The 57,255-nt window shown below is 70.3% G+C and carries 52 protein-coding genes and 1 pseudogene (1 of these 53 only partly in view); 23 read left to right on the top strand and 30 right to left on the bottom strand.

The window, feature by feature from the left end; translation table 11 throughout:
- The 5 genes from BGP73_RS12480 to BGP73_RS12460 form a co-directional block, all read left to right on the top strand.
- On the top strand, window positions 1-27 hold the 3' end of the coding sequence (locus BGP73_RS12480; protein ID WP_069814403.1) for a hypothetical protein. 828 nt of this gene lie to the left of the window's left edge; the window shows 27 of its 855 coding nt (coding positions 829-855); its start codon lies off the left edge, out of view; its stop codon occupies window positions 25-27.
- A 99-nt stretch (window positions 28-126) separates the two neighbouring features.
- Window positions 127-828, top strand: a complete 702-nt coding sequence (locus tag BGP73_RS12475) for a DUF3558 domain-containing protein (RefSeq protein WP_244501180.1) — start codon at window positions 127-129, stop codon at window positions 826-828.
- Window positions 829-1,082: 254 nt separating this feature from the next.
- Window positions 1,083-2,381: an extracellular catalytic domain type 1 short-chain-length polyhydroxyalkanoate depolymerase gene (locus BGP73_RS12470; RefSeq protein WP_069814401.1), complete on the top strand. Its 1,299-nt coding sequence runs from the start codon at window positions 1,083-1,085 to the stop codon at window positions 2,379-2,381.
- A 217-nt stretch (window positions 2,382-2,598) separates the two neighbouring features.
- Window positions 2,599-3,396: a 3-hydroxybutyrate dehydrogenase gene (locus BGP73_RS12465; RefSeq protein ID WP_069814400.1), complete on the top strand. Its 798-nt coding sequence runs from the start codon at window positions 2,599-2,601 to the stop codon at window positions 3,394-3,396.
- 110 nt (window positions 3,397-3,506) lie between these two features.
- Window positions 3,507-4,247 carry a class I SAM-dependent DNA methyltransferase gene (locus BGP73_RS12460; RefSeq protein WP_069814399.1) on the top strand — a complete coding sequence of 247 codons (741 nt, stop codon included), beginning with the start codon at window positions 3,507-3,509 and terminating at the stop codon, window positions 4,245-4,247.
- Between the two features lie 21 nt (window positions 4,248-4,268).
- Here BGP73_RS12460 and BGP73_RS12455 read toward each other — a convergent pair whose 3' ends face one another.
- Window positions 4,269-4,604 carry a YnfA family protein gene (locus tag BGP73_RS12455; RefSeq protein ID WP_069814398.1) on the bottom strand — a complete coding sequence of 112 codons (336 nt, stop codon included), beginning with the start codon at window positions 4,602-4,604 and terminating at the stop codon, window positions 4,269-4,271.
- A gap of 264 nt (window positions 4,605-4,868) precedes the next feature.
- On the opposite strand from BGP73_RS12455, the gene BGP73_RS12450 reads away from it, so the two are divergent.
- The 8 genes from BGP73_RS12450 (at window position 4,869) to BGP73_RS12415 (ending at window position 14,326) form a co-directional block, all read left to right on the top strand.
- Window positions 4,869-6,242 carry an MFS transporter gene (locus BGP73_RS12450; protein ID WP_069814397.1) on the top strand — a complete coding sequence of 458 codons (1,374 nt, stop codon included), beginning with the start codon at window positions 4,869-4,871 and terminating at the stop codon, window positions 6,240-6,242.
- 78 nt (window positions 6,243-6,320) lie between these two features.
- Window positions 6,321-8,258, top strand: coding sequence for a helix-turn-helix domain-containing protein (locus BGP73_RS12445; RefSeq protein ID WP_069814396.1), 1,938 nt, complete (start codon window positions 6,321-6,323; stop codon window positions 8,256-8,258).
- Window positions 8,259-8,516: 258 nt separating this feature from the next.
- On the top strand, window positions 8,517-9,767 hold the full coding sequence (locus tag BGP73_RS12440; RefSeq protein WP_069814395.1) for a substrate-binding domain-containing protein: 1,251 nt from the start codon (window positions 8,517-8,519) through the stop codon (window positions 9,765-9,767).
- A 3-nt stretch (window positions 9,768-9,770) separates the two neighbouring features.
- The gene (locus BGP73_RS12435; RefSeq protein WP_069814394.1) at window positions 9,771-10,562 is read left to right on the top strand and encodes an ABC transporter ATP-binding protein; all 792 of its coding nucleotides are present in this window, start codon (window positions 9,771-9,773) and stop codon (window positions 10,560-10,562) included.
- A complete protein-coding gene (locus BGP73_RS12430; RefSeq protein ID WP_069814393.1) occupies window positions 10,559-11,374 on the top strand; it encodes an ABC transporter ATP-binding protein in 816 nt (271 codons plus the stop codon). The genes BGP73_RS12435 and BGP73_RS12430 overlap by 4 nt, the downstream gene beginning before the upstream one ends.
- On the top strand, window positions 11,374-12,261 hold the full coding sequence (locus BGP73_RS12425; protein ID WP_069814392.1) for a branched-chain amino acid ABC transporter permease: 888 nt from the start codon (window positions 11,374-11,376) through the stop codon (window positions 12,259-12,261). Before BGP73_RS12430 ends, BGP73_RS12425 begins: the two co-directional genes overlap by 1 nt.
- Window positions 12,258-13,409 carry a branched-chain amino acid ABC transporter permease gene (locus tag BGP73_RS12420; RefSeq protein ID WP_069814391.1) on the top strand — a complete coding sequence of 384 codons (1,152 nt, stop codon included), beginning with the start codon at window positions 12,258-12,260 and terminating at the stop codon, window positions 13,407-13,409. The genes BGP73_RS12425 and BGP73_RS12420 overlap by 4 nt, the downstream gene beginning before the upstream one ends.
- Window positions 13,406-14,326, top strand: coding sequence for an alpha/beta fold hydrolase (locus BGP73_RS12415; RefSeq protein ID WP_069814390.1), 921 nt, complete (start codon window positions 13,406-13,408; stop codon window positions 14,324-14,326). Before BGP73_RS12420 ends, BGP73_RS12415 begins: the two co-directional genes overlap by 4 nt.
- A 25-nt stretch (window positions 14,327-14,351) precedes the next feature.
- Here BGP73_RS12415 and BGP73_RS12410 read toward each other — a convergent pair whose 3' ends face one another.
- From BGP73_RS12410 to BGP73_RS12380, 8 genes and pseudogenes are all read right to left on the bottom strand, one after another.
- Entirely contained in the window at window positions 14,352-14,720 is a 369-nt protein-coding gene (locus BGP73_RS12410; protein ID WP_069814389.1) for a hypothetical protein, read from the bottom strand.
- A 122-nt stretch (window positions 14,721-14,842) separates the two neighbouring features.
- On the bottom strand, window positions 14,843-15,196 hold the full coding sequence (locus BGP73_RS12405) for a hypothetical protein (RefSeq protein ID WP_069814768.1): 354 nt from the start codon (window positions 15,194-15,196) through the stop codon (window positions 14,843-14,845).
- A gap of 189 nt (window positions 15,197-15,385) precedes the next feature.
- Window positions 15,386-16,141: a sulfite exporter TauE/SafE family protein gene (locus tag BGP73_RS12400; RefSeq protein ID WP_244501179.1), complete on the bottom strand. Its 756-nt coding sequence runs from the start codon at window positions 16,139-16,141 to the stop codon at window positions 15,386-15,388.
- A 51-nt stretch (window positions 16,142-16,192) separates the two neighbouring features.
- Window positions 16,193-16,999: a M48 family metallopeptidase gene (locus BGP73_RS12395; RefSeq protein WP_069814387.1), complete on the bottom strand. Its 807-nt coding sequence runs from the start codon at window positions 16,997-16,999 to the stop codon at window positions 16,193-16,195.
- A 4-nt stretch (window positions 17,000-17,003) separates the two neighbouring features.
- Window positions 17,004-18,191, bottom strand: a complete 1,188-nt coding sequence (locus BGP73_RS23940) for a type I restriction enzyme subunit R domain-containing protein (RefSeq protein WP_374701140.1) — start codon at window positions 18,189-18,191, stop codon at window positions 17,004-17,006.
- A gap of 713 nt (window positions 18,192-18,904) precedes the next feature.
- Window positions 18,905-20,527, bottom strand: a pseudogene (locus tag BGP73_RS23935) (DEAD/DEAH box helicase family protein); the annotation flags it as partial.
- 261 nt (window positions 20,528-20,788) lie between these two features.
- Window positions 20,789-21,097, bottom strand: coding sequence for a hypothetical protein (locus tag BGP73_RS12385; RefSeq protein ID WP_069814386.1), 309 nt, complete (start codon window positions 21,095-21,097; stop codon window positions 20,789-20,791).
- Window positions 21,094-21,459, bottom strand: a complete 366-nt coding sequence (locus BGP73_RS12380; protein ID WP_079127478.1) for a hypothetical protein — start codon at window positions 21,457-21,459, stop codon at window positions 21,094-21,096. Before BGP73_RS12380 ends, BGP73_RS12385 begins: the two co-directional genes overlap by 4 nt.
- Before the next feature lie 196 nt (window positions 21,460-21,655).
- Between BGP73_RS12380 and BGP73_RS12375 the strand changes: the two genes are divergently transcribed.
- Both BGP73_RS12375 and BGP73_RS22035 read left to right on the top strand, forming a co-directional pair.
- Window positions 21,656-22,450, top strand: coding sequence for a helix-turn-helix domain-containing protein (locus BGP73_RS12375; protein ID WP_069814385.1), 795 nt, complete (start codon window positions 21,656-21,658; stop codon window positions 22,448-22,450).
- A complete protein-coding gene (locus tag BGP73_RS22035) occupies window positions 22,443-22,718 on the top strand; it encodes a DUF397 domain-containing protein (protein WP_079127477.1) in 276 nt (91 codons plus the stop codon). The genes BGP73_RS12375 and BGP73_RS22035 overlap by 8 nt, the downstream gene beginning before the upstream one ends.
- Here BGP73_RS22035 and BGP73_RS12370 read toward each other — a convergent pair.
- The 11 genes from BGP73_RS12370 to BGP73_RS12315 form a co-directional block, all read right to left on the bottom strand.
- Complete coding sequence (locus BGP73_RS12370) at window positions 22,656-23,882, bottom strand: restriction endonuclease subunit S (protein WP_069814384.1); 1,227 nt, start codon at window positions 23,880-23,882, stop codon at window positions 22,656-22,658. The two genes, BGP73_RS22035 and BGP73_RS12370, sit on opposite strands and share 63 nt — an antisense overlap.
- Window positions 23,872-26,556: an N-6 DNA methylase gene (locus BGP73_RS12365; protein ID WP_069814383.1), complete on the bottom strand. Its 2,685-nt coding sequence runs from the start codon at window positions 26,554-26,556 to the stop codon at window positions 23,872-23,874. Before BGP73_RS12365 ends, BGP73_RS12370 begins: the two co-directional genes overlap by 11 nt.
- A gap of 98 nt (window positions 26,557-26,654) precedes the next feature.
- Window positions 26,655-27,314: an RloB family protein gene (locus BGP73_RS12360; RefSeq protein WP_069814766.1), complete on the bottom strand. Its 660-nt coding sequence runs from the start codon at window positions 27,312-27,314 to the stop codon at window positions 26,655-26,657.
- Entirely contained in the window at window positions 27,314-28,660 is a 1,347-nt protein-coding gene (locus BGP73_RS12355; RefSeq protein ID WP_079127476.1) for an AAA family ATPase, read from the bottom strand. The genes BGP73_RS12360 and BGP73_RS12355 overlap by 1 nt, the downstream gene beginning before the upstream one ends.
- A 649-nt stretch (window positions 28,661-29,309) precedes the next feature.
- Window positions 29,310-30,050, bottom strand: coding sequence for an SDR family NAD(P)-dependent oxidoreductase (locus BGP73_RS12350; protein WP_212732808.1), 741 nt, complete (start codon window positions 30,048-30,050; stop codon window positions 29,310-29,312).
- 87 nt (window positions 30,051-30,137) lie between these two features.
- A complete protein-coding gene (locus tag BGP73_RS12345) occupies window positions 30,138-31,046 on the bottom strand; it encodes a bifunctional helix-turn-helix transcriptional regulator/GNAT family N-acetyltransferase (protein WP_069814380.1) in 909 nt (302 codons plus the stop codon).
- Window positions 31,047-31,493: 447 nt separating this feature from the next.
- Window positions 31,494-31,850, bottom strand: coding sequence for a hypothetical protein (locus BGP73_RS12340; RefSeq protein WP_069814379.1), 357 nt, complete (start codon window positions 31,848-31,850; stop codon window positions 31,494-31,496).
- Between the two features lie 562 nt (window positions 31,851-32,412).
- Complete coding sequence (locus tag BGP73_RS12330; RefSeq protein ID WP_069814377.1) at window positions 32,413-33,153, bottom strand: class I SAM-dependent methyltransferase; 741 nt, start codon at window positions 33,151-33,153, stop codon at window positions 32,413-32,415.
- Between the two features lie 319 nt (window positions 33,154-33,472).
- Window positions 33,473-33,931, bottom strand: coding sequence for an RraA family protein (locus BGP73_RS12325; protein WP_244501197.1), 459 nt, complete (start codon window positions 33,929-33,931; stop codon window positions 33,473-33,475).
- A 255-nt stretch (window positions 33,932-34,186) separates the two neighbouring features.
- Window positions 34,187-35,137 (bottom strand): DUF5996 family protein, encoded by a 951-nt coding sequence (locus tag BGP73_RS12320; protein WP_069814376.1) that lies wholly within the window; start codon window positions 35,135-35,137, stop codon window positions 34,187-34,189.
- Window positions 35,138-35,162: 25 nt separating this feature from the next.
- Window positions 35,163-35,894: a flavodoxin family protein gene (locus BGP73_RS12315; RefSeq protein ID WP_069814375.1), complete on the bottom strand. Its 732-nt coding sequence runs from the start codon at window positions 35,892-35,894 to the stop codon at window positions 35,163-35,165.
- Between the two features lie 520 nt (window positions 35,895-36,414).
- On the opposite strand from BGP73_RS12315, the gene BGP73_RS12310 reads away from it, so the two are divergent.
- Window positions 36,415-37,755, top strand: coding sequence for a DUF2637 domain-containing protein (locus tag BGP73_RS12310; RefSeq protein ID WP_069814374.1), 1,341 nt, complete (start codon window positions 36,415-36,417; stop codon window positions 37,753-37,755).
- Window positions 37,756-37,817: 62 nt separating this feature from the next.
- Here the strand turns inward: BGP73_RS12310 and lysS are convergent, their stop codons facing one another.
- The gene (gene lysS / locus BGP73_RS12305) at window positions 37,818-39,587 is read right to left on the bottom strand and encodes a lysine--tRNA ligase (RefSeq protein ID WP_069814373.1); all 1,770 of its coding nucleotides are present in this window, start codon (window positions 39,585-39,587) and stop codon (window positions 37,818-37,820) included.
- A 172-nt stretch (window positions 39,588-39,759) separates the two neighbouring features.
- Here lysS and argS point away from each other — a divergent pair, with 172 nt between their 5' ends.
- The 3 genes from argS to BGP73_RS12290 all read left to right on the top strand — a co-directional run bounded on the left by argS (window position 39,760) and on the right by BGP73_RS12290 (window position 43,301).
- Window positions 39,760-41,568 (top strand): arginine--tRNA ligase, encoded by a 1,809-nt coding sequence (argS, locus tag BGP73_RS12300; RefSeq protein ID WP_069814372.1) that lies wholly within the window; start codon window positions 39,760-39,762, stop codon window positions 41,566-41,568.
- Window positions 41,569-41,682: 114 nt separating this feature from the next.
- Window positions 41,683-42,822, top strand: coding sequence for a pyridoxal-phosphate-dependent aminotransferase family protein (locus BGP73_RS12295; RefSeq protein WP_069814371.1), 1,140 nt, complete (start codon window positions 41,683-41,685; stop codon window positions 42,820-42,822).
- 173 nt (window positions 42,823-42,995) lie between these two features.
- Window positions 42,996-43,301, top strand: coding sequence for an MGMT family protein (locus tag BGP73_RS12290; RefSeq protein ID WP_069814765.1), 306 nt, complete (start codon window positions 42,996-42,998; stop codon window positions 43,299-43,301).
- A gap of 410 nt (window positions 43,302-43,711) precedes the next feature.
- Here the strand turns inward: BGP73_RS12290 and hemB are convergent, their stop codons facing one another.
- The 5 genes from hemB to BGP73_RS12265 are packed head-to-tail and all read right to left on the bottom strand — an operon-like array spanning window position 43,712 to window position 49,656.
- A complete protein-coding gene (gene hemB / locus BGP73_RS12285; protein ID WP_069814370.1) occupies window positions 43,712-44,713 on the bottom strand; it encodes a porphobilinogen synthase in 1,002 nt (333 codons plus the stop codon).
- Window positions 44,710-46,374 carry a uroporphyrinogen-III synthase gene (locus BGP73_RS12280; protein ID WP_069814369.1) on the bottom strand — a complete coding sequence of 555 codons (1,665 nt, stop codon included), beginning with the start codon at window positions 46,372-46,374 and terminating at the stop codon, window positions 44,710-44,712. The genes hemB and BGP73_RS12280 overlap by 4 nt, the downstream gene beginning before the upstream one ends.
- A complete protein-coding gene (hemC, locus tag BGP73_RS12275) occupies window positions 46,371-47,393 on the bottom strand; it encodes a hydroxymethylbilane synthase (protein WP_069814368.1) in 1,023 nt (340 codons plus the stop codon). The genes BGP73_RS12280 and hemC overlap by 4 nt, the downstream gene beginning before the upstream one ends.
- Window positions 47,390-48,826, bottom strand: coding sequence for a glutamyl-tRNA reductase (locus tag BGP73_RS12270; RefSeq protein ID WP_069814367.1), 1,437 nt, complete (start codon window positions 48,824-48,826; stop codon window positions 47,390-47,392). Before BGP73_RS12270 ends, hemC begins: the two co-directional genes overlap by 4 nt.
- Window positions 48,823-49,656: a redox-sensing transcriptional repressor Rex gene (locus tag BGP73_RS12265; protein ID WP_069814366.1), complete on the bottom strand. Its 834-nt coding sequence runs from the start codon at window positions 49,654-49,656 to the stop codon at window positions 48,823-48,825. The genes BGP73_RS12270 and BGP73_RS12265 overlap by 4 nt, the downstream gene beginning before the upstream one ends.
- A gap of 319 nt (window positions 49,657-49,975) precedes the next feature.
- On the opposite strand from BGP73_RS12265, the gene BGP73_RS12260 reads away from it, so the two are divergent.
- The 4 genes from BGP73_RS12260 (at window position 49,976) to BGP73_RS12245 (ending at window position 53,981) form a co-directional block, all read left to right on the top strand.
- Window positions 49,976-50,254 carry a glutaredoxin family protein gene (locus tag BGP73_RS12260; RefSeq protein ID WP_069814365.1) on the top strand — a complete coding sequence of 93 codons (279 nt, stop codon included), beginning with the start codon at window positions 49,976-49,978 and terminating at the stop codon, window positions 50,252-50,254.
- Between the two features lie 71 nt (window positions 50,255-50,325).
- Window positions 50,326-51,318 carry an HAD family hydrolase gene (locus BGP73_RS12255; RefSeq protein ID WP_079127475.1) on the top strand — a complete coding sequence of 331 codons (993 nt, stop codon included), beginning with the start codon at window positions 50,326-50,328 and terminating at the stop codon, window positions 51,316-51,318.
- A 316-nt stretch (window positions 51,319-51,634) separates the two neighbouring features.
- Window positions 51,635-52,447, top strand: a complete 813-nt coding sequence (locus tag BGP73_RS12250) for an ECF subfamily RNA polymerase sigma factor, BldN family (protein WP_069814363.1) — start codon at window positions 51,635-51,637, stop codon at window positions 52,445-52,447.
- Between the two features lie 322 nt (window positions 52,448-52,769).
- Window positions 52,770-53,981: a DUF5667 domain-containing protein gene (locus BGP73_RS12245; RefSeq protein ID WP_069814362.1), complete on the top strand. Its 1,212-nt coding sequence runs from the start codon at window positions 52,770-52,772 to the stop codon at window positions 53,979-53,981.
- A 408-nt stretch (window positions 53,982-54,389) separates the two neighbouring features.
- Here BGP73_RS12245 and BGP73_RS22030 read toward each other — a convergent pair whose 3' ends face one another.
- The 4 genes from BGP73_RS22030 to BGP73_RS12230 form a co-directional block, all read right to left on the bottom strand.
- A complete protein-coding gene (locus tag BGP73_RS22030; protein ID WP_003948845.1) occupies window positions 54,390-54,488 on the bottom strand; it encodes a 30S ribosomal protein bS22 in 99 nt (32 codons plus the stop codon).
- A 336-nt stretch (window positions 54,489-54,824) separates the two neighbouring features.
- A complete protein-coding gene (locus BGP73_RS12240) occupies window positions 54,825-55,034 on the bottom strand; it encodes a helix-turn-helix domain-containing protein (RefSeq protein WP_069814361.1) in 210 nt (69 codons plus the stop codon).
- 255 nt (window positions 55,035-55,289) lie between these two features.
- Window positions 55,290-56,468, bottom strand: coding sequence for an acetoin utilization protein AcuC (locus BGP73_RS12235; protein ID WP_069814763.1), 1,179 nt, complete (start codon window positions 56,466-56,468; stop codon window positions 55,290-55,292).
- Between the two features lie 10 nt (window positions 56,469-56,478).
- Complete coding sequence (locus BGP73_RS12230) at window positions 56,479-57,126, bottom strand: HAD family hydrolase (RefSeq protein ID WP_069814360.1); 648 nt, start codon at window positions 57,124-57,126, stop codon at window positions 56,479-56,481.
- Window positions 57,127-57,255 lie beyond the last annotated feature (129 nt).

Here is a 57,255-nt window from a genome sequence, read left to right as displayed (position 1 = left end):
GAACTGTCCTCACGGTTCAGCGACTGACCAGCCGGTTTCGCCAGGAACCGGGCATTCCTCGTACGGTATGCGCGTGACTCTGCCGACCACCGACCTGGTCGGCGCCTCCAGCGGAGGCGGACACCGATGAGCGAAGGAACCATGCACCGATCAGCCCCCCGACTCGCCCGCCTACTCACCTGCGCAGCCGTGCTGCCGGCGGTGTTCGTCGCCGGCTGCACCATGGAGTCCGACGACAAGGGCTCCGCGGAGGACTCGCCGAACAGCTCCGCCAGCGCCGAGCCGAAGCCGGCCCCGGCCAAGTACGGCAAGCTCCCCCGGGCCTGCGACACGCTCTCCAAGAGCACCGTCGGAAAGTTGGTGCCCAAGGCGAAGAAGAAGGGCGGGACCAGCGGGAAGTCCTACGACCTCGACGCCCGCGGCTCCTGCTCCTGGCACGGCCTGGACGGCTACCAGTACCGCTGGATGGACATATCCCTGGAGCGCTACGACTCCGATGAGGCCCTGGGCAGCGGTGAGGAACGGGCCGAGGAGCAGTACGCCAAGCACGTGGAGACGGCGAAGGCCGCCGAGGGCGCGAAGAAGCTCAAGACCGCCGAGCCGGCTCTCGGGGACGCGGCGACGACCGTCAGCTACGAGCAGAAGAGCGACGGCGACAACTACGTCAACCAGACCGTGGTCGTCCGCACCGAGAACGCGGTCCTCACGCTGCACTACAACGGTGCCGGTTTCGAGGACGGCAAGACACCCAAGTCCGCCGACCTCCGCAAGGCCGCGGAAGGCGCCGCCAAGGAGGTCGTCGAGGCCGTCGCCGCCGCGAACGAGTGAGGACGGCGGAGCGGCCCGCCGGGGAGCGCGGTGCGGCCCCCTCCTACCGGACGCGGCGTTAGCAGCGCGCGCCGGCCGATGCAACGGTTCGGAGGCCGGTGACCGCCTTCCCCGTTGTGGATGACGGCACCATTCCGGGGCCGCCGCGCCCCCGCCTACGGTGACCGCACCCCGGTAGCCGACCACCCCCGCGTGGCGGACCGGGGTCGCGGGGCCGGGAAAGGTCCCGTGCCGTCCACCCGAGGGGAGGCCTCGTGCCGACGCACGGAACCGCACCGAAGCCGGCCGCACCAGACCGGCCGGCCAGGGGGCACCCGAGGCGACTGTCCTGGGCGGGGGCCGGTGCGCTGGCCGCCGCCGCGGTGCTGGCCGTGGTCGCCGCGCTGTTCGCCCCCGCCACGGAGGCGCAGGCGGCCGTGAGCCTGGAGAAGGTCGCCGACTTCGGCGCCAACCCGGGCGCCCTGAACATGTACGTCTACCGGCCGGCCGCGCTGCCGGCCGGCGCCCCGGTGGTGGTGGCACTGCACGGCTGCACGCAGAGCGCGCAGGACTACGCGGACCACTCGGGGCTGACGACCTTCGCCGACACCCACGGCTTCCTGCTGGTCTTCGCCGAGACCACCTCGGCGAACAACCTCAGCCGGTGCTTCAACTGGTTCGAGCCGTCCGACACCCGGCGCGGCCAGGGCGAGGCCGCCTCGATCCGGCAGATGGTCGCCCACGCCGGCTCGGCCTACGGGGCGGACCCGGGCCAGGCCTACGTCACCGGACTCTCCGCCGGCGGCGGTATGACCGCGGTCATGCTCGCCACCTACCCGGACGTCTTCAAGGCCGGTGCGGTGATCGCCGGACTCCCCTACGGCTGCGCCACCGACTCCATCACCGCCTTCACCTGCATGAGCCCGGGTGTGGACCGCACCCCCGCCGAGTGGGCGCAGCGCGTGACGGACGCCCACCCCGGCTACTCCGGCCCGCGGCCCCGGGTCGCCGTCTGGCAGGGGGACAGTGACTGGACGGTCGCGCCGAAGAACGCCGAGGAGCTGCGCGACCAGTGGACGCAGGTGCACGGCCTCGGGCAGAGTCCGGACCGCACGTCCACCATCGGGCCCAACAACACCGTCAGGGAGCAGTACCTGGCCGGGGACGGCAGTGTGGCCGTGGAGGTGAACACCGTGCCGGGCATGGGCCACGGCACCCCGGTGGACCCGGGATCCGGCTCCCAGCAGTGCGGACAGGCCGGGGCGTACTTCCTGGACTCGATCTGCTCCAGCTACTGGATCGTCGACTTCTTCGGCCTGACCGGCGGCGCCACCGATCCGGAGGACCCCGGCAGCAGCCCGACCCCGAGCCCCAGCCCCTCGGATCCGGCGGCGGCCTGCTGGACGTCGAACAACTACGAACACGTGCGGGCCGACCGGGCCAGCACCAGCGGCGGTTACGTCTACGCCAAGGGCTCGAACCAGGACATGGGGCTCTACAACGTGGCCGTGACACACACCCTGAAGGAGTCCCCGGCGGGTCACTACGTCATCGCCGACAACGGATGTCCCTGATCCGACCGTGTGCGGAGCAGGGAACGCGCACCACACCGCGGGGAGCGGGGCCGACCGGGCCCCGCTCCCCGCGCGCCTGTCCCAGGGCCCCTCCACCGCGAGCCGCTGGCCCCCGCCGGTCACCGCGCCCGCTGGCGGGAACATCCATAGCGGCCGGTGCCACTGTGGCGCTCGCACACATCGGAACCGACCGGCTTCACCCCTTACGTTTCCCGCCATGACAAGCGGACTCACACCCCCGGCCGGCGGAGCGGCACAGGCCGTCGATCCCGTGGACCTCTCGGGGCGGACGGCCATGGTCACCGGAGGCGGCAGCGGCATCGGCCGGGCCTGCGCGGTGGCCCTGGCGGCTGCCGGGGCCCTGGTGCACGTCGTGGATCTGGACGAGGAGTCGGCCCGGACCGTCGCCGTGGACATCGGCGGCGAAGCGCACCCCGCCGACCTGTCCGACGCCGCTGCCATCGGGGAACTCCCCACCGACCTCGACATCCTGGTCAACAACGCCGGCCTGCAGCACGTGGCCGCGATCGAGGACTTCCCCGCGGAGCGGTTCGAGCTGATCCAGAAGGTGATGGTCACCGCGCCGTTCCTGCTGCTGAAGCGGACCCTGCCGCATATGTACGCCCAGGGCTGGGGCCGGGTGGTGAACATCTCCAGCGCGCACGGCCTGCGGGCCAGCCCCTTCAAGTCCGCCTACGTCACGGCGAAGCACGCGATCGAGGGGCTGAGCAAGGTCGCCGCCCTGGAGGGCGCCGAGCACGGGGTGACCAGCAACTGCGTCAACCCGGCGTACGTGCGGACGCCCCTGGTCGAGCGCCAGATCGCCGCGCAGTCGGCGGCGCACGGCATCGGTCCCGAGCAGGTGGTCGGTGAGGTGCTGCTGCGGCGCTCCGCGGCCAAGCGGCTGATCGAGCCGGAGGAGGTGGCCGCCGCCGTGCTGTGGCTGTGCGGGCCGCACACCGGCTTCGTCACGGGCGCCTCCATCCCCCTGGACGGCGGCTGGACGGCCAGCTGACGTCGGCCCGGGGCGGTGACCACTCGCCGAGCGCTCGCTGGCCCAGCCTGCCGTTCCGCTCCTCAAAATGCGTGGACGGCTCCCCACCGCGCCCGGCAGAGTGGCCGCCCGTGACGAGCAGTGAGCTGTGGACCCGTGCGACCGCCGACCGCTACGACGCCGAGGAGAGCGAGATGTCCTCGGCCGCTGTTCTCGGACCGACTCTCGACTTCCTGGCCGAACTCGCCGGAGACGGCCGGGCGCTGGAGTTCGCCGTCGGAACCGGACGAGTGGGTGTACCGCTCCGGGAACGCGGCGTGCCCGTCGTCGGAATCGAACTGTCCGAGCACATGGCAGCGGTCCTGCGGCGCAAGATCGACGAGGAGATGCTCCCGGTCGCCATCGGGGACATGGCCGCGGCCGTCGTCCCCGGCGAGTTCACCCTGGTCTATCTCGTGTACAACACGATCTCGAACCTGCTCACGCAGGACGAGCAGGTCGAGTGCTTCCGCAACGCCGCCCGCCATCTGGTGCCCGGCGGCCGGTTCGTCATCGAGCTGGGCGTACCGCCGCTGCGGTTCCTGCCGCCCGGGCAGGTCGCGGTGCCGTTCGACGTCTCCGAGCGGCATCTCGGCTTCGACACCTTCGACCTGGTCGAGCAGGTCCTCGTCTCGCACCACCTCACCCGCGACGGCGAGGACGGCCGCTACCGCCGCGGCGGCTCCCGCCACCGGTACGCGTGGCCGGCGGAGCTCGACCTGATGGCCCGGATCGCGGGGCTGGAGCTGGAACGGCGGGTCGCGGACTGGGACGGGGCGCCGTTCACCCAGGACTCCCGGAAGCACATCTCCGTCTGGCGCAAGCCAGCCTGAGGCAGCCCGCTGCGGGCGGGGTCAGTGGCCCCGCGGGGCGTACATGATGACGGCCATCCCGGCGAGGCAGACCAGGGCGCCGATGATGTCGAAGCGGTCGGGGCGGTAGCCGTCGGCGACCATGCCCCAGGCGATCGACCCGGCGACGAAGATGCCGCCGTACGCGGCGAGGATGCGGCCGAAGTCGTCGTCGCTCTGGAAGGTGGCGAGCACGCCGTACAGGCCGAGTGCAATGGCGCCGGCACCGATCCAGGCCCAGCCTTTGTGCTCGCGGATGCCCTGCCAGACCAGCCACGCACCCCCGATCTCGAAGACAGCGGCGACGGCGAACAGCGCGAGCGAACGGGCGACGAGCATGGTTGCGGACTTCCTGGTTCGGGTGACGTCTAGGGGCGGGGCTGGTGGGTCGGGAGGTCGGCGGATCGGTAGCCAATGTTCGACCGTCCTGCCCCCGACCACCACTCCGGCCCTCCTTGGACCACGTTTGTCCGCCAGCCATGGTGGCCGCCCGCACAGCCGTCCGCGGAACTGTGTCGGTCCGCCACATGTGCGGCCGTTCCGGGGGTTCCTACCGTGTGCCGACACGTACTCGTCCCCACCGCACACGAGGAAGTGGCGTCCATGGCCTCCCCCACCACAGCTCCCCCGTCCTCAGCGAACATCCCCCGCATCGTCGCCGCCAGCCTGATCGGCACCACCATCGAGTGGTACGACTTCTTCCTCTACGGCTCCGCGGCCGCGCTGGTCTTCAACACCCTGTTCTTCCCGGCCAGCGAACCCCTGGTGGGCACGATGCTCGCCTTCCTCACCTATGCGATCGGCTTCGTCGCCCGGCCGCTGGGCGGAGTCGTCTTCGGCCACTTCGGCGACAAGATCGGCCGCAAGAAGCTGCTGGTGGTCAGTCTGCTGATGATGGGCGGATCGACCTGCGCGATGGGGTTGCTGCCCACCCACGCCAGCATCGGCATCGGCGCCCCGATCCTGCTCACCCTGCTCCGCCTGGTCCAGGGGTTCGCTCTGGGTGGCGAGTGGGGAGGGGCGGTCCTGATCGTCTCCGAACACGGCGGCTCCGAACACCGCGGCTTCTGGGCCTCCTGGCCACAGGCCGGCGCTCCCGGCGGCAACCTGCTGGCCACCGGCGTGCTGGCGCTGCTGGCCACCGTGCAGTCCGAGGAGACGTTCCTGGCCTGGGGCTGGCGCCTGCCGTTCCTGCTGTCGGGGGTGCTGGTCGTCATCGGGCTGTGGATCCGGGTGTCGCTCTCGGAGTCCCCGGTCTTCCTCGAGGCACAGGCGGAGGCCGAGGCGAAGGCCGCGGCGGGGTTCAGGGAGAAGCCGCCGGTCGTCGAGGTCTTCCGGCGGAACTGGCGCGGGGTGCTGACGGCGATCGGCACCCGGCTCGGTGAGAACGTCTCGTACTACATCATCACCGCCTTCGTGCTGGTCTACGTCACCGTCCATCTGGAGCTGCCCAGGAGCACCGCGCTGAACGCGGTGCTGATCGGCTCCGCCGTGCACTTCGTGACCATTCCGCTCTGGGGCGCGCTCTCGGACCGGATAGGCCGCCGCCCGGTCACCCTGATCGGCTCCGTCGGCATGGCGGGGTGGGCGTTCGCGTTCTTCGCCCTGCTGGACGCCGGGTCCTTCACCGTGATCACCCTCTCGGTGACCGTGGGGCTGCTGTTCCACGGGGCGATGTACGGGCCGCAGGCGGCCTTCATCTCGGAGATGTTCGACACGAAGGTCCGCTACTCCGGTGCCTCGATGGGCTCCCAACTCGCCTCCATCATCGGTGGCGCCCTCGCCCCCGTCATCGCGGTCGAACTCCTCAAGGACTACGACTCCGCCACCCCCGTAGCGCTCTACCTGTGCTCGACGGTGGTGGTCACCTCCCTGACCGTCCTGGTGGCGAAGGAGACCCGCGGACGCAGTCTCCGCCACCGCTCGGCAGCCTCGGTCCCGAGCGGGGAATCACCCTCGGAGACAATCGGAAAGTGATCTGACCCGCCTGCCGCCGCGGCCCACCCCGGTCGGGGTGCGCGGCGGCACGCGGCCCGACTCGGAGGCGATCGACAGATGTCCAGCTCCGCGCGCGTCCCAGGTGGGGACAGGGCATGGACCGCGCTGCTCGACCTGTTCGACCTGCTGGCCCGGGACGCCCCGGCCGAGCGGTTCGCCCAGCCCGCCAGCGCGGCGCGCGCCGCCGGAGCCTCGGCGGCGGAGCTGGCCGCCATCGACGAGGCGACGCGGACCGCCCTGCGGATCCGCCGCGCGCTGGGCCAGCACCGCAGGCGCGAGGCGGAGTTGACCGCGCTCTTCGACACGGCGGGCGACCTCGCCGCGCTGCGGGACCTCGACTCGGTGCTCAGGGCCATCGTGCACCGGGCCAAACTGCTGCTCCGTACGGACGTCGCCTATCTGTCGCTCAACGACGAGAGGGCGGGCGGGACTTACATGAGGGTGACCGACGGTTCGGTCTCCGCCGCGTTCCAGCAGCTCCGGCTCGGCATGGGGGAGGGGCTCGGCGGCCTGGTGGCGCAGACCGCCCGCCCGTACGCCTCGGGTGACTACCAGAACGACCCGCGCTTCCAGCACACCGTGCCCATCGACAGCGCCGTGCTGGAGGAGGGCCTCCGCGGCATCCTCGGCGTTCCACTCTGCCAGGGGCCGCACGTCATCGGCGTGCTCTACGCCGCCGACCGGAGCAGGCGGGAGTTCACCCCGGACGAGGTGGCGCTGCTGTCCTCGCTCGCCGACCACGCGGCCATCGCGATCGACAGCGCCCGTCTCATGGAGGAGACCCGGGCGGCGCTCGTAGACCTCAACGCGGCCTCCCGGACCATCCAGGAGCACAGCGAGGAGATGCGCCGCACCGAAGAGGCCCACGACCGCCTGACCGACCTGGTGCTGCGCGGCGGGGACTTCACCGAGGTCGCCTCCGACATCGGGGCGCTGCTGAAGGGCGGCACCCTGATCCATGACGCGGACGGCACCGAACTCGCCCGGGTGGGCACCGATCCGCAGGACCCGCCGGCCCAGGCCGTCGCCGCCTCCCGGGCCAGCGGCCGGGCCGTGCCGTTGGGCGGCACCTGGGTCTGCGCCGTACTCGCCGGGCCGGAGCTGCTCGGCAGCATCGCCCTGACCGGCCGCGCCGACCTCGGCGAGGCCGACCGCCGCCTCTTCGAACGCGCCAGCGTCGTCACGGCCCTGCTCCTGCTGCTGCGCCGCTCGGTGGCCGAGGCCGAGAACCGGGTCCGCGGAGAGCTGCTCGGCGACCTGCTGTCCGGCTCCGGGGACACCAGCGGCCTCACCGCCAGGGCGCGCCGGCTCGGTGTCAACCTGGCCCTGCCGCACTCGGTGTTCGTCGCACACGGCGACCCCGCTCCGCGGCAGGTCGTGCTCAACGCGGCGACCCGCGGGGCTCGGACCCGCAAGGGCCTGGCCGGGCTGCACCACGACCACATCGTCCTGGTCGTCCCGACCGAGGACACCGGTGAGGACACCAGCTCCTGCGCCCGGGCCCTGGCCGCCGAACTGACCCAGGCCGCCGGTGCGCCGGTCACCGTCGGGGCCGCGGGCCCCGCCACCGGGCCGGCCGCCGTGTCCCAGGCGCACGCCGGAGCGTTGCGCTGCCTGTCGGCGCTACGCGCGCTCGGGCACACCGGCCGGGGCGCGGCGCTGCCCGATCTGGGTTTCCTCGGGATACTGCTCGGGGACGACACGGACCTCCCCCTGTACGTGCGCCGGACCCTCGGGCCGGTCCTCGACTACGACGCCAGGCGCGGCAGCGATCTCGTGCAGACACTGCGGGTCTACTTCGCCTGCGGTATGAGCCAGTCGAAGGCCAAGGACGCCCTCCACATCCACGTCAACACCGTGGTGCAGCGCCTGGAGCGAATCGGCCGTCTGCTGGGCAGCGACTGGCAGACCCCGGAGCGGGCCCTGGAACTCCAGCTCGCGCTGCGCCTGCACCAGATCTCGCCCGAGGGAGAGCCTGGCGCCGCGGCGGACTGAGCCGGCCGCGACCGCCGACCCGGCGCTGCCGCTGTTCGCCGTCGCCTCCGCACCCTCAAGCCCCGGGAAGGGTGCGGGAGTCACACTCCCGGCGGTCGATGAGTGGTCGTCGGCCACATGTCGGCGGCGTCGGATCCGCTCCTATGGTTTCGTCACCATTCAGCCAGGACCCCGCCGTCACCGGGGGCCCGTGCCGGGGAGGGCGTCCCCGGCGACGCGCGGTGACGGGCGGCGTCGAGACTTCGGGAGCCGGCCATCATGCGTTCCAACCCCAGCAAGAGATCCGCCACCGGAGGTTCCCTCAGCCGAAGGTCCGCGACCGCCGCGTCGGTGGTCGCCGCCACGGCGCTGCTTGCGGCGTGTTCCGCCGCGGGCACGGCCGGCTCGGACGATGCGGAAGGCGACGGTTCCGCTGCGGTCAAGGTGGGGCTCGTCCACTCGACCAGCGGGCCGCTCGCCGACTACGGGAAGCAGTACAAGGCGGGCTTCGAGGCGGGGCTCGACTACGCGACCGGCGGCACCGGAAAGGTCGACGGCCACCCGATCGAGGTCATCCAGCGGGACGACGCCAGCGACGCCGCGAAGTCCGTCTCGGAGGCCAAGGACCTGATCGGGCAGGGCGTCAGGATCATCGCCGGCACCACCGACTCGGGCGCTGCTCTCCAGGTGGCGCCGCTCGCCGCCCAGAACAAGGTGCTCTACATCAACGGGCCCGCCGCCACCGACACCGTCACCGGCGTCAACGAGTACACCTTCCGCTCCGGACGCCAGTCCTACCAGGACATTCTGACCGCCGGTTCGCTCCTGGGCGGCGCCAAGGGCAAGAAGGTGACGGTCCTGGCGCAGGACTCGACGTTCGGCAAGGCCAATGTGGCCGCGGTCAAGGCCGTCCTCGGCGAGCAGGGCGCGAAGGTCGGCTCGGTCCTCGCCCCGCCGAGCGCCAACGACCTCACCCCGTTCGCCCGGCAGGTGAGGTCCGGCGCCCCGGACCTGGTGTTCGTCGCCTGGGCCGGTGCCAGCGCCCCGGCGCTGTGGACCGCGCTCAACCAGCAGGACGTGCTGAACTCCAGCAAGGTGGTCACCGGCCTCGCGGGCACCGCCTCGTACCCGATCTTCGGCAAGGCCGGCTCGAAGATCTCCTTCCTTGCCCACTACTTCCCCGGCGCGGGCGGCGGCAACGAGGCCGAGACCGCGATGCTGAAGGGCATATCGAAAGCCGGCGGGCGGCCCGACCTGTTCAGTCCGGACGGGTTCACCGCCGCCCAGATGATCGTGGAAGCCGTCAGGTCGGGGAGCGCCACGGACACCTCGGCCATGGTGAAAGCGCTGGAGGGCTGGTCCTTCGACGGGGTCAAGGGCCGCACCCAGGTCCGGGCCGAGGACCACGCCCTGCTCCAGCCGATGTTCACGGCCAAGCTCGCCGGCACCGGGAAGCAGGCCGAGCCGGAGCTGCTGGACACCCTGCCGATGGACGCCGTGACGCCTCCGGTAGCGAAGCCGGCGGGCTGAGCGATGACCGCACCGAACGAGGCTCCCGGCCGCACCCCCGGGGCCGGGGCAACGGCGCCGGTGCTCCAGGCCGAGGGGCTGAGCTGGTCGGTCGGAGGCGCCACCATCGTCCAGGACGTCTCCTTCGAGGTCGGCGAGGGTGAGTTCCTGGCCTTCATCGGCCCCAACGGAGCGGGCAAGACCTCCCTGTTCAACCTGGTCAGCGGGTTGGTCCCGGCCTCCGCCGGGACCGTGCGGCTCGACGGCTCGGACATCACGGCGGAGCCCGCGCACGCCCGGGCCCGGCGCGGTCTCGGCCGGACCTTCCAAACCTCCAGCCTCTGGCCCGAGATGACGGTGGCCGACCACGTCCGGCTCGCGGCCCAGGCCGCCTCGGGCGGCTCGTACCGGATCTGGCGGCGGGCCGCCGGATACCAGCGCGAACTCGAACACGTCCTGGAGCGCACCGGCCTCAGCCACCGCGCGGACGCCCCGGCCGACGGCCTCTCCCACGGCGAGAAACGAAAACTGGAACTGGCGGTGCTGCTCGTCGGCGAACCGCGGGTGATGCTCCTCGACGAGCCGATGGCCGGAGTGAGCGCCGAGGAAGTGCCGGTGCTGGCCGAACTGATCCGCTCCCTGCACCGCGACGAGGGACGCACGGTGCTCATGGTCGAACACCATATGGACATCCTGCTGAGCCTGGCGGACCGGCTGGCCGTGATGCACCACGGCACCCTGCTCACGGTGGACACCCCGCGGGCCGTGATGGCCGACGCCACCGTCCAACAGGCCTACCTCGGGGAGGAGCTGTGACCGGGCCGGCCGAACCCCTGCTCGCGGTACGCGACCTGAAGGTGGTCATCGGCGGCCGCCACATCCTGCACGGCGTCCACCTCGATGTGGCGCCCACCGGGGTGACCGCCCTCCTCGGCCGCAACGGCGCCGGGAAGACGACCACGGTACGCGGCATCCTGGGGCTCGTCCCCCGCACCGGCAGCGTGCTGTTCGACGGCGCGGAGACCGTCCGCCTGCCCACCCACGCCCTGGTCCGCCGGGGCATCGGGTACGCCCCGGAGGACCGCGGGGTGTTCGCCTCGCTCACCGTCGCCGAGAACCTCCGTCTGGCCGAACGCTCCGGCGCCGGCCGGCCCGCCTACGACCTGGTGCACGAGTTGTTCCCGGAGCTCAAGCAGCGCGCGGGGCAGGCCGCGGGCACGCTCTCGGGCGGACAGCAGCAGATGGTGGCCATCGCCCGCACCCTCCTGGGCGACAACCGGCTGATCATCGCGGACGAGCCCACCAAGGGCCTGGCGCCCAAGGTGGTCTCCGAGGTCGCCCAGGTGCTGGAGCGGGCCGCCGAGGCCGTGCCGGTGCTGCTCGTGGAGCAGAACCTCGCGCTGGTACGCCGGCTCGCCGAGCACTGCGTGGTCCTGGCCGACGGCCGCACCGCGCACCAGGGCGCGGCGGCCGAACTGCTCGCCGACAGCGCGGCCACCCGCAGGCTGCTCGGCGTCGGAAGGCGTCGAACCGACGGAGCCGGGCCTCCGGAACGGGAGCACACCATGGACCGACCACCAGCCCCGTCATCCGCCGGGGCCGCGCAGGGCACCGAGGCGGGTGCCTGATGTCCACCGTCGTGCTGCTCGTCTTCACCGGCCTGGGCCTGGGCGCCCTGTACTTCCTCGTGGCCTCCGGGCTCTCCCTGATCTTCGGCCTGATGGACGTCCTCAACTTCGCCCACGGAGCGCTCCTGTCCATCGGCGCCTACGCCACCTGGTGGGCCGCCTCCGGCCAACTGCCCGGCGCCGGCCCCGGAGGCGCCGGCTTCCTGCTCGCCGTGCTCTTCGGCACGGCCGTCGGCACCCTGGCCGCCGTCGTCCTCGAACTCGCCGTCATCCGCCCGCTCTACACCCGCCCCCGTGAGCAGATCCTCGCCACCGTCGGCGTCGGGCTCTCCGTCCCCGCACTGCTCTCCGGGGTCTGGGGCGCGGACGCCAGGCCCTTCCCCGGGCCCGAGGCGCTCTCCGGCACCTTCGGGCTGCTCGGGGCCCGCATCCCGGTCAACCGCCTGGTCCTGATCGCCGCCGCCCTGACCGTCCTGATCGCGCTCAAGCTCTTCCTCTCCCGCACCCGGCACGGCCTGGTCGTCCGGGCGGGGGTCGAGGACCGGGCCATGGTCACGGCGCTCGGCATCGACGTGCGCAAGGCCTTCACCCTGGTCTTCGCCATCGGCGGAGCCGCGGCCGCTCTGGGCGGCGCGCTCGGCGGCCTCTACTTCGGTTCGGTCGACCCCGGACAGGGCACCTCGCTGCTGATCTTCGCCTTCGTGGTGGTCGTGATGGGCGGCATGGGCTCCGTCGCCGGAGCCGCCCTGGCCTCGGTCGGCGTCGGCCTGGTCCAGCAGTTCGCCAACTACTACACCGCCGCCGGGCTCGGCGACCTCGCCGTCGTCGTGATGCTCGCCGCGCTGCTGCTCGTCAAGCCGAGCGGACTCACCGGGAGGCTCGCGTGACCACCGCCACGGAGATTACGGCCGAACCCCAGCCGAAGGGCGGGGACGCCGCCCCATCCGTCGGAGCCCCCTCCACCACCCGCCGTCTCACCCGCTGGTGGCCGGCCGCGCTGCTGCTCGCCCTGGTCGTGGCGCCCTACAGCGCCCTGCCGCTGCCGGGCCTGCTCGCCGGACCGATCGGCAGCCCGGGAAGCCTGCAACTCCTCGCCCTCTGCCTGGTGTTCGGTGCCCTCGCCACCGGATACGACCTGCTGCTGGGCCGCACCGGCCTCCTCTCCTTCGGCCATTCCCTGTACTTCGCCGCCGGCACCTACGCCACCGGCGTGATCATGCACCAGGCCGGTCTGCCGTTCGCCGTGTCGGCGCTGCTCGCCCTGCTCTTCGGGGTGGCGCTGGCCGCGCTGCTCGGCTCGGTCAGCCTGCGGGTCAGCGGCATCGGCTTCTCCATGGTCACCCTCGCCTTCGCCCAGGCCGGATCGATCCTGGTGGAGCGCGACCCGGGCGGCGTCACCGGTGGCGAGGAGGGCCTGGCGGCCCCCGCCGAACTCCTGCCCGGCTGGCTCACCGGCATCCAGAACACCGCCAACCTGTACTGGATCGCGCTCGCCTACGCGGTGTTCACCCTGGCCGTCGTGCACTGGGCGGTCCGCTCGCCCACCGGCCGGGTGTGGGAGGGCATCAAGGAGAACGAACGCCGCGTCGAGGTGCTCGGCCTGCGCACCTACGGCTTCAAACTCGTCGCCTTCGTCCTCGCCGGCGCGCTCGCCGCCCTCGGCGGCATCGTCTACCTGCTGCTGACCGGCGGCGCCACCCCGAAGACGACCACCGCCGAATTCACCCTCTCGCTCCTGGTGATGGTGGTGCTCGGCGGCAGCGGCAGCCGCTGGGGGCCGCTGCTCGGCGGCATCCTCTACACCTGGGCCGACCACCGCCTGGGCGACCTGGCCGGTTCCGGCGCCGTCGCCGACCTGCCGGCGGTACTGCGGGTGCCGCTCTCCGAACCGCTCTTCCTGCTCGGTACGTTGTTCGTCGCCCTGGTCTACCTCCTCCCCGGCGGCCTGGTCCGGCTGCCCGAACGCGTCCGCGCCGCCAGGAGGACGCGCCCCACCCCCGCCAGCGCCGACGAGCAGGAGGACACCGCACCATGACCCAGAGCAGCCCCCACGACAGCGCCGCACCGCCCGCCTGGGAGAAGTACGAGGAACTCCGCGTCCCCGTAGCCGGAGGGGAGCTGACCGTACTGCGGTGGCCCGCCGCAGATCCCGACGCACCGGTCGCGGTGGCGCTGCACGGCATCACCGCCAACGCCCTCAGCTGGGCGCGCGTCGCCGACCGGCTCGCCGGACGCGTCACGCTGGTCGCCCCGGACCTCCGGGGCAGAGCCGGCAGCGGCACCCTGCCCGGCCCGTACGGGATGGCGGCGCACGCCGCCGACGTGGCCGCGCTGGCCGACGCGCTGGAACTGCGAGGAGCCGTGCTCACCGGCCACTCGATGGGGGCCTTCGTCGCCGTAGAGACGGCCCTCCGCCACCCGGAGGAGTTCACCTCCCTGCTCCTGGTGGACGGCGGCCTCAGCTTCCCCGTCCCCGCCCACCTGGACCCGGACGAGCTGCTGACCGCCATCATCGGCCCCGCCATGGAGCGCCTCTCGATGACCTTCCCGGACCGCGCGGCCTACCGGGAGTTCTGGCAGGCACACCCGGCCTTCGCCGACTACTGGTCACCCTGGGCGGACGCCTACGTCCAGCGCGACCTCGTCGGCCGCGAGCCCGAGCTGCGCTCCTCCTGCCACATCGATGCGGTACGCACCGACGGAGCGGACCTGCTCCCCGAGAGCGCCCTGCACGGCCTCCGCTGCCCGGCGGAACTGCTCTGGGCGGAGCGCGGACTGATGGACGAAGCGCAGGGGCTGTACGACGAACAGCGCCTGGCCGCCGCCGCACTCGACCCGCAACGGATCGGGACCCACCGAGTCGCCGACACCAACCACTACACCGTGCTCATCGGCGAGGAGGGGGCGAGCACCGTGGCCCGGCACCTGATCCGCGCCGTGCGGACAGACTGACGCCGGCCGGCGCACCGGGACGGCCTCAGAGGCCCCGGTCCGCCACGGCGTCGAACAGGGGCCAGCCGTCCACCTCAACCGCCCCGGCCACGGGAAACAGTTCCCGGGCCAGGGCCTCGTCCAGCAACGCCCTCACGCTGCCGGGCCTGTGGAGGTTCAGGTACGCCCCGTCCGACAGGCGCACCACCGCGCCCTCGTCGAGGTATCCACCGGCGATGACCCGGCCGGGTCCCGGCTGGAACACCAGACGCAGACCGGTCCGGCTCCCGGAGCGCCACAACGTCACTGTGCTGCTGCACCCGGAATAGCCGCGCACCCGGTCGTGCCGGTGCCCGAAGCACCAGCCGTAGACCGTGCCGCCCACCACGATGCGGCGAACCCTGCGCCTGCCCATGGCCGGCAGCCTAGAGCCACCGCAACGGGCCGGGTTCATCGCGGGGGCGACCGTCGCTCTCAGACTGCCGGTGCTCCAGCTCCCTCGTGGCCTCAGCGGCCTGCTGCGGCACGGAGCGGAGGTCAGTGGAACTCGTGTACCACCTGGATCTCTCCGATGAGGTGGGCGTTGAAGTCGTCGAGCTCCTCAGCGGGGACCCACAGCTCAAGGATCGTCCGTCCACCAGCCTGCCGGACCGGGTAGCGAGCCAAGAACTCGGTCTCGACCTCGAAGCGGGTGACGAAACCCGCACCATCATGCTTGACGTTCCAGTCCCTGGCGATCTTGATCGCGTAGTCCTCGTCGAGGATCGGGTAGAAGATCGGCTGCTCGGGCAGGCGCGGCGGCCAGGCGCGCCAGCCGAGCTGCTGCACCAGCTCCAGTTCCCTGGGCCCCGTAGGACGCCACAGAGTCGTTGTCGCAGGCCGACTTGTCATGATCGCCACTCTCTGGTCGCAGGCCCGGGCAAGGCGTTGGTCCGAAACACCGGACGGTACCGCCTCGGGAGGCTACGGAACCAAGCAATATCCGCGGGCTGGGGCGTTCGCCCGGGGAAGGCAGTACCGGGACGCAACGACACGCCCTCGCAGCAGTCCACCCTCGACAAGCTGCGCCGGCCATGGTGGTCAGCTGTGCAGGGCGAGGTACGGGGCGAGGGCGAACAGCGTGACGATCAGGACGCGTTTGAGGGTGCGGGTGGGCAGCGCGTGGGCGATCTTCCAGCCCAGGAGCACCCCGGCGAGTTCGGGGATGCCGACCAGCGCGGCCAGCGGCCAGTCGATGGCGCCTTGGCCGAGGTAGCCCACGGTCCCCACGGCGGCGATGACGATCGACTGCACCTGAGCGGAGGCGACGGACTCCAGCACGGGCAGGCCCAGTGCGACCAGCAGGGGAACGGTGAGCATCGGCCCGCCGATGCCGACGATGCCCGCCGCGACGGCCACGGCCAATCCCAGCACCGCCACCAGCCCGGTGGGCGGCTGCGTCATCGTGGCGGCCTGTTCGTGGCGGTCCCGGTACCACACCAGGGCCGCCACGCCGGCCACGAACACCGCAAGCACCAGCCCGAACGCCTGCTTGGACACCGAGGTGTTGATCACTACACCGAGCGGGGTGCCGAACAGCGCGGTCGCCGACAGGATCAGCGCCGTGCGCCGGGTCCCGGGTTCACGCAGCTGGCCCGACCGGGTGTAGGCGGCCGTGCCCAGTACCCCGGTGGCGACGTGGGTCACGATGGCGGTGCCGGCCACCTGCGCCGGTGTCAGGTCGGTCAGGGTGAACAGCGCGATGGTGGGCAGCACACCACCGGGTCCCACCGTGGTGATCCCCACCCCGCCGATGAACCCGAGCAGGCCGAGCGCGATGAGGACCGACAGATCCATCCCGGCCACCGCCGACCTCCCATCGCTGGCCCGCCACCACGATAGGGAGGTTCAGCGGCCCGCGTCACCTGGTGCCGGGGCGATCTCCCCCATCCACATACGGCGCCCCAGTTCGTCAAGCTCGGCCCTTCGTTCCTCGTACTCCGGCAGCGCCTGCCCCAGCAGCCGCCAGAAGTCCGCACGATGCCCCGGCACCCGCACATGAGCCAGTTCATGAGCGGTGACGTAGTCGACGAGATGCATCGGCAGCTGGAACAACGGCCAACCGAGGCTCATCCGCCCCGGTCCACGCCGGCCTTCTGCCGGCCGGTAACGCCCCCAGCGCCCCCCGAGGTCGCATACCTCAAGCTCCGGTTCAGCGACCGCCATCCGGGCCGCCCAGGGCTGGAACCGGCCAACGGCCCAAGCCCGCCCGGCCCGGCAGTACCAGTCCACCAGAGCCGCTCTGCCCCGCTCCGCGTCCTGGGCCTGTTCCTCACTCAGGGTCAGCCGTCCGGCGATGAGCCGGACCCGGGCATGAGCAGGCCGGCCCGGGTCGATCGCAAGCCGGTACGAGCGGCCCAGATAGCGGACGACCTCGCCCTCGACCAGACACTTGGCGGGGCTGAGCGGGCGGGTCCGCTCGCGCAGTGCCCGTTTGCCCTTCAGCCAGGACCAGTTGGCCCGGACGAAATCCTCCGCCTCCGCCACCGGGCGCCCCTCGGGCAGGTGCAGCGTCAGGCCACCGTCGGTCTCCACGGTCAACGCGAACCGCTTGCGACGGGCGCTGACCCGCACGCCCAGCGCCAGACCGTCGACAACGAGCCGGCTCCCATGGGCGAGAGTCCTGGTGGATCGGTCGACGATGCTGGTGGCCACCGCCCTATTCTCCCCGGGACCTGGCCAGGAAGTCCTCCGGGATGGTCGCCGCGAACGCGGCGAGTCGCTCGGCGACGTACTTCAGTGGCCCCCAGTCGGTCGTGGCGGGCCGCAGCCCGCCCTTGAGCAGCTCCGTCTGCATCCGGTGTGCCAGGATGTCGAGATCCTGGCTCTGCCCCTGGTAGGACTCCTTGGCCATGACCGAGGCAGCGGTGTCGCACACGGCCTTGACCAGCGGACGGATGTCGTCGACTGGCCGCGCCACTCCGGGCTGCCCCTCCAGCTGCTGTTCCAGCAGCCGGTGCATCCGCTGCTCCAAGGGGCTGAGGCCGGCCAGCCTCGGGGCCGTCTCGGTCTCCTGTCTGACCTCGGCGAACAGCGGGCCATAGGCTTCGATCTGCTCCTCGAAGCGGTCGGGCAGCTCCCGCAAAATCTCTTCGAGCCGCTGCGAGAGCCGGGTGTACTTCTCCGGGTCCTCCCGCTTGACCCGCTCCTCCAAGTGGAAACGGAGCGCGTGTTTCATCTCCGCCGCGGCCTCCCGGGGCTCCATGGCCCGCACCTTCTCGTCGAAGAGCGGCGAGGCCAGCGATACAGGGGCGATCACCTGGTCTATCTCCGGCCCTTCGAGGTGGTCCGCGATCATCGCCCGCACCTTTCGGCCGTACCCGCGCAGCGCGAACGACGCGCCCGGCGCGTCCCGGTACAGGGTGCGGATGCGCTTCTGCAGCAGTCCCCAGCGGCGGGCGTCGGCCACGTACTCCAGGCCGTGCTCGTGCGGAAGCACTCGCTCCAGCGCGGTGAGGAACTCGTGCAGCACCTCGTCGAACCCGGAGCGCGCGTTCTCGTCCTCGAAGGCGAGTGCGGCGGACCGCACCGCGGTGAAGTCGGTGAGCGCGTCATCCGCGACGCCGTGCTCGGCCAGGAAACGGCGCACCGCGTCGGCGGCCGGCCCGAGCCCGCCGATCTCGTCGGCCATACCGCGCATGGTGTCGTCGATGTCGACCTGCCGGTACTCGGCCAGCGCCCCCTTCAGATGCTCGAACACCCCGTAGTAGTCCACGACATAGCCGATCTCCTTGCCCGGCATCGGCCGGTTGACCCGGGCCACCGCCTGGAGGAGTTCGGCGTCCCGGATCGGCCGGTCCAGGTAGAGCACCTGCTCGCGTGGGGCGTCGAAACCGGTGAGCAGCATGGACTTGACGATGAGGAAGGCGATGGGGCTCTCCGGGTGGACGGGGTCCGGCTCGACCGACGGCGCTCCCGCGCTCTCCGGTTCCTCCTCCGACCACGGGTTGTCGCCCATCCAGGCCGCCGGCGTCTCCGCTTTCCGCTGCGCCGGTACATGGGCCTCCCGCTGCGCCGGCACATGGAACGGTGTGGTGGCGACCCAGTCGGGCTCCGGTGGTAGTTGCGGAAACGCCTGGTGGAACCGCTCGATGTACCCCTCCTGCCGCGAGGGGTCGGTCCAGTACAGCCAACGGCGTAGCTTGCGCTCAGCACCGGGGAGATCACCGGCACGAAGTCGATCCGGCGCAGTAGCGAGCGGTACTGGTACGCCTGGAACAGGTACCGCAGCCGCCGCGGCAGTTCCTCCAGCGGGATGCCGGCCACCGACTCGGGGTCGAACGCGGCGAGTTCTGCCAGCAGGGCGTCGCGGGCCTCCCGCAGCGCGTGGTGGTACTCGACCGCGGCCTTCCGGCTGACCGCGGCGACCTGCGCCTTGAAATCGCCATTCGGCAACACCGAGGTCACCCAGTGCTCCAGCATGTCCTCGGCCTTGGCCCGGATCATCGGCCGGGATTCTGCGACATCACGTTCGGTGGGCCAGCGCCGCAGCAGCTGCCGCCGCTCGTCATCCGTACGGTCCCGGATGAGGTCCGCGAAATCGCGGTCCAGGCCGTCCTTGTCGAAGACCTTGCCCTGCCCGGTGCGGCCCTCGTAGCGGATGCGGACGACGACGCCGTCGTGCTCGGCGTCAGCCATCCGGTAGGTGTCGAGAAAGCCCCGGTCGGGGCCTCCGCTGAAGATCCGGCGGGTGTCCTCTTCTTTGCCCGTCGTGATCGGGGTGCCGGTGAAACCGATCTTCGCGGCGTTGGGGACGGCCTTCCGCAGCGCCGCGTGCAGCAGGCTGGTGTGTGAGCGGTGTGCCTCGTCGACGAGGACGAGGATGTCGGAGGAGGTGTTGCACTCGGGGAAGTTGGGCACCGGCCGCCGCTTCACCGCCCGGCCTTCGCGCCTGGCCCGCTCGGCCTCCCGGTACTCCTTCGTCAGGTCCCGCTCGTCCCCGCCTCCGGCCTCTGCGGCTTCGTCCTCGAAGCTGAAGCCGCCCGCCCCGTACTTCTGGATCATCGCAAAGACGACCCGCCGACCGCCGTCGCGTAGCAACCCTTCCATCTGGGTCGCCGTCTTGGCCGTCTCGACTTCGGACTCGCTCAGCTTCAGAGTCCTGGAGAGCTGGCGTTGGAGGTCTCTCCGGTCGGTGACCACGACCACGGTGAACTCACTGAGCCGATGGTGTAAATGCATCCGGCGGACGAGAAACGTCATGGTCAGGCTCTTGCCGGAGCCCTGGGTGTGCCAGATGACCCCGCCGCGCTCGTCCTCTGACATGGGCCCACTGCGCGTCCTGCCCGTGAGCAGCTTCCGCACGGCCTTCTCGGCTGCCCGGTACTGCTGGTGCCGGGCGACGGCCTTGACCGTGCGCGTCCCCCCGGATTCGCTCTCCACGGGCAACGGGATGATGTAGTGCCGTACGACATTGAGGAGCGCGGCGGGCCGCAGCACCACGCCGACAAGCTTGTGCCGCTCATTGAGCCGGCCGACGGCGTCGGGTGCTTCTGCGGTGAGCCTCGCCTCGCTCTCCGGCTCGACGGAACGCCACGGGTGGAAGTGGTCCGATGTGGAGCTGAGGGTGCCGACGTAGGCGGTCTCGGCGGTGGCCGCCACCAGCAACTGCACTGTACGGAAGAGTTCCGGGACGTCGGCCGGTCGCGGCAGCCCCTCCCCTTCACGGTCATCATCAGGAAGGGGTGCGCCGGCGTAGTCGCGCAGGTCGACCACAGCCCTGTGGATGGGGTCGGTGAGGTCGGGGCTCTTGCATTCAATGACGGCGAGCGGAACGCCGTTCACGAAGAGGACGATGTCGAGTATCGACACATAGCCCGAACGGTTCCTCACCCGTAGTTGGTCTACGACGGTGAACTCGTTCCGGCCCGTGCGCTCCTCGTGCCATTCGATGTACTGCACGGTCGCGGACGGCCCGCCGTGCGCGGCGGACGGGCCGGTGAGGACGAAGCCGCTGAGGAGCAGGTCGGTGGCGGCGAAGTTGGCCTTCTCCACGCCCCCTGCCAAGGAGACGGACGCCAGCTCCGCGATGGAGCGTCTGACGTCCGTCTCGTCCATCCACGGCTCGCCGTCCGCCGCACGGACGTTGATCCGGCGCAGGGCCGTGTCCAGCTTGTCGGCGAGGAGCGGGAGGCCCACGTCAAGCGTGCCGATCTCCTTGCCGGGCACGTGCGTCCACCCCATCGCCCGGAGCTGGGCGACGATCGGCCGCTCCACCTCGTCCCGCTCGACCTGTACCGCCACCGCCATGCCCCCGCGCTCTCCGTCTGCCGACGGTCACCGTCGCTGCCGCTCAGCCCAGATGGTCCATTCTGCGTCATCGGCGAGGGTGCGGTGGGGAGTTCCAGCCCCGGCGGTGGAGCGGAGCGACGGGACAGCGGTGTCCCGGAGCGCCGAGGTGAGCGCGGGAGTCCGGCTTGTGTGCGCCGGTGCCTGATCCGCTCGTTATCCGTCTCCGTCGAGGGCCGGAGGGATCAGACGGGCGCCCCGGCTCCGCGCGACTCGGTGCACTTCACGGAGCGATTCGGCCATCCGGGCAATGACGTAGCGGAGCTGTTCCGGGGTGACTTGCGGATCGCTGAGCATGTCCTCGACGTGATCGAGTAGCTCCGTGGCCATATCGAGCTGGGTGCTCTCGATGTTGTCCGCGACGTGGGCGACGAACCCGCTGTCGCTCCCGACGAGGTAGCAGGGCTTGCCTTCGGGGCCGGGCCAGGGCAGCAGGCGCATGGTGTCCGTCGACTGCTCGGTCATGCCGCCATCTCCGTTCCGTGGATTCCGTGAATCAGGTGCGGGCCGATGTCGATGCCGTACCCGGCGATCCAGAGGACCCCAGGGCGAGAACGCCGCCGGTAGGCAGCCGTCTGCCGCTCGTGGGCGAGGAAGTAGGGGTGGGCGAGGGAACCTGTCTCACCAGACGGGAGCATCTCGGGCGGAAGGGTCTCGGGCGGGCGGCGCCGGACCAGGGGATGGGTGGGCATCGACGGAGCGAGGGCGCGCGCGGGGGCGGGTGCGGGGGCGGGCGCGGGCCGTGTCGCTGGCAACCGGTGCCGCCCGGGCGAGGGCCAGAGGAGCCGCAGCAGCGGCTCGAAGAGGTGGGCGATAGAGTGCAACACGCTGTCATTTCCTGTTTGTTGACGGCCATGCCCCCGGACCGTTCCAGCGGTCGCGGGGGTCCCTTGTCTGTGCGGCTCCGTTCACATCGAACGAACAGTGCCGCTGTGTAGCGATTCACTCACAGACTGGAACCCTGGCGACTACTCTGACCAGGGGTGGCGAGGTGACATCGGCTCCGTCACAAAGGAGTTGACTGTGAGTAACATCTATGGGGAATGGCTCCGGGCCCAACGTGAAGCGGCCGGTCTGACCCAACAGGACCTGGCCAACCTGGCGATCATGACCCGTTCGCACATCGCCCACATCGAGGCAGGGCGCCGCATCCCGTCGAAGGAGGACGCGCGACGGCTGGACGGCGCCCTGAACACGGGCGATGTGCTGAGCAGCTTCCTGCCGCAGGAGGACGTGGCGGTCGCCGACTACTTCGAGGCGGCCCGGCAGCTCGAACAGCAGGCGACGGTGATCCAGGAGTTCGCACTCTCCCTCGTACCCGGCATCCTCCAGACGGAGGGATACGCCCGTGCAGTACTGCGGCCGAGCGTCATCCCCCGGAGTGAAGAGGAATGTGACAGGCTCCTCGTCACACGGCTGGAGCGCGGAAAGATCCTTTCCAACCCAGCAACTCCACTGGTCTGCGTTCTGTTGGACGAGGCGGTACTACACCGCCATGTCGGCAGCCCAGAGATCATGGCGGAGCAGCTGACCCACATCGTTCGCATGGTGGAGCAGGAGCGGATCCGCGTCCACGTCCTTCCTTTCGGAGCGGGCTACCACCCTCTGCTTCAGGGGATGCTGTCGCTGATGATGTTCGATGACCAGCCGCCGGTCGCCTACGGCGAGGGTGTACTCATGGGGAGGCTCCATGACTCCCCTGCTCTGGTTGGGACGTTGCAACGCACCTACACTCTCGCCCTGGGTGACGCGCTTCCTCGCAAGGAGTCGGTCGCTTTTCTTCGGGCGAAAGCAAGGGAACACGGACAATATGACTAAGCGCACCATCCCAAACGCGGCAGCACTGACCGGCTGGCGCAAGTCGTCCTACAGCAGCGGGGATGGTGGCAGCTGCGTCGAAATACTGGACAACTACCCGTCGGGTATCCCTGTCCGTGACTCAAAGACCCCAGACGGCCCTGCGATGGTCGTCCCTGAGGTTGCTTGGTTGACGTTCGTCGCAACCATCAAGGACTATCGGCCTCTACCTGACACTCCCCGCGTCAACCAGCAAGTCCGCGACAAGACCATGCTTGAGGTCGCGTAGCTTCTCCAGCTCCTCCTGGTCATGGCGGATCTGCTCGTCGAGAACTTTCGCAAGCTCGACGATCTGGCGCTGCTTCGACAGGAGCATATTCGGCACCATGAGTTCCTGGACAGCAGTCTGGGAGATATTCCCTTGACCAGTACTCCCGCTGAGCAAGGAATCGATCTGCACACGTACAGCATCTGCGCTCAACGCGATCAACAAGAAGTCGGCACGGACGGCCTTAAGGTCAGGCGTCAGGCGCAGCGTCTTATCGCTCAACATCAACCGTCCGCGAGATCGGCCGACCAAGCACACAGTACCGACAAGATTACGCGCCCCATTCGCACGGGCCATGATCAAGTCACCTGGTCGGATCTCAAGGTCTTGTCGAGGAGTCAGCTCCCGGGGAAGGCGTTTAGATTCTTCAGGGCGGAAATAGCCTGAAGATACTGCACTGACACGCACAACACCCCATTCATTTATTCCTGGAGGTTCCGTGTCGCACGATGGACTCCAACCTGCTTCAATCCCCGAAAGCACAGACCCAAGCGAGACAGTCCGCTTTTTCGCTGAAACATCGACGGCAGATTCAATAACGTCAGACAAAATCGCTTTCCGAGCGGTCCTCTGCTTTTCAATCGACGCCGCGATGGCTCTCTCCTGCGCCGATACAGCCTCGATCACTTCGACAATCCGCCGCTGGTCGGGAATCGACGGCAGGGGAAATTTCAGAGATCCGAACCGTTCCCCGCCAAGATGGGCAATACTCGTTGTCTGCTTAGCGATAGCGGCGAAAACACCTGTCTCCAACCAACGCTCGAAGATCGCCTGTGCATACGACGAGAGCAGTTGACTGCCTGGGCGGAAACGAATCAAGGTGTTCTGGTAGAAGAAGCCGTCGGCGGACTCGTCACAAATTGCGCTACGGCCGACAAGATCGAGACTCTGTCCTTCGTTCAGCAGGATGTCGCCGGACTGGAGAGCGTAAATTTCCCGCTCGGCTGCACTGAACCCCATCGTTTTGACATCGGTGTAGTCGATGCGCCCTCGAAGTACATTCGCAACGCGGAGATAAGGAAACTGCCCCGCAGCCTCCCGACTCGCGGGCGAAAGCTGCTTTCCCATGCGCACGTCGCCGACTTCTCGCACGGGAAGCCACCGGATCTCTGTCTCAGTCGGCATAACCCAGCTCCCTCAAGAACCCGTCGAGCTCAGCCGCCGTCCGTTCCCGCTCCGCCCGGATCTCCTTCAGCGATACCGCGTACTTGTCGGTCCACAGCTGGTACGCGTCCACCAACTCCCGGCGGCGACGTACCACATGCCCGTCGAGCTTTCGCGCCAAGTCGTCCCGCAGCAGCTCCAGGACCACCCGACGCTCGGCCTCCGGGTCCTCCGCGAGTTTCTGCCGGGCGGCGGTGAGCCGGGGAGGCTCCTCGTCCAGCTTGGGCGGGTTGCTCGGCCACGGGAACCAGAACTCCGCCTCCAGCCGCTTGATCAGCGCGCCCGCCTTCGCGCGCTCCTTCTTCACCGCTGCCAGTTCGGCCAACTGCTCAGCGGTGCGAACGACTTCCTCGCCGTCAGACGCATCCGTGACTGCCCCGCTCGCGCCGTCCGCCTCCTCACCACCATCGCCGTCCTCCGATGACTCCGGCTGGGCGTTGAGTTCCTTCCAGCGGGCGTCCAGCTCCGCCTTGCGCTCATCCGCCTTCGCCAGCTGCTCCAGGAAGTCCGGGGCGATCGCCGCGACCACCTTGTGGTCGTACGCCTGCCGCCGCTCGGCTGCGTTCCGCTTCCGGACCTTCCGGGTCTTCGGGTCCTGCTCCGGGGCCAGCATCGTCTCGACGTTCTCGACCCAGCCGTTCAGGACGCCCGCGAAACCGTTCTCCGACAGGGCGAGGAGGTCGTACTTGGCCTCGTACCACCAGCCGGCCACCGCGCCCGCCAGTGCGTAACGGTCGAGGAGCCCGACGCCTCGCAACCGGTCCACGAACGACGTCATCAGCGAGCCGCGCACCGCCATCAGCGCCGCCTTGCGCTCCGAGGGGGTCAGCTCGGCCAGCCGCTGCGGGGTCGCCGCCACGGCCTCCAGCTGGCGTGACTCCTCATCCCACCACTTGTCGAACACGACCCGCAGCGCGTCCTCACTCGGCCGGGCCAGCTCAGCCAGCCGGTCCGCGTCCGGACGGTCCTCTTCCGGGAGGAAGTCCAGGTAGTCGGGGTCCACCGGGTCGCGCTCCGCGAACAGGTCCTCCAGCCGCACCCCGTACGCGTCCAGCAGCTCCCGTTTCGCTTCGATCTCCGCTCGCGGCACGCCGCCCAGCAGGTGCGCCCGCACATCCTGCGGTTCGGGCGGCGGGGTGTTGTCCACGTAGCGGCGGATGTTGAGGTTGTCGTCGTTGTCCCGCAGTTCCGCGCGGGTCACCACCCGGGAGAAGCCGGGCACCTCCGCGAAGTCACGGAAGGTGGAGACGATTTTCTCCGCGTGCTCCGGTAGCAGCACGTTCTGTGCCCGCTCCGAATGGAACTCGCGGTCCGCGTTGATGAAGAGGATCTTGCCGGCCCGTTTCGGTGCCGTCTCCCCGCTCCCACCCTGGCGGGCGGTGTCAGCTGTGGCCTCGTCCTGCCACCGCTTCTTGCCCGGCGGGCGCAGCACCAGGATGCAGGCCGGGATGCCGGTACCGTAGAAGAGGTTCGGGGCAAGTCCGATGACCGCCTCGATCGCGTCCTCGTCGAGCAGTTTCCTGCGGATCTCCTGCTCCCCGCCGCCGCGGAACAGCACACCGTGCGGCATGACGGTGATGACCATGCCGCCGCGCCCTTCCCGCTTGGTCATCCAGAGCATGTGCTGGAGGAACATCAGGTCGGCCTTGCCGCGCTCGCTGGTCGCCCCGTACTCCGCTCGCTGGGTGCTGTGCGCGAGGTTCTCCAGTTCGTAGTCCATGGAGAACGGCGGGTTGCTCAACACCCCGTCGAAGCGGTCCGCGTCGGACCTCGGCACATGCGCCGGCTCGGTCAGGGTGTCGCCGGTGGAGAGGTCGAAACGGGTGCTGACACCGTGCAGCACCATGTTCATCGTCGACATGATCCACGAGCCGCTGTTGGCGTCCTGACCGGCGAAGAACATGTCCGTGGAGTCGCCGCCGTGCTCCTCCACATACTCCTTGGCGTGGATGAGCATGCCGCCCGATCCGACACACGGATCGTAGACGCGCATCTTCTGCCGGGGGTCCAGCAGCTCCACCATCATGCGGACCACGGCGCGCGGAGTGTAGAACTCTCCGCCCTTGCGGCCGGCCGAGTCCGCGAACTCCTTGATCAGGTACTCGTACGCGGCACCGATGAGGTCCGGGAACTCGAAGTCGTCCGTCCGCAACCGGACTCGGCCGAAGTGAGCGATGAGCAGCCCCAGCCGGTGGTCAGCGAGCTTGGCCGCACCCGCCGCCGCGCCGGAACCACCGATACGGTTGAAGTCCAGGTGGTCGAAGAGGCCCCGGAGCTTGTGGTTCTCGCCTTCCAGGGCCTGAAGGGCGGGGCGCAGCAACTCCTCGTTGATGTTGTGGTTGCCAGAGGAGATCTCCTGCCAGCGGGCGGGCTTCGGGACGAAGAGCACGCCACGTTCGGTATAGCCGGCCTTCTCCTCCAGGTAGCCCTCCAGCAGCTCATCGGAGAGGCCCAGCTCCTTCGGCGCCTGCTCTCTGATCTGCTCCCGCGCGGCCTCGAACTCGTCGTTGGCCCGCTTCAGGAACAGCAGGCCGAAGATGTAGTCCTTGTACTCGGCGGCGTCCATCGTGCCGCGGAGAATGTCCGCGGCGGCGAACAGGTGCCGCTCCAACTGCGCGAGCGTGAGCTTGGCCACGTGACCGACTTCCCTACCTGCGACCGGATGTGACGTACGAACCCTACGGCGGCCGCGGGGTCCGTTGATAACCGTGCGACCGGACCGGTCGGCAGCGGTCAGTAGGAGGTGACACCCATGCCTTGCTCGACGAACTCGAAGACGTCCGTGTACGGGTCGCGCAGCACCTTCGGCACATGCGTGTCATGGGCCGCGTTCATTTTCTCGGCACGTTTCCTGGCATCCGCGTAGCTGCCCGGCGGGATCTGTTCGGGTAGTACCGCCTTGAGGTTCACGGCGCTCTTGGCGAACGGCAACCGCGCCGCCGCCATATCGCAGACGCCACCGAACGTGCCGGTCACCGACTTGTGGTGCAGCAGCCGCCACACCTCGAAGCAGGGGTGGGAGAAGGCGACCCGCACCCCGGCGTCCTCGGCCTGCTTCAGCGCCTCCTCCACGAGTTCGTGCTGGTCACGGTCGAACAGGCACCAGACCGCCGGCCAGTACGCCTTCTCCAGGCGGCTGCGCTTGGCCGCCCTGGTCTCCTCGCGCATCAGCCGGGTCGCGGCTTCGACGAGCTTGATCGGTTTGCGCTGTGAGCCAGGTGCCGAAGCGTTGGCGATACGGACCTCCACGCCGGTGGCACCGGCCCGCTCCCGAACGATCCGGATGTACTCGGGCTCGGTCACCCGACCCTCGGTGAAGACGTGCACGACCTTGCGGCGCCGCCCGGACCGATTCGCCGGCCCCAGCGAGTCCCTCCCCCTGGTACGCGCCATCAGCACCGCCCCGGCTCGAACTCACGTTCTGGCTCGTTGGCCGCCATCAGCCCTCGGGCGATCTGCCCCTCCAGGAGCGCGGGCACGGCACCGAAGGCGCCGGCCAGATACGACTTCATGAGGTCCTCGGCCTCCCCCGGGGAGGCCGCTGTCAGCGGATACAGCTCGGTCGCGCCGTCCGAGCCCTTCTCGGTCAGCCACACCTGCCCCGGCTCCAACAGGCGACCGCCGCTCGGGGTCGTCAGCACGGAAGGATCGTGCGAGGTGAAGATCAGCTGCGCGCCCCTGGGATTGGCCTGCGGCTCGTGGAACAGACGCACGACCTCTGCGGCGAACCGCGGGTGCAGGCTCGCATCCAGCTCGTCGACGAGAAGTACGGCTCCCTCGTCGAGCGCCGCCAGCAGCGGTCCGAGCAGCGCGAACCAGGAGCGGGTACCGAAGGACTCCTGCCCCCAGTCGAAAGCCACCTCCCCGGCGGCTGACCGGTGGACGAGCTTGACCTCCGGCCCCTCCCCGCCCTTCTGGACAACCTCCGCCCCGGTGATCCCGAGGTCGGCGATCCGCAGCAGCTCGGTGATGCGACGGGCGCGTCTGCCGGACAGCTCCTTCGCCGTGAACACCTCACGATGCTTGCGTTCGACCTCTGGGTTGATGAGCCACAGATTGCGACGGAACCAGTGGAAGAGCGGAGAGAGCTGGGGATGGTTGTCCGTGCCGGCAGTGGACAGCAGCAGAGCATTGGGGCGGGTGCGCCGCTCCAGCTGGGAGCGGTCCCTCACCCGATTGCCCGGCCACTGGTACTCCTTCTGGCGTGAAGCATCGCGGTCGAGCCATATCTGGCGGCGGCCCCGGGGGTAGCTGTGCAGCCACTCCGCCTCGACGCGTTCCGAGCCGAGCTCGAAGCCGTAGGTCCAGCGCACATCGTCAAGCGTTAGATCCACCTCGAAGAAGCTCGGCTCGTCACTCACCTCGGCATCCAGGGCGAAGGGAACCCGTACGGTGCCGTCGTACGAGGCCCAGCGTCCGTAGGAATTCAGCACCGCGTTGCGCATGTCGGTCAGGGCCGCCAGTACGTTCGACTTGCCCGAGGCGTTGGCTCCGAAGATGCCGACCAGCGGAAAGACGTCAACCGACCGGTCACCAGCCAGTACCAACCTGCGCGCCACTGCGCTGGGCTCTGTCGCGCCAGGCTCGTCAGGGACGGCTTCCTTGAGCTCAGGCACACCGCTGCCGGGCTCCTCGGCAACGGCTCTACGCGCGCCGGACTCGTCACCGGGTGCGACAAAAGTGAGCTCGTGTTCGTCTCTGAGCGAGCGTACGTTCGCCAGGCGGAACCGGAGCAGCACCTGTCCCCCTCTCTGCCTTCACCGCCTAATGCCGGCTTCTGCGTCAGCGTAACCGCCCGTGGCGCGGCCGGCTCGGTCCAACGGTGACCCGACTTCGGAGCGTATCGGTCATGACCGACAGTCGGGGGCTTCCAGCATGCGATGAGAGTGCTGGGTATGACGCGGCCGGAGGAATCCGCAGCGGAGGTCGGCTCCCTTTCGATCCACCCACCGAAGCGGCGGCACATCTCGTTCTCGGCGAAGACTGCACCGCTCGCGGAGCTGCTCCGCACCGTATTCGACGCATGGGCATCGCACACATGTGCCAGGTTGTGGCCGTCAGTGACGGCACGGTAAAGAAGCGACATCTCCGAGGTCCTTCCTAAACCTCGGCAGGCTCACGGCAGCAGATACGGCCCCTCCCTTCGTTGCCGCAACCTCCCGCTACGGTCAGCGGGCGAGCGTTCCTGCCTCGACGACGAAGGCAGCCAGGACGGGCATGACAAGCATGATGCGCCGGCGTCATGCGGTCGACCCACGGACCTGGGTCCGCACTACGGCCTGCGGCCACCGCACGATCTTCAGGAGTCCACACCTCCCGGTGATCTCGCGGTGGCCGTCTCTCTTGCGAGCTGGCTCCTCAACGCGGTTGCGGCGCCGAGCTCGCGTGTCAGGCGGTGAAGCCGCCGTCGACGTGGATCGACGCTCCGGTGATGTACGCCCCGTCCGCACTCGCCAGATGGGCGACGGTGCCCGCTATCTCGGCGGCTTCCGCATAGCGGCCCACAGCCGTGAAGCCGGCGATCACCTCCGAGTTCGGTCCGTCAGCAGGGTTGGTTTCCGTGTCGGTGGGGCCGGGATGCACCAGGTTGACGGTGATGCCACGCGGACCGAGTTCCCGGGCCAGGCCCCTCGTCATCCCGGCCATGGCCGTCTTGCTCATCGAGTACAGCGCCAGTCCCGGAAAGACCGCACGCTCACCGACGTTGCTGCCGATGTTGATGATGCGGCCGCCCTGGCCCATGTGTCGCGCTGCCGCCTGGGACGCCGCGAACGGCGCCCGGACGTTCACCGCCAGGGTGCGATCGATCTCTGCCGACCCCAGGTCTTCGAGTGGGCCGACGAGGAAGACGCCGGCGTTGTTGACCAGGATGTCGAGTCTGCCGAACATCGCGACGGCCTCGTCCACGGCGGCGGTAACCGCCTCGGGGGTGGCGCTGTCGGCCTGGACGGCCAGTGCCCGGCGCCCTTCGGCCTCGATCTGCTCCACCACCCGGGTGGCGCGTTCCGCGCTGTTCTCATAGGTCAGCAAGATGTCGGCGCCCTCTTCGGCCAGCCGTAATGCCACAGCGGCTCCGATCCCCCGGCTGCCGCCCGTGACCAGGGCCACGTTTCCTTCAAGTCGGTTCATGACCTTGAGCATTGCTCGCACCAGCGCCGGAAGCTGGCGAGAATCCGACCCGGCGTTCGACCTCCGGGACGGCAGCGACCGCTCCGATCACGTGAACTCACGGATGCCGGAGGTGAGCTGTTTCTCGAACCAGTGGTGGGCATAGGGCTCGTCGTTGAAGGCCGGGACCTCGGTGTACCCGCTGTCGCGGTACAGACGGGTGGCCGCTTCGAGGGCCCGGTTGGTGTCGAGGCGCACCAGATCGCTGCCGTGCCGGGTGGCACGCTCCTCAAGTTCGGACAGGAGGCGCCGGGCCAGGCCCAGCCCGCGGGTCCGGGGGGAGACCCACAGCCGCTTGATCTCGGCGGGGGCTCCCGTCGTCAGCTTGAGCCCGGCACAGCCGACCGGATCGCCGTGCAGCCGGGCGACGAGGAACAGGCCGAGTGGCGCACGCAGTTCTCGCGGGTCGGGGAGCAGGCTGTTCGCGGGGTCGAAGCCCCCCTCGATGAGCCCCTGCAACTCGGCGGCGTAAGCCCGCAGACAGTACGCGGCGTCCGGGTGGTCGGGGTCGAGCACTTCCAGCGAGACCACCGATGCGGTCAGCAGCCGCTCGACCTCCGCCATGGCCGAGGTCAGCTTCTCCCGCTGCCGGGTGTCGAGCGGGTCGAGGAGCGATGCGGCCAGTGCGTCGCTGCGGTCGTCGAGAAGCGCGCGCTCCTTCCGCCCGGCCTCGGTGAGCCGTACGGTGCGCACCCGCCGGTCGCCAGGGTGGGGCTCGACGGCGACCAGGCCGTCGCGCTCGAGCGCCCGCAGCAGCCGGCTGACGTAACCGGAGTCCAGGCCGAGTCGGGCTCGAACGCTGCGGACGTCGTCTGTGCCCTCGTCGCCGATCTGCCAGAGCAGCCGGGCCTGCCCGTAGGGGCGTGCACCGCCCAGATAACGGTCTTGCAGCACTCCCACGCGCTCGGCGACCGTCCGGTTGAAGCGCCGCACCTGTTCTACCTGCTCCCCAGTCATTCTCTGACTTTAGTCAGGTAATGACTGGGGAAGTAAAACGGTCACCGCGAGGCACCCCGTAGCCCCCGCCCAGCGCGGAGCAGCGCCGACCGCCTTCTGGCCGAACAGCTCTGCGGAGGTCACGGGAGTCGGGCGGTCGTTACGGGCGTCCTGCTCGGTGCGACCCGCTGGGCCGTCGAGTTGCCGGCGCGGACATCCTCTCCGTGGAGTTGTGCTCACCGCAGCCGCACCCGGGCATGGACGGACCCGGCCGGGTTCGAGCCCGCGGCCCGGAAACGCCGTGCTGGCGGTGTCCGTGTCCGGCGCGGGACCACCGATCCGTGTGGATGCCCCACCGCACCCCGGAACCCCGCTCAGCTGTGGAAGGCAAGGTGGGAGGGAAGTGGCGGCCGTGGCCCAGCTCACGCCCTTGAGCTCCGTTCCTGGCAGCCGTCCCCGGTGATTCGCTCAGGCTGCCGGTGTCCCTGTCACGGCCTTCGCCAGGCGCACCAGCCCGGGGAGGCGGCGATGCAGGGAAGCCGGTTGACCCATCCCGTCGAACTGCACGATCAGCATTTGGTCCCGCAACCACCAGCTGACCAGGTCCTGTCGCACAGTCAGCTGGTGGACCTCATCTGTCACGAGCGCGCGGGCGCGCTCCATGTCGCGCGAGACGATCTCGTAGCGGCGGTCGAACGGGGCGCCCTCCTGTCCCGCCGGGGGACGGCCGGTCTCCCGGGGGAGCACACGCATCTTCGGCGCGTCCCCGATGTGTTGCACGGGCCGCAGGTGGACGAGGACGAGAGAGGCCGCGGTGACTCCCATCCCCCATCGCCTCCACGCTGGTGGCCCATATATCGACGTCGTCGGTACGCCGGTGAACCGCCATCAGGAGCCGTAGACTGCCACGGGTGCTGCTCTTACGCACCGGCTTCGGGAGGTCCGAGGGATCCTCGATGATCCGCCAGCCGGCTGCCGCTGCTCTCGCCTTGCGTACTTCATCCGCTTCCTTGGCGGCCTGGCTCAGGCGCCGCATCTTCGGAATCAGGCAGACCAGGACGACGGCGGATATCAGGAACACTGTCAGAACCACGATGCCGATGGTGACCACCACATACAGCTGCCCGATCTGCCGAACCCCCACCCCGAGCCACCGCGTGAGTACGGTCTGTGGGCAGGGCCCCTCGTGATGGAGCCTGTGCCGACCTGAAGTTCGCTGGTGCCCCTGCCCCGGGGACACCCAGGGCCGCTACTGGGTGCGGGGGCCGGGCACCTCTTCACTGACGTGAGGCGCGCCGATGGCCGCCGCCGGGTGTGGAAGCCACATCACCAGCATGGGACTGGGCCTGTCCGGCGAGGGGACGCCTCCACGTCTCGGTGCGGGGACTTACGGTTTGTGCGTTACCCAGAGCAGTTCCGCCGGCCAGCGGTGTGCCCAGTCGGGCGGGTCGGTTTCGTTGTAGCCATTGGGGGTTCCGAGTTCGGGCCGCGGCTCGATGAGGTCGTCGATGATGAGACCCGCGCCGCGCAGGACCTTGACCCAGTCGCCGTAGGTGAGCTGATAGCTGGTCGCGCCGTCGCCTTCGGCGATGGTGTTCAGCCCGAAGTAGTCCTGCTGCAGCGTCGTGGTCACGCGGCTGGCGGCTTCGTCGTAGCAAGCTTCGAACCATGGGCTGGCGACGTTGAACACCAGGCGCCCGCCTCGGCCCAAGACACGTGCGGCCTGCGGGACGGCCAGGTGCGGGGGCGCCCAGCTGAGCCCACCGAAGTCGCAGAACACCAGGTCGAAGCTGTCGGCTGCGAAGGGGAGTTGTTCGGCGGCGCCTTGCACTAGCGCATAGCGGGCCGCTCCCATCGCGCAGGCTGCTGCGTCGAGTTGGGCTTCGGACAGGTCGAGCCCGACCACGGTGGCGCCCTCGGCGGCGAGCGCCCTGGACCACTGGCCGGCACCGCAGCCGAGTTCGAGGACGCGCTTGCCGGTGACGTCGCCCAGGGCGTGCAGGTGCGCGTCGGGGATGGAGTACATGCCCCACAGCCGGGGTGTGGCGCCGATTCTCGGGTCGTGCCTGTGCTGGTAGGCGCTGCTGATCTGGTTCCAGAGCCGCCGGTTGGCGGGGATGCTGTCCACGCGCCGACTCCAGCACTGCCTGCCGGGGCGGTCAACACGATTAGGGCACTGTCCGGCCCTCGCCCGGTCCGGCCCTGGCTCGGACCGTGTTCCGCCGGGGCGCCCCCTGGTGCTGTGACCGGGAAGGTTCACCGGCTCGCGACGCCCGGCACGGCTCCTCGCCGCGCTGTCACATCACCCGAGTACATCCAGTACCCGAGTGGTGCTCCGCCTTGCGATGTTCCTCCACCGCCCTGAACGGGCGTGGGAGGTGCCCCCAGCACCGGACGCCGCGAGCTTCCCGGCAGACCTTCCCGGTCACAGCACTGGCAGTCTCTCCTCAGCGCGGTAGTTCCTCGCCGCGGATCCGCTCGGCGGCCTCGGCGTCCTCGGCATCGACTCTGGCCGCCTCATCGAGCACACGCGGCAGGCTTCTGGCGGGAATCACCACGGCCCCCGAGGAATCGGCGAACACGTAGTCGCCCGGGACCACGCAGACCCCTGCGACTTCGACGGCGACGTTGGCCGCATAGGGCATCACCGTGTCTCCGCCCCAGCGGGTGGCCTCCCCTCGGCACCACACCGCGAACCCATGTGCCCGGAGCTCGTCGAAGTCACGCAGCCTTCCGTCCGCCAGCACACCGGCCAGCCCGTGGTTCGCCACCCTGGACAGCTTCGTTCCCCCGCCGTGTGAGGCATCGGGGTATCCCCCGCTCGACAGGACCAGCACACACCCGGCCGGGGATTCTCCGACCGCCTCGTAGAACAGGTCGGTGAATCCGGCAGGGGACTCCTCCAGGTCGTCGCGGTACGGCAGGTACGCGATGGTGACTGCCGGCCCGAAGAGCGGCCGGCTGGGATCAGGACTGGTGAGGCCGAGGATGGCGCACGGTGGCCGTGGACTCGCCCCATCGCGTCCGTCAGCGCCGCACAGTCGAGATCTTTCGCTTTCGCCGCGAAGTCATCGTCTCTCGCGCCACTCACATCGTCCTCCGCGTCGAGATACGTGCGTCTCGGCTCGCGGAACCATTCCGCCGGCGGCGGGTGCGGGGGGTCACGACGGATACCGATCGTTCCAGCGGCCGGGGTCCTGCTCCAGCGCGCCGCGGTCCCAGCCGCCGCGTTCGGCGGCAGCCTCATAAGTGGTCTGCAGGAAGCGCAGCAGATCGCCCTCGGGATCGGCAGCGGTCCGAACGGCCTCGTACGGCAGCAGGAACTCACCCAGATCCGCGCTGAAGGAGGCGGCTTCGGGAGAGACCGGGTGCTCGGCGAATCCATCCGGTGCCGGATAGGCATAGGCGTAGAAGGCGCCCTCCTCTCCTCCCCCGGGCCAGAATCCGCAGCTGCTCAGTTCACGACTGTAGGCTTCCCTCATAACCCAGTCGCCGAGGTGGGGAGCGCCACCGGGATGGGGCGGCGCGCTCCGTCCCGAGAAGCGCGTGCAGGCCAGGTCCATGCTTCCCCAGAAGAAGTGCACCGGGCTGACTTTTCCCATGAATCGGGCGCGGAACCTGGTCATCACACGGTAGGCCTGTAGCAGCTGCCTCCAGAAAGCCTGCGCCGCGTCGGGATCGTACGTGGCGTGCTCCAGGTCATCGGCGAATTTCACCGCTGGCTCGACCTCGTTCGGATGCGGCTGAATCGCCGCCTCGATCCCCAGTTTCCCCAGCGCCCCGAGCACCTCCGCATGGAAGTCGGCGACCGACCGGGACCGCAGCGCGACGCTTCGGGCATCGCCGCCACTGGTGCGGATGTCGAGCCGCTGGTCGAGGAAGTCGAACTCGATGTCGAAAATTCCCGAACGGTAGGGAACAGCCGAGGTGGTCAGTCCTCGGGGGCTCACATGGAGGCAGACCTGCCACCAGTGGTTCACCATCGGCGCGTGTTTCAGCTGGATCTTTCCGATGATCTGGGTCCACAGGTGCAAGGTGTCCCGCGTCTCGGTCCAGTCGGACACCCGTAGCCGTGGCCAAGCGTCCCGAGAAGCGACTACCTGCTGTGTCACGACTTCTCCTCCCAGCTCGCGGGCTTCACCGGTGTTCGGGGTTGGGCTGGTCGGGGCGGCAGCCCGCGTCCCATTCGGTGCGCTGGTTTCCATAGACGGGGATCCCTCCCGCCCGTCGCAGCATGGCGGCCACGTGCAGGAGGTTGTAGGTCATGAACGTGGTGTTGCGATTGGTGAATTCGTTGTCCGGGCCGCCGGAGCCCGGGTCGAGATAGGAGGGCCCGGGTCCCGCTTCGCCGATCCACCCGGCGTCGGCCTGAGGGGGGATGGTGTAGCCCAGGTGTTGCAGGCTGTAGAGCACGTTCATGGAACAGTGCTTGATACCGTCCTCGTTACCGGTGATCAGGCATCCACCGACGCGCCCGTAATAGGCGTACTGGCCGGCATCGTTGAGCAGACTCGAGCAACCATAAAGCCTCTCGATCACCCTTTTCATCACCGAGCTGTTGTCGCCGAGCCAGATCGGGCCGCTGAGCACCAGGATGTCGGCGGCCAGCACCCGCTCGTAGAGTTCCGGCCAAGCGTCATGAGCCCAACCGTGCTCCCGCATATCCGGCCACACCCCGGTCGCGATGTCGTGGTCGACCGCCCGGACGACATCCACCTCCACACCGTGTCGGCGCATGATGCCGGAGCTGAGTTCGACAAGCCCGTCAGTGTTACTGATCTCGGGAGACCGTTTGAGGGTCGCGTTGATGAACATGGCGCGGAGCCCGTCAAACCGAGGTGGTGCTGCCGCTTCCCCGGATTCATTCATTGCTCACCACCTCAGGTGGCCGTCGAACATGAATTACCGACCGGTGTGGTCAACGATTCCCAACCGCCACCAGCGGTCTCGGGCCGCTGTCCGCGGGCCTCCTCGGCCCCACGGCCCCGACACGCCGTCACACGCCGCGTTACGCAGCCCCACGAGGACGGCGCCGATACCGGCACCTCGATTTCCCGAGCCTCAGCTCCTGTCCTAGCAGGGTGACGCACCTTCCCCCCGCCGGCAACCGGGACGGGTCCTGGGCTCCACCCGTACCTCGAAGGCCACATGCCGCGACAGCGCACCCCTCGACCGCCCCTGGCACCGCCGCCCGCAAGGAGGGCCGGTGTCGCCTCAAGGCAACCGTGCGGACGCCCTCCCGAACGCACCCGCCGAAGCGGTACATCTCCCCCGATCCGCGAAGAAGGTGCCGCTGCCGGAGCGGGCTCCGCACCGTACTCGGCGCACGACCTTCGCACGGGTGTGCCAGGCTGTGCCCGCCAGTTGCCGAAGCGGAAGGAGAGGGCGAGTGCCCGCGCCACAGCTGACACGCTCGCATCGGATACTGATCGGCGTCGTCGTGACAGGGGCGACGGTCATCGCGGCGATCGGCTTCGCCGGTTCCTACGCCGCGGTCCGCGATCTCGCCGAACAGAAGGGCTTCGGCGCCTTCTCCCCCTTCTTCCCGATCGGTGTCGACGCCGGCATCGTCGTACTGCTCTCCCTCGACCTCCTGCTGACCTGGATCCGGATCCCGTTCCCGCTGCTCCGGCAGACCGCCTGGCTGCTGACCGCCGCCACCATCGCCTTCAACGGCGCCGCGGCCTGGCCCGACCCGCTCGGCGTGGGCATGCACGCCGTGATCCCGGTGCTCTTCGTCGTGTCCGTGGAAGCGGCCCGGCACGCCATCGGCCGGATCGCCGACATCACCGCGGACAAGCACATGGAGGGCGTACGGCTCTCCCGCTGGCTGCTCGCCTTCCCCTCCACCTTCCGGCTCTGGCGGCGGATGAAGCTGTGGGAGCTCCGCAGCTACGAAGAGGTCATCAGGCTGGAACAGGAGCGCCTCGTCTACCAGGCCCGGCTGCGGGCCCGCTACGGGCGCGCCTGGCGCCGCAAGGCGCCCGTGGAGGCGATGATGCCGCTCCGGCTGGCCCGCTACGGCATACCGCTCGCCGAGACCGCCTCGGACGGCCTCGCCGCCGCCGGCATAGAACCGACCCGCTCGACGACGCCCGCGCTCCCGAGTGCGGACCTCCGGAAGGAGGAGCCACCCGCCGCCGAAGCGCCCCCCGCCATCGACGCCGCGGACGCCAAGCCGCAGCCGCCGGCCGCCGCGCAACCGGAAGCCGGGCACACCGAGCCGGAGCAGCAGCCCGCGCCCGAGGAACCACAGGAATCCCGGGTAGCCCAGGAACCGCAGGCAGCGCAGGAACCACAGGCAGCGCATCCCGTACCGGCGGCTCCGCCCGAGCCAGGATTCGCCCACCCGGACGAGCTGCCCACCGATCCGGCGCAGGTCACCGTCCCCGTCGGCCCCGGCCGCCGGCGCAACCTCGGCAGCGCCCACCCCACCCCGCTACCGCACCAGCGCGCGGAGGACTTCGAGGCGGAGAGCGAAGAACTGCTGACCGCCCCGGGGCTCCCCGACGACATGCCGCTGGAGGACGCGTACTTCGGCGCGTTCCGCCGCTACACCGGCGAGCACGGCGACTTCCCCAACGCCCGGCAGTTCGCGCTCTACCTGATGGACCACTACGGCGTCCGGGGCCGCACCGGCGGCCCGCTGAGCGAAGCCACCCTCCGCCGGTACCTACGCGCCTTCAAACACCGCTACAGCACCGAGCCCGAACCCGAGCACATCCCCTGAGAGCAGCCGCCGGTGGGCGCCCGACCAGACCGACCGGACGCCCACCAGCCCTGTGCAGGCGCTCAGCCGCCCAGCAGCTTCCGCACCCGGTCACTACCGACCGCGAGCAGCAGGGTCGGCAGCCGCGGCCCGGTGTCCCGGCCCACCAGCAGCCGGTAGACGAGCACGAAGAACGCCCGCTGGGCGGCCTTCAGCTCGGGCGTCGGCTTGGCGTCCGCCGGGAAACCGGCACGCAGCTTCGGCACCCCGTACACCAGCGTCGTCAGCCCGTCCAGCGACCAGTGCTCGTCCAGACCGTCGACGAGCATCCGCAGCGATTCGCGCTCCTCGGGACCGATCGAGCCGAGCAGCTCGGCGTCCGGCTCCTCCCGCACCCTGGTCCGCTGTTCGGCCGGGACCTGGGTGGTGATCCACTGCTCGGCCCGGTCCAGCCGGGGCCGCGCCTCGTCCAGCGAGGTGATCGGGTCCTGCGGGTCGAGCTCCCGCAGGATGCGGAGCGTCTGCTCGGTGTGGCCGGTGGTGATGTCCACCACCGACGCCAGCGTCCGGTAGGGCAGCCGGCGCGGAGTCTCCGGCAGCTCACCGGCGGCCGTCCGGGTCGCCCTCCGGTAGGCGGCGGCGTCGGCCGCCAGCGCGGTGCCGTCCGCGACCCGCCGCCTCAGGGCGTCCCACTCGTCGTACAGCCGCTGGATCTCCTGGTCGAAGGCGATCTTGAAGGACTGGTTCGGCTTCCGGCGGGCGTACAGCCAGCGCAGCAGCGGCGCCTCCATGATCTGGAGCGCGTCGGACGGGGTCGGCACCCCGCCCTTCGAGGAGGACATCTTCGCCATGCCGCTGATGCCGACGAAGGCGTACATCGGCCCGATGGGCTGCTCGGCGCCGAACACCTCGCGGACGATCTGCCCGCCCACCACGTAGGAGGAGCCGGGCGAGGAATGGTCGACTCCCGAGGGTTCGAAGGCGACCCCCTCGTAGGCCCAGCGCATCGGCCAGTCGACCTTCCAGACCAGCTTGCCGTTGTTGTACTCGGAGAGCAGCACCGTCTCGGTGTGGCCGCAGGCGCAGCTGTACGAGAGCTCGGTGGTCTCGTCGTCGTAGCCGGTGACGGTGGTCAGGTCCCGCTCGCAGGCCGAGCAGTACGGCTTGTACGGGTAGTAGCCGGCGGCACCGGCGCTGCCGTCGTCCTCGGCGGCAGCGCCCGAGCCCTCCGCCGCCGCCTCGGCGGCAGCGGCGTCGGCGGCGTCCAGCTTGCCCTGCTTCTGCTGCTGCTTGCCGGCTCCGGCGGCCTTCTTGGCGGCCTGCTCGCCGGGGCGGTCCTTGGTGCGGTAGCGGTCCAGGATCGCGTCGATCCGGCCCCGCTCACGCATCGCGAAGAGGATCTGCTCCCGATAGGCGCCGGTGGTGTACTGCAGGGTCTGGCTGATCGGGTGCACCTCGACGCCCAACTCCAGCAGCGCCTCGACCATCGGGGCCTTGAAGTGCTCGGCCCAGTTGGCGTGGTCGCTGCCCGGCGGGGCGGGCACGCTGGTCAGCGGCTTGCCGATGTGCTCGGCCCAGGAGGGGTCGACACCGGCCGGCACCTTGCGGAAGCGGTCGTAGTCGTCCCAGGACAGGATGTGGACGCAGTCGTGGCCGCGCCGCCGGATCTCGTCCGCCACCAGATGCGGGGTCATGACCTCGCGCAGGTTGCCGAGGTGGATCGGCCCGGACGGGCTGAGGCCCGAGGCGCAGACGATGGGTTTGCCGGGCGCGCGGCGCTCCGCCTCGGCGATGACCTCGTCCGCGAAACGGGAGACCCAGTCGGTCTCGGTGCTCTGAGCCACGGTCGGCACTTCCTCTTCCTTCTCCGCTACTTCCCTTACTTCCCTGCCGCACGGCAGAGGGGTTCGACCCGCCCATTGTCCCAGACGCTCCACCCCCGTTTTCCCGCTTGAGGGCCGGTGGGGCCGCCATGGGATACTGGGCTCCCATCCGATCGGCACCCAACGGAAACGGCACGCACCCATGGCCTCGGTCCCTTCGCTAGCCGCCACGGTCCACCAGCGCGTCTCGGACGCCCTTTCGGCCGCGCTGCCGGAAGCAGGCGCCACCGACCCGCTGCTGCGACGTAGCGACCGGGCGGACTTCCAGGCCAACGGCATGCTGGCGCTCGCCAAGAGACTGGGCCGGAACCCTCGGGACCTGGCGGCGAGCGTGGTCGACCGCATCCCCACCGCCGCCGCCAACTCGGACCCGGACGCGGTGATCGCGGCCATCGAGGTGTCCGGGCCGGGCTTCCTCAACATCACCGTCGCCGACTCCGCGATCACCTCGACGCTCGCCGCCCGCGCGGCGGACCCGGAGGGCCGGCTCGGCGTGCCGTACGCGGCGCAGCCGGGCACCACGGTGATCGACTACTCGCAGCCGAACGTGGCCAAGGAAATGCACGTGGGCCACCTCCGCTCCACCGTGATCGGGGACGCCGTCGTGCGGCTGCTCGAGCACCGCGGGGAGAAGGTCATCCGGCGCCACCACATCGGCGACTGGGGCACCCAGTTCGGCATGCTCATCCAGTATCTGATCGAGCACCCGCACGAGCTGGACCACGACGCGGACACCGCCTCCGCGAGCGCCGAGGGCGAGGCGGCGATGGCCCGTCTGAACCGGCTGTACAAGGCCTCGCGCGCGCTGTTCGACACCGACGAGGAGTTCAAGACCCGGGCCCGCGACCGGGTGGTGGCGCTCCAGTCCGGAGACGAGCGGACCCGGGAGCTCTGGCACAAGATCGTCGACGAGTCGAAGATCTACTTCCAGGGTGTCTACGAGCAGTTGGACGTGGAGATCCGGGACGAGGACGTCGTCGGCGAGAGCGCCTACAACGACGCCCTCCAGCAGGTCTGCCGGGACCTCGAGGAGAGCGGTGTGGCCGTCCGCTCCGAAGGGGCGCTCTGCGTCTTCTTCGACGACGTGAAGGGTCCGGACGGCAACCTCGTGCCGCTGATCGTGCAGAAGAGCAACGGCGGTTTCGGGTACGCGGCGACCGACCTCGCGGCGATCCGCGACCGGGTGGCGAACCTCAAGGCCGACACCCTGCTCTACGTGGTGGACGCACGGCAGGCGCTGCACTTCCGGATGGTCTTCGAGACCGCCCGCCGGGCCGGCTGGCTGCCCGAGGACACCGCTCTCCAGCTGGCGTTCGGCACCGTGCTGGGCAAGGACGGCAAGCCCTTCAAGACCCGTGAGGGCGAGACCGTCCGGCTCGCCGACCTGCTGGACGAGGCCGTGGAGCGGGCCGCGGTGGTCGTGGCGGAGAAGGCCCCGGAGCTGACCGGGGAGGAGGTCGCCGAGCGCGCCGCCCAGGTCGGCATCGGCGCGGTGAAGTACGCCGACCTGTCCACCTCGATGTCCCGGGACTACGTCTTCGACCTGGACCGGATGGTCTCGCTCAACGGCGACACCAGCGTCTACCTCCAGTACGCCTACGCCCGTATCCAGTCCATCCTCCGGCGGGCCGCCGCCCAGCAGAACGCTCCGGAGCCCAAGCCCCACCCGGAGCACCCGCTGGCACCGGCCGAGCGGGCCCTGGGCATGCACGTGGACGAGTTCGCGGAGACCGTCGCCTCTGTCGCCGAGACCTACGAGCCGCACAAGCTGGCCGCCTACCTCTACCAGCTGGCGCAGACCTTCACCACCTTCTACGACCAGTGCCCGGTCCTGAAGGCCGAGGGCGGTCCCACCGAGGTCGAGAACCGCCTCTTCCTCTGCTCGATGACCGCCCGCACCCTCCGACAGGGCATGAACCTGCTCGGCATCCGGACGCCCGAGCGGCTCTGAGCTGGGCGGGCCCGCCGGGGGTAGGCTCACGGTAGCCGTCCGGGCACGGTGCGGAAACGCGCGGTGCCCGGACGGTGCCGGCGCTCCCCCTCCCCTACGAACAGCGAGCACCCCTTGACGTCCTCGGTCCTCCTCGATCTCGAACCGCTCACGGCCGAGCGCTTCGCCGCCATCGAGCGGCGGGTCGCGTCCCTGCTGCACACCACCGCCGACGTAGTCATCACCCAGGGAGAGGCGCTGTTGCCGCTGGAGGCCTGCCTGCGCGGCGCGGCACGCCCGGGCAGCACCGCACTGAACGTGGTCACGGGCCCGTACGGCCAGACGTTCGGCGGCTGGCTGCGGGACAGCGGCGCCACGGTGGTGGACCTGGAGGTGCCCTACCACACGGCCGCCGCGCCGGAGCAGGTCGAGCGTGCGCTCGCCGAACACCCGGAGATCGAGCTGGTCTCCCTGGTGCACGCCGAGGCCGCCACCGGGAACACCAACCCCGTCGCGGAGATCGGCGCAGTGGTCCGCAGCCACGGCGCACTGCTGATGCTGGACGCGGTGGCCTCGGTGGCCGCCGAACCACTGCTCACCGACGAGTGGGGCGTGGACCTCTGCGTCATCGGCGGCCAGAAGGCGATGGGCGGCCCGGCCGGAGTGTCGGCCGTCTCGGTGAGCGACCGCGCCTGGGACAGGATCGCGGCCAATCCACACGCCCCCCGCCGCTCCTACCTGTCGCTCCTCGACTGGAAGGAGCGCTGGATCGACGCCGGCCGCACCGCCCTGCCGCACGCTCCGGCCCAACTGGAGATGCTCGCCCTGGAGGCGTGCATCGACCGGATCGAGGAGAGCGGCGGCCTGGAGGCCTCCTTCGCCCGCCACCTGGCCGCCGCGGCGGCCACCCGGGCCGGGGTCACCGCGCTGACACCACCGGCTGAGGCGGGCCTGCGCCCGTACGTCCCCGCGGACCGGGACGCCGCCCCGGTGGCCACCACCGTTCGGGTCCCGGAGTCGCTCGACGCCCGCGAACTGGTGTCGTCCGCGCTGGCAGCAGCCCAGGACGGCTCCCCCGCCCTCCCCCTGGCGGCCGGCGGCGGCGCACTCGCGGGGGAGATGCTCCGGGTGAACCACTACGGCCCGGACGCCTCCCCCGGCAGTGTGCTCCGCGTACTGGCCGCGCTCGCCGCCGCGCTCCGCTCGGCCGGTGTCCCCGCCGACCTGGACGCCGCCTCGGCAGCGGCCGAGAGCATCTGGTCGCCGGACCAGTAGCACCCCCACCGCGCGCCCCGGTGGATTCTCGACCGGGGCGCGCGGCGATCCGATCGGTCACATGACCATGCGGAACCACGGGTACTCGGCGGCGGCGAGTTGACCCCGCCGGCGTTTCACGCACACGTCCACGCCAGGCCGGGCGGCGCCCCGTTGAGGGAAACGAGGTGAGCATGGACATCGTCGGAGAGGTCCGCGAGGCAGTCGTGACCATCCCAGCCGGCAGCGTCGCCTCCTACGGAGATGTCGGGGAACGGATCGGCGCGGGTCCACGGCAGGTGGGGCGCGCGATGAGCGTTCTCCGCGACGAGAACGTGCCCTGGTGGCGTGTCGTCCACGCGGACGGCACACCCGCGATGTGTCACAGGGGTCAGGCGCCTCGGTTGCTGGCCGAGGAAGGCACGCCGATGCGTGGTACGCGGGTGGACATGGGACGCGCACGGCACCGGTGGGAGCCGCCCGAAGCATCAGCGTCGTAGACGTGTCCCCCAGGCCGGGGGTGGCATCGGCCGAAACAACGGATTCCCGCCGATGCACCGCCCGCGTCCAGCCCGCGTCCAGCCCGCGGAAGTGCGCCCCACCGCTTTCGGACAGGGCGTGCACGAGGGGGGCGCCGGGGCCGGCGGGCCAGAGACGGCGGGAGGGGACGGGGCCGGAGGGGGCGGGGGTGCCGGGACGCCGCCGTGTATTTGCGGGGCGAACGGCGGGAGAGCCGACGGACCGGCCCGCACGGCCCCGTAAATAGACGGTCGCGGCACCCCCGCCCCCGCAGGACCCGGCCCCGCACAGACAGAACAGCCGCGACCCCGCAGGACCCGTCCCCGAGCCCTCAGCCCCCGTCAGCCACCGTCAGTCCCAGCCCCCGTCACCGCACCGGCGGGCCCCCCTGCTACTCGCCGCGCGAGAGCCGCAGGGCGACCTCCGTGGCCCAGTAGGTGAGGATCACGCTCGCCCCCGCCCGCTTCGCACCCGTCAGCGACTCCTCGATGACCCGCTCCCGCTCCAGCCAGCCGTTGGCCGCCGCGGCCTCGATCATGGCGTACTCGCCCGAGACCTGGTACGCGCCGATCGGCACGTCCACCGTGTCCGCGACCCTCCGCAGCACGTCCAGGTAGGGCAGAGCGGGCTTGACCATCACCATGTCCGCGCCCTCCGCCAGGTCGAGCGCCAGCTCGCGCAGCGACTCCCGGGCGTTGGCCGGATCCTGCTGGTAGGTCTTGCGGTCACCGGACAGCGATGAGTTGACGGCCTCCCGGAAGGGGCCGAAGAAGGCCGAGGCGTACTTCGCGGTGTAGGCGAGGATCGAGACATCCTGGTGGCCCGCGCCGTCCAACGCCTCGCGCACCACCCGCACCTGGCCGTCCATCATGCCGCTGGGCCCCACGGTGTGCACCCCGGCGTCGGCCTGGACCCGCGCCATCTCGGCGTACCGCTCCAGCGTCGCGTCGTTGTCCACCCGCCCCCGGTCGTCGAGCACGCCGCAGTGGCCGTGGTCGGTGAACTCGTCGAGGCACAGGTCCGACATGACGACGAGGTCGTCGCCCACCTCCGAGCGCACGTCCCGGATCGCCCGCTGCAGGATGCCGTCCGGGTCGGTGCCGGCCGAACCGGTCCCGTCCTTCTCCGCCTCCTCCGGCAGGCCGAACAGCATGATGCCGCCGACACCCGCCTCGACCGCCTCAGCGGCGGCCTTCCGCAGGGTGTCCCGGGTGTGCTGGACGACCCCGGGCATCGAGCTGACCGGCACCGGCTCGCTGATGCCGTCCCGGACGAACGCCGGAAGGATCAGCTCCGCCGGGTGGAGCCGGTGCTCCGAGACCATCCGGCGCATCGCCGGGGTGGTCCGGAGCCGACGGGGCCGGGTGCCGGGGTGGTTGCCGTAGACACTCATGAGGTGTTGCGCCTCCTGCGCGATCCGGGACGTCGCTCGCTGGGTCTGGTCACCGGCTCACCTGCCTCGACGGCCGCGGCCCGCCGCTTGGCGCCGAACTCGGAGAGCGCCTCGGCGAGCCGGAGCACCGACGGCTCGGGGGAGAGCACGTCGACCCGGAGTCCGTGTTCCTCGGCGGTCTTGGCGGTGGCCGGCCCGATACAGGCGATGACCGTGACGTTGTGCGGCTTCCCCGCGATCCCGACGAGGTTCCGCACCGTGCTGGACGAGGTGAAGAGCACCGCGTCGAAGCCGCCGCCCTTGATCGCCTCCCGGGTCGGGGCCGGCGGCGGCGAGGCGCGCACCGTCCGGTAGGCGGTGACGTCGTCGACCTCCCAGCCCAGCTCGATCAGGCCGGCCACCAGGGTCTCGGTGGCGATGTCGGCGCGCGGCAGGAAGACCCGGTCGATCGGGTCGAAGACCGGATCGTAGGGCGGCCAGTCCTCCAGCAGGCCGGCAGCGGACTGCTCACCGCTGGGCACCAGGTCCGGCTTCACCCCGAAGTCCACCAGCGCGGCCGCGGTCTGGTCGCCGACCGCGGCGACCTTGATCCCGGCGAAGGCACGGGCGTCCAGCCCGTACTCCTCGAACTTCTCACGCACCGCCTTGACCGCGTTGACCGAGGTGAAGGCGATCCACTCGTAGCGCCCGGTGACCAGGCCCTTGACGGCCCGCTCCATCTGCTGGGGAGTGCGCGGTGGTTCGACGGCGATGGTCGGCACCTCGCTGGGCACCGCCCCGTAGCTGCGCAGTTGGTCGGAGAGGGACGCCGCCTGCTCCCTGGTACGCGGCACGAGCACCTTCCAGCCGAAGAGCGGCTTGGACTCGAACCACGCCAGCCGGTCGCGGTCGGCCACCGTACGGCCTCCGCCGACCACGGCTATGACCGGGCGGGAGCCCTCCGGTGAGGGCAGCACCTTCGCCGCCTTCAGCACCTGGGCGATGCTGCCCAGGGTGGCGGTCCAGGTGCGCTGCCGGGTGGTGGTGCCGGCGACCGTGACGGTCAGCGGCGTGTCGGGCTTGCGCCCGCCGGCGACGAGCTCCCCGGCGACCGATGCGACCGACTCCAGGGTGGTGGAGACAACGGCGGTCGCCTGGCTCACGCCGATCTCGGTCCAGCAGCGCTCGGAGGCCTTGGCGGCGTCGATGAACCGGACGTCGGTGCCGTCGGCCGAACGCAGCGGCACGCCCGCGTAGGCGGGGACGCCCACCGCGGTCGCCACCCCCGGCACGACCTCGAAGACGACGCCCGCGTCGGCGCAGGCGAGCATCTCCTCGGTGGTGTCGGCGTCCATCCCCGGATCGCCGGCCACGGCACGGACCACCCGCTTGCCGCCCCGTGCGGCCGCCATGACAAGATTGACCGCACCCGCCAAAGTGGGCGTGTCCACGATGGTTGACGGCTCGTCACGTTCGGGCTGCCCGGGGATGTCCACGCCTGCGCGGGTGTGCGGGCGCACCGTGTCGAGCACCTGCGGATCGGCCACGAGCACATCCGCATGGGCCAGTGCCTCCACGGCGCGGAGCGTCAGCAGTCCGGGATCACCCGGTCCGGCGCCGATGAAGGTGACCTGCCCGGGGGAGCCGGGCTGTGCGGGTCGAAGTTTCGCGGTGGGGCTCAAAGTGCTCGCTCCCCCATCAGACCGGCCGCACCCTTGGCGAGCATCTCGGTGGCGAGTTCGCGACCGAGCGCCCGGCAGTCGTCGGGCGACGAGGGCACGGGACCGGTGGTGGACAGCTGTACCAGGGTGGCGCCGTCGGTCGTGCCGACGACGCCGCGCAGGCGCATTTCGGTGAATACCTGCCCGTCCGCCTGGAGGTCGGCGAGGGCACCCACGGGTGCGCTGCAGCCGGCCCCGAGGGTGGCGAGCAGGGAACGCTCGGCGGTCACGGCGGCCCGGGTGTACGGGTCGTCGAGTTCCGCGAGTACGGGTGCGAGCGGGGCTCCGTCCACGGTGTGGTCGGTGACGCACTCGACGGCGAGGGCGCCCTGGCCGGGGGCGGGCAGCATCGCGTCGAAGGGCAGCTTCTGGCTGGCCTCGTCGAGCCTGCCGACCCGGCTCATCCCGGCGGCGGCGAGCACCACCCCGTCGAGTTCCCCGGAGCGCACGAACCCCAGGCGGGTGTCGATGTTCCCGCGGATCGGCACGGTCTCGATGTCGATGCCCAGGTTGCGGGCCCAGGCGTTCAGCTGGGCCATGCGGCGCGGCGAGCCGGTGCCGATCCGCGAACCGCTGGGCAGCCGTTCGAAGGTCAGGCCGTCCCGGGCCACCAGCACGTCCCGCGGGTCCTCCCGCACCGGCACGGCGGCCAGGGTCAGCCCCTCGGGGTCGGCGGTCGGCAGGTCCTTCAGCGAGTGCACCGCGAAGTCGATCTCACCGCGGAGCAGCGCGTCCCGCAGTGCGGAGACGAAGACCCCGGTGCCGCCGATCTGGGCGAGGTGCTCCCGCGAGGTGTCGCCGTAGGTGCTGATCGCGACCAGTTCCACCGGCCGACCGGTGAGCTCCCGCACGGCCTGGGCGACCTGCTCTGACTGGGACATGGCCAGTTTGCTGCCCCTGGTGCCCAGTCGCAGCGCACCGGCGGCGGTTCCGTCTCCGGCGCTCGGCGAGCTACTGGTGTTGCTGTTGTCGATGCTCATGCTCGCTCCCGTTCAGAGTCACCGCTGTCGGCCCGACTGACGGCTGCGACCGTCTTCGGATCGAGGTCGAAAAGTTCCCGTAGGGCATCCGCGTACCCGGCGCCGCCGGGCTCTCCCGCGAGTTGCTTGACCCGCACGGTCGGCGCGTGCAGGAGTTTGTCGACCACCCGGCGTACGGTCTGGGTGATCTCCGCGCGTTGCTTCTCCCCGAGGTCCGGCAGCCGCCCCTCCAGGCGGGCCATCTCGCTCGCCACGACGTCGGCCGCCATCGTCCGCAGGGCCACCACCGTAGGCGTGATGGTCGCCGCGCGCTGGGCGGCGCCGAAAGCGGCCACCTCCTCGGAGACGATGCCCCGCACCCGCTCCACGTCCGCGGCCACGGCGCCGCCCGCCGGCTGTTCCCCGGAGGCGGGGTCCACCGCGGCCCCCTGGGCGCCCGCGGCCGTCGTGGTTTCGGCCAGCGTCTCGATGTCGACCAGCCGCACGCCCTCGATGCGGTGCACCGCGGCGTCCACGTCCCGGGGCATGGCCAGGTCGAGCAGTGAGAGGTGGACCGGCGCGGCCCCCTCCGACTCCGCGGCGAGCGGCTCCGGGCGCTCGCCGAGCGCGGTCCGCACATCATCGGCGGTGAGCACCACGCCCGTGGCACCGGTGCAGGAGACGACGACATCGGCCAGCGCCAGCTCGGCGGGGACCTGCTCCATCGGGACCGCCCGCGCGGTGAGACCGGGCTGCGCCTGCTCGGCGAGGGAGCCCGCGAGCCGCTGGGCGCGGTCCAGCGTGCGGTTGGCCACCACCAGCTCGGCGATGCCCACCCGGGCCAGCGTGGTCGCGGCGAGCGAGGACATCGAGCCGGCGCCGACGACCAGGGCCCGTTTGCCGCCGGCCCAGCGCTCCACGTCGGCCCCGGCGGCGAGCGCCTCCAGGCCGAAGGTGACCAGGGACTGGCCGGCCCGGTCGATACCGGTCTCGCTGTGCGCCCGCTTGCCGACCCGCAGCCCCTGCTGGAACAGGTCGTTGAGCAGCCGGCCGGCGGTGTGCAGCTCCTGGCCGAGCGCGAGCGCGTCCTTGAGCTGACCGAGGATCTGCCCCTCGCCGACGACCATCGAGTCCAGGCCGCAGGCCACCGAGAAGAGGTGGTGCACCGCCCGGTCCTCGTAGTGGACGTAGAGGTAGGGGGTGAGCTCGTCCAGGCCGACACCGCTGTGCACGGCCAGCAGGGTGGACAGTTCGGCGACCCCGGCGTGGAACTTCTCCACGTCGGCGTACAGCTCGATCCGGTTGCAGGTGGAGACCACCGCGGCCTCCGCCACGGGCTCGGCCCCGACCGCGTCCTGCAGCAGCTTCCCGCGGGCTTCGGAGGCCAGCACGGCGCGCTCCAACACACTCACCGGAGCACTGCGGTGGCTCAGGCCGACGACCAGGAGACTCATGCCGGCATCACGGCGGGGACGTCCCCCTCTGGTCCCTTCCGACCGTTGTCGTCCCCGGCCGCACCGCTCTCGCCGGCCGCACCCTCGCCGCCGTCCTCACCGGGTACCGCGGCGTCGACGACCACGGGCTCGGCGGCGGCGCGGACGGCCGCCTCGGCGGGGCTCTCCTCGCCGGCCTTGCGCTGCTCATGGAACGCGAGGATCTGGAGTTCGATCGAGAGGTCCACCTTGCGGACGTCCACCCCGTCCGGCACGGAGAGCACGGTCGGCGCGAAGTTCAGGATGGAGGTGACCCCGGCGGCGACCAGTCGGTCGCAGACCGGTTGCGCGCCGCCGGCCGGAGTCGCGATGACACCGATGGAGACGCCGTTGTCGGTGATGATCGTCTCGAGTTCGTCGGTATGCCGCACCGGCAGGCCGGCGACGGTCTTGCCGGTCATCGCCGGGTCGGCGTCTATCAGGGCGGCGACCCGGAACCCGCGGGAGGCGAACCCGCCGTAGTTGGCGAGCGCGGCGCCGAGGTTACCGATACCGACGATCACTACCGGCCAGTCCTGGGTCAGACCGAGTTCCCGGGAGATCTGGTAGACGAGGTACTCGACGTCGTAACCGACCCCGCGGGTACCGTACGAACCGAGGTAGGAGAAGTCCTTGCGGAGCTTGGCGGAGTTGACGCCGGCCGCGGCGGCGAGCTCCTCCGAGGAGACCGTGGGCACCGAACGCTCGGACAGTGCCGTGAGCGCACGCAAATACAGTGGTAGCCGGGCGACGGTGGCCTCGGGGATCCCTCGGCTACGGGTCGCCGGTCGGTGAGTTCGGCCAGTTGCCACGGTGCTCCTGCGGGTAGAGCGAGGCTGTGGGCGGCAGCAGGTGAGCGGACCGCCCCGTCCCCCGAAGGCTATGCCTTTGTGAACGTGTGCACAAAGATGGTGTCCGTTTTGTCCAGGCAAAGTGATGGGGGTCACGTGGCCGGATCGTGTCACCGTGGAACCGTCCGCGGGACCATGCCGTAGCCCTGCCGGCGGCCGCAAAACACTCACTCTCCCTATGCCACAGCGTTCCCGGACGAACGCAAGACACCTGTCGATGGTAGTTGAATCAGCCACCTTCCCCATCCGAGCGCGAGAACCGGCCAGGCACAATGTCGACATGACCCGATGGCCGCGCCGCAACCGGCGCAAGAACCCCGCGGACCACACCGTGACCCTGATCGCCAAACCGGGCTGCCACCTCTGCGACGACGCCCGCGAGGTGATCACCGCGGTCTGCGCCGAGCTGGGAGCGTCCTGGGAGGAGAAGGACATCTCCCAGGACACCGAACTCCACCGGCGCTACTGGGAACAGATCCCGGTCGTCCTGATCGACGGCGCCCAGCACGACTTCTGGCGGGTGGACCCCAAGCGGCTGCGGACCGCGCTCGGCGGCTGACGGCCGCCGGGGCGCGCCCGCCCCCGTCTCGCCGTTCCCACCGCCCCGAACAGACTGGCTATGCTCGCGCCATGGCCCGCCCGTCGCACGACCGTCGCCCTGACCGGAACTCCTCCGGGGCGCCTCACCGATGGGGATGGCTCACCCGGCGCGACCGCCAGGCCCCCTCCCCCCGCAGCGTGCTGGCCGGCGAGGCCGCCGCGGAGGCCGCCCGCCGGGCGTCCCGGGAACGCGGCCTGTCCAGGAAGGACGCCGAGCGGGAAGCGGCCGACGGGGAGTTCCCGGTGGCCGGCGACCCGCTCGCCGCCGCCTTCTTCGACCTCGACAACACGGTCATGCAGGGCGCCGCCCTCTTCCACTTCGGCCGCGGCCTCTACAAGAGGAACTTCTTCGACACCCGCGAACTCGCCCGCTTCGCCTGGCAGCAGACCTGGTTCCGGCTGGCCGGGGTCGAGGACCCGGCTCATATGGCGGACGCCCGGGAGAGCGCGCTGTCGATCGTCAAGGGCCACCGGGTCTCCGAGCTGATGTCGATCGGCGAGGAGATCTACGACGAGTACCTCGCCGAACGCATCTGGCCCGGCACCCGGGCGCTGGCCCAGGCGCACCTCGACGCCGGCCAGAAGGTCTGGCTGGTCACCGCGGCCCCCGTGGAGACCGCCACGATCATCGCCCAACGGCTCGGACTGACCGGAGCGCTCGGCACCGTCGCCGAGTCGCTGCACGGCGTCTACACCGGCCGGCTGGTGGGCGAACCGCTGCACGGCCCCGCGAAGGCCGAGGCGGTGCGCGCCCTGGCCGCGGCCGAGGGGCTCGACCTCTCCCGCTGTGCGGCCTACAGCGACTCCGCCAACGACATCCCGATGCTCTCGCTGGTCGGCTACCCGTACGCCGTCAACCCGGACGCCCGGCTGCGGAAGCACGCCCGGGAGCACGGCTGGCGGCTGCGGGACTACCGGACCGGCCGGAAGGCCGCGAAGGTCGGCATCCCGGCGGCCGCCGGGGTCGGGGCGCTGGCCGGCGGGACGGCCGCGGCGGTCGCCCTGCGCCGCCGGCGCCGCTGATCACTTCGCCCGGCGCTCGCCCGCCGACGCGCGCCCCGGCCCCGCCGATATCCGCTGGCGCCCGCTCCCACCCCTGGTGCACTCCGCAAAACGGACAGAGATCGCAACAAAGCGATCAACAACGCCTCGGTGTTCGAGGCTTGATCGGTCATCAACCCATAAGGGTCGGGACCTAATCGACGATTTGGGCAACTGACTGTAGCCCTGTCTACACAAAGCGTTATTCTCCTCAGACGCACTCCGGGACTCTTCAACCCCCACAACGGGTGAACGGTTCCGTACTGCACACGATGGAAGTTCTGCCTCTGGGAGTCCCGTGTACCCACACGTCGGGGTTGACGCCTCGGGCCTGGCCACGCTCCGCGCAGCGGTCTCCGGCTCTCTGCGCGGTCTCGTCCCCTCCGCGTACGCCGTCCCCGCGCTCGCCGTGCCCACCACTGTCCCCACCCCTGCCGGCTCTGCCTACGCCCTCGCCGAGAGCGCCGCGGCGGTGACCAGGCGCTCACGCGCCGCCGGACCGTCCGCTTCCACCAGCAGCGCCGCCCGCTCCTCCGCCACCCGCCGGGCCCCGGCGGACAGCGACAGCCGCCGCATGATGGACCTGGTGGAGCGCGCCCAGTCCGGCGAGGCCGAGGCCTTCGGCTGCCTCTACGACCAGTACGCCGACACCGTCTACCGGTACGTCTACTACCGGGTGGGCGGGAAAGCTACGGCCGAGGACCTCACCAGCGAGACGTTTCTGCGCGCGCTGCGCCGGATCGGCACCTTCACCTGGCAGGGGCGGGACTTCGGGGCCTGGCTGGTCACCATCGCCCGCAACCTCGTCGCCGACCACTTCAAGTCCAGCCGTTTCCGGCTGGAGGTGACCACCGGCGAGATGCTCGACGCGAGCGAACTCGAGCGCAGCCCCGAGGACTCGGTGCTGGAGTCCCTCTCCAACGCCGCCCTGCTGGACGCCGTGCGACGGCTCAACCCGCAGCAGCAGGAGTGCGTGACGCTCCGCTTCCTCCAGGGCCTCTCGGTCGCCGAGACGGCCCGGGTGATGGGCAAGAACGAGGGCGCGATCAAGACCCTCCAGTACCGCGCGGTCCGCACGCTGGCCCGGCTGCTCCCCGAAGACACCCGCTGAGCTGCCCCGCCGCTACCGGCCAGCTCCGTCGCCCCCGCCCCAGGGCTCCACGATCCCCAACCCTCCGACCCGACCACCACCCCCGGCCCGGGGAAAGCCACCCGCTGCCCCGCACCCGACCGCAGACACGTAGAGTGTTGGCCCCAACACATTAAGGTCGGATCATCACGCATGCGTAACCCGGCTACGGAGCCGCTCGTTGAGCGCATTGCAGGCTCCCACCCAGTCACGTCTCTCACTCGATCGAGTGGTCATACCCCAGGCGTGCAACCTTCCCTAACCATCAGGGGGTCGCAGGTGATGAGGAGAGGAGGTGCCGCCCGTGATCGGATCCGTACCGGCGCGCCGGCGGGCGAACGCCTTCGCCGAAGCCCTGGAGCAGTCCGCCCAGGAGCGCACGGCCGAGCGGACCGACCCGCCAACGGGGGCCCCCGAGACTGAGGAGCCCTTCGAAGGTCAGGGCAGACTGTCGGCCCTGGCGAGGGAGCTCGGCGAAGTGCCGACCCCCCAGCTGGATCCCGAGGTGAAGACCGTCCAGCGGGCCCAACTCGTCGCGGCGATGGAGCAGTTCTTCGCCGAGGGCGCCCCTCGGGTTCCCGAGCAGGCGCCGCGACCGGAAGCGCCGGAGCGCCTCGCCCCGCTCAGCCGGCTGCGACCGCGTTCCCGATGGGCCCGAGGGCTCGTGGCCGGCGGACTCACCGCCGGCGTGGCGGCGGGCGCCTTCGGCGGCGTCGCGGCAGCCAGTTCCGACGCGCTACCCGGTGACTCGCTCTACGGCTTCAAGCGCGGCATAGAGGACGTCAGGCTCGGACTGACGAGTTCCGAGGACGACCGCGGTGAACTCCTGCTCTCCCGGGCCTCCACCCGGCTGCAGGAGGTACGGCAGCTGATGGAGCGCCGGCAGTCGGCCGGGCTCGACGAGAAGTCGCTGGGAGAGATCCGGCGCGCGCTCGCCGGTATGCGCCATGACGCCTCGGAAGGGCACCGCCTGCTGCACGAGGTCTACGAGCACAAGGGCTCGATCACCGCGATCGAGAAGCTGAACGCCTTCAGCTCGAAACACCGCAGCCGTTGGAGCCGACTCCGTGAGGAACTCCCCGCGCAGCTCACCGACGTCCGCGACGGGGTGAGTTCGGTCTTCGAGGCCATAGACCAGGAGGTCAGACCGCTCAAGTCGCTGCTGGCACCACGGCCCGAAGAGGACGGGACCCCGCACACAGGGGTCGCCGGAGCTCCGAACTCCCTACCCAGCCACCTGGAAAACCCGGGCGATCGGGAACCGACGGTGAGCAATCCGCCCGGCGGCCAACCCGAGGACGCCGACGGTACTCCGGAGCCGGCGGAGTCCGGCCGATCCGGCAAGGGCCTGATCGGTGGCGCCGGCGACCTCCTCCCCTCGCCCCCGGACGTCGAATCCGACGCTCCCGGAAGCGAAGAGAAGGCCGGCAAGTCCTCGGAGACCACGGTCACCCTGCCTCCGCTCCTACCGGGCCTGCTGCCCAGGCTCGGACTCGACGCTCAGGACTTCGAGTAGCGCCTCAGGAGTAGCGGCCGCGGCTCACCGGAAGAACCCGAGCCCAGACGCGCCTTCCGCCGACGACCGAGCAGTCAACGGCGGGGGCGCGTCTTCATGCCGCAGGAGCAAGGCCGACAAGAGCACCGATCAGCCGCTCCGGAACAGCTCCCAGGGCCCTACCGCCGAGCGGGCCCGCCAGCAGCCCAGCGCCGCCGCCCGCCCAACTCCCGCGAGCGACAAGGCGTCCTGGCGGGGGGGGAAAGAGTCCGTCCGCGGCGCTCCAGTCGCAGTGGTCGCCGCCCCGGACCGACCGGCCCCTACCCGCCGCCTTCTTGCCGGCCACTTGCCGTGTCATCCGACACAACAACGCCGCCCCCACACCTTTCGGTGTCAGGGCGGCGCCGAAAAACACGCTCAGAGTCGTGCTTACTTCTTGTTGCGACGCTGAACGCGGGTGCGCTTGAGAAGCTTACGGTGCTTCTTCTTCGCCATCCGCTTGCGCCGCTTCTTGATGACAGAGCCCACGACTACCCTCGCTCACTTCGATTCTCTCCCCCACCCAGACTCGGTGAGAGAGGCCCACGGTGCGGGGCGTCCGAGCCCACACGACCTACATCGGACCAGACTACCTGCCAGCGCGTGATGGGCGTAATCCGAGGTGCCATTGGACGGCTGTCCGAGCCACGGATTCACCCCGGAATGCCCCGGTGTGTTCAGCCTACGGTGGCGGGACGCCGCAGGAGCGACCAAGAAGGGCGCCCCGATACCGACCACAGCCCGACGGGTGGCCGACAAGCGCGGCGAGGCAGCGACGTTGCCGTCACGCTCCCGCCGGGGGTCTCCCGAGGCGCCCCTGACTGCTCAGGCCGTCTCCACCCCCACGTACGAGATCCGCAGGTACTCGTGGACGGCCTGCTCCGGGACCCGGAATGACCTGCCCACCCGGATCGCCGGCAGATGACCGCTGTGCACCAGGCGGTACACGGTCATCTTGGAGACTCGCATGACCGCGGCGACCTCCGCCACGGTAAGGAAAGCAACCTCGCTGAGAGGCTTGTCGGCAGCAGTCATGAAAACACCTGACCTTCCGCACAAGACGGGTACCGGCTTCCCCTCCGGTGACTCCTCGTCGCCATGCGCTCACCACCAGATTAGAGGCGGGCGGTACGAGTGGGGAAGAGGAGTGACCAACAGCCAGCTAATGTGACAGACGGCCTGATTGAGTACATAGCGAGCCGCTGACCGGGGACGTGCGGGCCGGCACCGTCGCCGAGGGGGCGAACGGCCCCGCTGCGGCCGCACTGGCGGACCGGTTCCGACGGCCCCTCAGTGCAGCGGCAACAGTCCGTGAGAGGGGAAGACTTCGCGGCGTGTGGCCAGGATGGCCTGGTCCAAACGGTCGGCGGGGTCGTAGCCGTCGTCCGGAAGCTCACGCCAGCGCGGCCGGAAACCGTCGGTCATCCGGGAAGGCGCCGACTCCCGCGTCCGGGCGTACACCTCACGCCGCCACGGCTCCGGCGTGTCGCCCTCCGGATCCAGCCCGACGCCGGCCGCGATCGCCACCAACTGGGTCCAGGACCTCGGCACCACATCGACCACCGCGTATCCGCCGCCGCCCAGAGCCAGCCAGCGACCTTCCGCGTGCTCGTGGGCCAGCTCGTGGCACTGCTCCTGTACGACGCGCTGCGCGTCCAGGCTCACCGCCAGATGCGCCAGCGGGTCCTCCATATGGGTGTCGGCCCCGTGCTGGGTCACCAGTACCTGCGGGCGGAAGGCCCCCAGCAGCTGCGGTACCACGGCGTGGAAGGCGCGGAGCCAACCCTCGTCACCGGTCCCGGCCGGCAGGGCCACGTTCACCGCGCTGCCCTCGGCGCCCTCGCCTCCGCTCTCCTGCGGCCAGCCGGTCTGGGGGAAGAGAGTGCGCGGATGTTCGTGGAGCGAGATGGTCAGCACCCTGGGGTCCTGCCAGAACGCCGCCTGCACACCGTCGCCGTGGTGCACATCGGTGTCGACGTACGCGATCCGCTCGGCCCCCAGCTCCAGCAGACGCGCGATGGCCAGCGCCGCGTCGTTGTAGACGCAGAAGCCCGAGGCCGCCCCGGGCATCGCGTGGTGGAGGCCGCCGGAGAAGTTCACCGCATGGCTCACCCGGCCCCGCCAGACCGCCTCGGCGGCCGCCACGGACTGCCCGGCGATCAGTGCCGAGACCTCGTGCATCCCGGCGAAGGCCGGGTCATCCTGAGTGCCGAGCCCGTAGCTGCCGTCGGCGAGGGAAGGGTCCGCGGACACCCTTCGGACCGCGGCGATGTAGTCGGCGCGGTGCACCAGCTGAAGCGTGGAGTCACCGGCCGGGGGCGCGGCGACCACCTCCAGCGCCTGGTCCAGGCCGTACGCCCGCACCAGACTCATGGTCAGAGCGAGCCGTACCGGGTCCATCGGGTGCCCCGCGCCGAAGTCGTATCCCGTCAGCGCCTCGTCCCACATCAGCTGTGCACGACCGGTCATGGTGGCCACGCTATCGGTACAGCAGGCTCGGCAGTTCGGTCATCTCCGCGAAGAGGCTGTGCGCCGATGCCAGAGCGGACGGTTCCGTCATGCCGGTGAACCCCAGAGTCCGCATTCCGGCGGCCCTGGCCGCCTGCACCCCGAGCGGGCTGTCCTCGATCACCACACATCGCTGCGGGTCCACTCCCATCGCCGCCGCGGCGTGCAGGAAGAGATCGGGCGCCGGCTTTCCCCGGTTCACGTCCTGCGAACTGAAGATGGTGTGTTCCGCGAAGCGTTCGTAGAGACCGGTCTTCCGCAGTGCGACCCTGATCCGCTGGTGGCTGCCGGAGGAGGCCACGCAGAACGGGACGCTCTCGGTCTTCAGCGTGTCGAGTACCTCGGACACTCCTTTCACCGCGTGGAGTTCCCGCTGGAAGGCTTCGAAGACCCGGCTGTGGAAGACGTCGTCGAACTCTCCCGGGAGCCGTCGGCCGGTGCGTTCCCAGACGAGGTCGTGGATACGGTGGACGGCTCCGCCCATGAAGTCCCGAACGGACTCCTCGTAGCTGGTCGGGTGACCGAGTTCCGTGAGGTACTCCGCGAGGACCCTGTTGGAGATCGGTTCACTGTCGACGAGAACGCCGTCGTTATCAAAAATGACCAGGTCATAGCGCAAATGTTCTGCACCCCCCAGACACGGGCCGAAGGCTGACCGGTCATGCTCCGTGGAACAGTCCTCGACCAGCACGGCTGATGGACCACAACGCAAAAAGGGTCTTGGGCCCGGGACCACACACCCACATGT

Source organism: Streptomyces sp. TP-A0874 (genome assembly GCF_001748085.1).
In the GTDB taxonomy this organism is placed as follows: Bacteria; Actinomycetota; Actinomycetes; order Streptomycetales; family Streptomycetaceae; genus Streptomyces.
The sequence above is the reverse complement of the archived record's forward strand: the minus strand, read 5'-3'. Positions and strand labels throughout refer to the sequence as shown.

What these genes read in the sequence shown, in the direction of transcription:
- hemB (WP_069814370.1), bottom strand. Translation starts at nt 44,713, where the DNA reads ATGAGTGTCTACGGCAACCACCCCGGCACCCGGCCCCGTCGGCTCCGG.
- BGP73_RS23940 (WP_374701140.1), bottom strand. Translation starts at nt 18,191, where the DNA reads ATGCTGCTCACCGGTTTCGACGCCCCACGCGAGCAGGTGCTCTACCTG.
- BGP73_RS12360 (WP_069814766.1), bottom strand. Translation starts at nt 27,314, where the DNA reads ATGGCGCGTACCAGGGGGAGGGACTCGCTGGGGCCGGCGAATCGGTCC.
- BGP73_RS12475 (WP_244501180.1), top strand. Translation starts at nt 127, where the DNA reads ATGAGCGAAGGAACCATGCACCGATCAGCCCCCCGACTCGCCCGCCTA.
- BGP73_RS12290 (WP_069814765.1), top strand. Translation starts at nt 42,996, where the DNA reads ATGGACATCGTCGGAGAGGTCCGCGAGGCAGTCGTGACCATCCCAGCC.
- BGP73_RS12315 (WP_069814375.1), bottom strand. Translation starts at nt 35,894, where the DNA reads ATGAATGAATCCGGGGAAGCGGCAGCACCACCTCGGTTTGACGGGCTC.
- BGP73_RS12415 (WP_069814390.1), top strand. Translation starts at nt 13,406, where the DNA reads ATGACCCAGAGCAGCCCCCACGACAGCGCCGCACCGCCCGCCTGGGAG.
- BGP73_RS12450 (WP_069814397.1), top strand. Translation starts at nt 4,869, where the DNA reads ATGGCCTCCCCCACCACAGCTCCCCCGTCCTCAGCGAACATCCCCCGC.
- BGP73_RS12440 (WP_069814395.1), top strand. Translation starts at nt 8,517, where the DNA reads ATGCGTTCCAACCCCAGCAAGAGATCCGCCACCGGAGGTTCCCTCAGC.
- BGP73_RS12405 (WP_069814768.1), bottom strand. Translation starts at nt 15,196, where the DNA reads ATGACAAGTCGGCCTGCGACAACGACTCTGTGGCGTCCTACGGGGCCC.
- BGP73_RS22035 (WP_079127477.1), top strand. Translation starts at nt 22,443, where the DNA reads ATGACTAAGCGCACCATCCCAAACGCGGCAGCACTGACCGGCTGGCGC.
- hemC (WP_069814368.1), bottom strand. Translation starts at nt 47,393, where the DNA reads ATGAGCATCGACAACAGCAACACCAGTAGCTCGCCGAGCGCCGGAGAC.
- BGP73_RS12465 (WP_069814400.1), top strand. Translation starts at nt 2,599, where the DNA reads ATGACAAGCGGACTCACACCCCCGGCCGGCGGAGCGGCACAGGCCGTC.
- argS (WP_069814372.1), top strand. Translation starts at nt 39,760, where the DNA reads ATGGCCTCGGTCCCTTCGCTAGCCGCCACGGTCCACCAGCGCGTCTCG.
- BGP73_RS12410 (WP_069814389.1), bottom strand. Translation starts at nt 14,720, where the DNA reads ATGGGCAGGCGCAGGGTTCGCCGCATCGTGGTGGGCGGCACGGTCTAC.
- BGP73_RS12385 (WP_069814386.1), bottom strand. Translation starts at nt 21,097, where the DNA reads ATGACCGAGCAGTCGACGGACACCATGCGCCTGCTGCCCTGGCCCGGC.
- BGP73_RS12455 (WP_069814398.1), bottom strand. Translation starts at nt 4,604, where the DNA reads ATGCTCGTCGCCCGTTCGCTCGCGCTGTTCGCCGTCGCCGCTGTCTTC.
- BGP73_RS12345 (WP_069814380.1), bottom strand. Translation starts at nt 31,046, where the DNA reads ATGACTGGGGAGCAGGTAGAACAGGTGCGGCGCTTCAACCGGACGGTC.
- BGP73_RS12425 (WP_069814392.1), top strand. Translation starts at nt 11,374, where the DNA reads ATGTCCACCGTCGTGCTGCTCGTCTTCACCGGCCTGGGCCTGGGCGCC.
- BGP73_RS12400 (WP_244501179.1), bottom strand. Translation starts at nt 16,141, where the DNA reads ATGGATCTGTCGGTCCTCATCGCGCTCGGCCTGCTCGGGTTCATCGGC.
- BGP73_RS12350 (WP_212732808.1), bottom strand. Translation starts at nt 30,050, where the DNA reads ATGAACCGACTTGAAGGAAACGTGGCCCTGGTCACGGGCGGCAGCCGG.
- BGP73_RS12370 (WP_069814384.1), bottom strand. Translation starts at nt 23,882, where the DNA reads ATGCCGACTGAGACAGAGATCCGGTGGCTTCCCGTGCGAGAAGTCGGC.
- BGP73_RS12235 (WP_069814763.1), bottom strand. Translation starts at nt 56,468, where the DNA reads ATGACCGGTCGTGCACAGCTGATGTGGGACGAGGCGCTGACGGGATAC.
- BGP73_RS12240 (WP_069814361.1), bottom strand. Translation starts at nt 55,034, where the DNA reads ATGACTGCTGCCGACAAGCCTCTCAGCGAGGTTGCTTTCCTTACCGTG.
- BGP73_RS12260 (WP_069814365.1), top strand. Translation starts at nt 49,976, where the DNA reads ATGACCCGATGGCCGCGCCGCAACCGGCGCAAGAACCCCGCGGACCAC.
- BGP73_RS12340 (WP_069814379.1), bottom strand. Translation starts at nt 31,850, where the DNA reads ATGGGAGTCACCGCGGCCTCTCTCGTCCTCGTCCACCTGCGGCCCGTG.
- BGP73_RS12435 (WP_069814394.1), top strand. Translation starts at nt 9,771, where the DNA reads ATGACCGCACCGAACGAGGCTCCCGGCCGCACCCCCGGGGCCGGGGCA.
- BGP73_RS12270 (WP_069814367.1), bottom strand. Translation starts at nt 48,826, where the DNA reads ATGAGTCTCCTGGTCGTCGGCCTGAGCCACCGCAGTGCTCCGGTGAGT.
- BGP73_RS12255 (WP_079127475.1), top strand. Translation starts at nt 50,326, where the DNA reads ATGGCCCGCCCGTCGCACGACCGTCGCCCTGACCGGAACTCCTCCGGG.
- BGP73_RS12445 (WP_069814396.1), top strand. Translation starts at nt 6,321, where the DNA reads ATGTCCAGCTCCGCGCGCGTCCCAGGTGGGGACAGGGCATGGACCGCG.